Source organism: Deltaproteobacteria bacterium (assembly GCA_016210005.1).
Lineage (GTDB): Bacteria > Desulfobacterota > Binatia > HRBIN30 > JACQVA1 > JACQVA1.
In genome coordinates this window covers 1-45,489 of the sequence record JACQVA010000266.1, presented here as the reverse complement: position 1 = coordinate 45,489, position 45,489 = coordinate 1, and the positions used below count along the sequence as shown (strand labels likewise).

Annotated in this window: 40 protein-coding genes and 1 riboswitch; of the genes, 22 read left to right on the top strand and 18 right to left on the bottom strand. The window is 65.3% G+C overall.

Annotation, left to right across the window (positions count from 1 at the left end; translation table 11 throughout):
- Positions 1 to 391 precede the first annotated feature (391 nt).
- The 5 genes from HY699_25400 to HY699_25380 all read left to right on the top strand — a co-directional run bounded on the left by HY699_25400 (position 392) and on the right by HY699_25380 (position 5,815).
- Complete coding sequence (locus HY699_25400; protein MBI4519141.1) at positions 392 to 1,051, top strand: PIG-L family deacetylase; 660 nt, start codon at positions 392 to 394, stop codon at positions 1,049 to 1,051.
- Positions 1,048 to 2,049 (top strand): thiamine pyrophosphate-dependent dehydrogenase E1 component subunit alpha, encoded by a 1,002-nt coding sequence (locus HY699_25395; protein MBI4519140.1) that lies wholly within the window; start codon positions 1,048 to 1,050, stop codon positions 2,047 to 2,049. Before HY699_25400 ends, HY699_25395 begins: the two co-directional genes overlap by 4 nt.
- Positions 2,037 to 3,014 (top strand): alpha-ketoacid dehydrogenase subunit beta, encoded by a 978-nt coding sequence (locus tag HY699_25390; GenBank protein ID MBI4519139.1) that lies wholly within the window; start codon positions 2,037 to 2,039, stop codon positions 3,012 to 3,014. Before HY699_25395 ends, HY699_25390 begins: the two co-directional genes overlap by 13 nt.
- An 11-nt stretch (positions 3,015 to 3,025) precedes the next feature.
- On the top strand, positions 3,026 to 4,636 hold the full coding sequence (locus tag HY699_25385) for an E3 binding domain-containing protein (GenBank protein ID MBI4519138.1): 1,611 nt from the start codon (positions 3,026 to 3,028) through the stop codon (positions 4,634 to 4,636).
- Between the two features lie 336 nt (positions 4,637 to 4,972).
- Positions 4,973 to 5,815, top strand: a complete 843-nt coding sequence (locus tag HY699_25380; protein MBI4519137.1) for an acyltransferase family protein — start codon at positions 4,973 to 4,975, stop codon at positions 5,813 to 5,815.
- 662 nt (positions 5,816 to 6,477) lie between these two features.
- Here the strand turns inward: HY699_25380 and HY699_25375 are convergent.
- The 6 genes from HY699_25375 to HY699_25350 form a co-directional block, all read right to left on the bottom strand.
- Entirely contained in the window at positions 6,478 to 6,825 is a 348-nt protein-coding gene (locus tag HY699_25375) for a DNA-binding protein (protein MBI4519136.1), read from the bottom strand.
- Positions 6,806 to 7,102 (bottom strand): hypothetical protein, encoded by a 297-nt coding sequence (locus tag HY699_25370; GenBank protein ID MBI4519135.1) that lies wholly within the window; start codon positions 7,100 to 7,102, stop codon positions 6,806 to 6,808. Before HY699_25370 ends, HY699_25375 begins: the two co-directional genes overlap by 20 nt.
- Before the next feature lie 309 nt (positions 7,103 to 7,411).
- Complete coding sequence (locus HY699_25365) at positions 7,412 to 9,820, bottom strand: hypothetical protein (GenBank protein ID MBI4519134.1); 2,409 nt, start codon at positions 9,818 to 9,820, stop codon at positions 7,412 to 7,414.
- Between the two features lie 88 nt (positions 9,821 to 9,908).
- Complete coding sequence (locus tag HY699_25360; GenBank protein MBI4519133.1) at positions 9,909 to 10,649, bottom strand: glycosyltransferase family 2 protein; 741 nt, start codon at positions 10,647 to 10,649, stop codon at positions 9,909 to 9,911.
- Between the two features lie 124 nt (positions 10,650 to 10,773).
- Complete coding sequence (locus HY699_25355; protein ID MBI4519132.1) at positions 10,774 to 11,619, bottom strand: MaoC family dehydratase N-terminal domain-containing protein; 846 nt, start codon at positions 11,617 to 11,619, stop codon at positions 10,774 to 10,776.
- A 70-nt stretch (positions 11,620 to 11,689) separates the two neighbouring features.
- The gene (locus tag HY699_25350) at positions 11,690 to 12,397 is read right to left on the bottom strand and encodes a hypothetical protein (protein ID MBI4519131.1); all 708 of its coding nucleotides are present in this window, start codon (positions 12,395 to 12,397) and stop codon (positions 11,690 to 11,692) included.
- Between the two features lie 110 nt (positions 12,398 to 12,507).
- Here HY699_25350 and HY699_25345 point away from each other — a divergent pair, with 110 nt between their 5' ends.
- From HY699_25345 to HY699_25335, 3 genes are all read left to right on the top strand, one after another.
- Positions 12,508 to 13,203: an HAD-IA family hydrolase gene (locus HY699_25345; protein ID MBI4519130.1), complete on the top strand. Its 696-nt coding sequence runs from the start codon at positions 12,508 to 12,510 to the stop codon at positions 13,201 to 13,203.
- Positions 13,204 to 13,327: 124 nt separating this feature from the next.
- Positions 13,328 to 15,730 (top strand): hypothetical protein, encoded by a 2,403-nt coding sequence (locus HY699_25340; protein ID MBI4519129.1) that lies wholly within the window; start codon positions 13,328 to 13,330, stop codon positions 15,728 to 15,730.
- Positions 15,731 to 15,785: 55 nt separating this feature from the next.
- Complete coding sequence (locus HY699_25335) at positions 15,786 to 16,535, top strand: SDR family NAD(P)-dependent oxidoreductase (GenBank protein ID MBI4519128.1); 750 nt, start codon at positions 15,786 to 15,788, stop codon at positions 16,533 to 16,535.
- Between the two features lie 35 nt (positions 16,536 to 16,570).
- Here HY699_25335 and HY699_25330 read toward each other — a convergent pair whose 3' ends face one another.
- Both HY699_25330 and HY699_25325 read right to left on the bottom strand, forming a co-directional pair.
- The gene (locus tag HY699_25330; GenBank protein MBI4519127.1) at positions 16,571 to 19,072 is read right to left on the bottom strand and encodes a right-handed parallel beta-helix repeat-containing protein; all 2,502 of its coding nucleotides are present in this window, start codon (positions 19,070 to 19,072) and stop codon (positions 16,571 to 16,573) included.
- 158 nt (positions 19,073 to 19,230) lie between these two features.
- On the bottom strand, positions 19,231 to 20,943 hold the full coding sequence (locus HY699_25325; GenBank protein MBI4519126.1) for an aldehyde dehydrogenase family protein: 1,713 nt from the start codon (positions 20,941 to 20,943) through the stop codon (positions 19,231 to 19,233).
- 160 nt (positions 20,944 to 21,103) lie between these two features.
- Positions 21,104 to 21,225: riboswitch (SAM riboswitch) on the top strand.
- 64 nt (positions 21,226 to 21,289) lie between these two features.
- Between HY699_25325 and HY699_25320 the strand changes: the two genes are divergently transcribed.
- The 9 genes from HY699_25320 to HY699_25280 are packed head-to-tail and all read left to right on the top strand — an operon-like array spanning position 21,290 to position 29,927.
- Positions 21,290 to 22,084 carry a HesA/MoeB/ThiF family protein gene (locus HY699_25320; GenBank protein ID MBI4519125.1) on the top strand — a complete coding sequence of 265 codons (795 nt, stop codon included), beginning with the start codon at positions 21,290 to 21,292 and terminating at the stop codon, positions 22,082 to 22,084.
- Between the two features lie 24 nt (positions 22,085 to 22,108).
- The gene (locus HY699_25315; GenBank protein MBI4519124.1) at positions 22,109 to 23,371 is read left to right on the top strand and encodes a threonine synthase; all 1,263 of its coding nucleotides are present in this window, start codon (positions 22,109 to 22,111) and stop codon (positions 23,369 to 23,371) included.
- 32 nt (positions 23,372 to 23,403) lie between these two features.
- Positions 23,404 to 23,691: a MoaD/ThiS family protein gene (locus HY699_25310; protein MBI4519123.1), complete on the top strand. Its 288-nt coding sequence runs from the start codon at positions 23,404 to 23,406 to the stop codon at positions 23,689 to 23,691.
- Positions 23,681 to 24,706, top strand: coding sequence for a pyridoxal-phosphate dependent enzyme (locus HY699_25305; GenBank protein MBI4519122.1), 1,026 nt, complete (start codon positions 23,681 to 23,683; stop codon positions 24,704 to 24,706). The genes HY699_25310 and HY699_25305 overlap by 11 nt, the downstream gene beginning before the upstream one ends.
- Positions 24,703 to 25,485 carry a ThiF family adenylyltransferase gene (locus HY699_25300; GenBank protein MBI4519121.1) on the top strand — a complete coding sequence of 261 codons (783 nt, stop codon included), beginning with the start codon at positions 24,703 to 24,705 and terminating at the stop codon, positions 25,483 to 25,485. Before HY699_25305 ends, HY699_25300 begins: the two co-directional genes overlap by 4 nt.
- Positions 25,482 to 26,702 carry a hypothetical protein gene (locus HY699_25295; protein MBI4519120.1) on the top strand — a complete coding sequence of 407 codons (1,221 nt, stop codon included), beginning with the start codon at positions 25,482 to 25,484 and terminating at the stop codon, positions 26,700 to 26,702. The genes HY699_25300 and HY699_25295 overlap by 4 nt, the downstream gene beginning before the upstream one ends.
- 12 nt (positions 26,703 to 26,714) lie before the next feature.
- On the top strand, positions 26,715 to 28,148 hold the full coding sequence (locus tag HY699_25290) for a DASS family sodium-coupled anion symporter (protein ID MBI4519119.1): 1,434 nt from the start codon (positions 26,715 to 26,717) through the stop codon (positions 28,146 to 28,148).
- Positions 28,149 to 28,160: 12 nt separating this feature from the next.
- A complete protein-coding gene (locus tag HY699_25285; protein ID MBI4519118.1) occupies positions 28,161 to 28,625 on the top strand; it encodes a hypothetical protein in 465 nt (154 codons plus the stop codon).
- 42 nt (positions 28,626 to 28,667) lie between these two features.
- Positions 28,668 to 29,927: a sulfate adenylyltransferase gene (locus tag HY699_25280; protein MBI4519117.1), complete on the top strand. Its 1,260-nt coding sequence runs from the start codon at positions 28,668 to 28,670 to the stop codon at positions 29,925 to 29,927.
- Between the two features lie 26 nt (positions 29,928 to 29,953).
- Here HY699_25280 and HY699_25275 read toward each other — a convergent pair whose 3' ends face one another.
- The 5 genes from HY699_25275 to polA form a co-directional block, all read right to left on the bottom strand.
- Entirely contained in the window at positions 29,954 to 30,226 is a 273-nt protein-coding gene (locus HY699_25275) for a hypothetical protein (GenBank protein MBI4519116.1), read from the bottom strand.
- On the bottom strand, positions 30,223 to 30,726 hold the full coding sequence (locus HY699_25270) for a hypothetical protein (protein MBI4519115.1): 504 nt from the start codon (positions 30,724 to 30,726) through the stop codon (positions 30,223 to 30,225). Before HY699_25270 ends, HY699_25275 begins: the two co-directional genes overlap by 4 nt.
- Complete coding sequence (locus HY699_25265) at positions 30,723 to 31,259, bottom strand: zf-HC2 domain-containing protein (GenBank protein MBI4519114.1); 537 nt, start codon at positions 31,257 to 31,259, stop codon at positions 30,723 to 30,725. Before HY699_25265 ends, HY699_25270 begins: the two co-directional genes overlap by 4 nt.
- A 64-nt stretch (positions 31,260 to 31,323) precedes the next feature.
- Positions 31,324 to 31,893, bottom strand: coding sequence for a sigma-70 family RNA polymerase sigma factor (locus HY699_25260; protein MBI4519113.1), 570 nt, complete (start codon positions 31,891 to 31,893; stop codon positions 31,324 to 31,326).
- An 83-nt stretch (positions 31,894 to 31,976) separates the two neighbouring features.
- Complete coding sequence (gene polA, locus HY699_25255) at positions 31,977 to 34,595, bottom strand: DNA polymerase I (GenBank protein ID MBI4519112.1); 2,619 nt, start codon at positions 34,593 to 34,595, stop codon at positions 31,977 to 31,979.
- A 208-nt stretch (positions 34,596 to 34,803) separates the two neighbouring features.
- Here polA and HY699_25250 point away from each other — a divergent pair, with 208 nt between their 5' ends.
- Genes HY699_25250 through HY699_25235 form a run of 4 tightly spaced genes read left to right on the top strand, consistent with a single transcriptional unit; the run spans position 34,804 to position 39,367 of the window.
- Positions 34,804 to 35,550 carry an ATP-binding cassette domain-containing protein gene (locus HY699_25250; protein ID MBI4519111.1) on the top strand — a complete coding sequence of 249 codons (747 nt, stop codon included), beginning with the start codon at positions 34,804 to 34,806 and terminating at the stop codon, positions 35,548 to 35,550.
- A complete protein-coding gene (locus tag HY699_25245; protein ID MBI4519110.1) occupies positions 35,547 to 36,320 on the top strand; it encodes an ABC transporter permease in 774 nt (257 codons plus the stop codon). Before HY699_25250 ends, HY699_25245 begins: the two co-directional genes overlap by 4 nt.
- Before the next feature lie 2 nt (positions 36,321 to 36,322).
- On the top strand, positions 36,323 to 37,873 hold the full coding sequence (locus HY699_25240; protein MBI4519109.1) for a GldG family protein: 1,551 nt from the start codon (positions 36,323 to 36,325) through the stop codon (positions 37,871 to 37,873).
- Positions 37,874 to 37,909: 36 nt separating this feature from the next.
- Entirely contained in the window at positions 37,910 to 39,367 is a 1,458-nt protein-coding gene (locus HY699_25235) for a DUF4340 domain-containing protein (GenBank protein MBI4519108.1), read from the top strand.
- Between the two features lie 24 nt (positions 39,368 to 39,391).
- Here HY699_25235 and HY699_25230 read toward each other — a convergent pair whose 3' ends face one another.
- On the bottom strand, positions 39,392 to 40,462 hold the full coding sequence (locus tag HY699_25230) for a histidinol-phosphate transaminase (protein ID MBI4519107.1): 1,071 nt from the start codon (positions 40,460 to 40,462) through the stop codon (positions 39,392 to 39,394).
- 190 nt (positions 40,463 to 40,652) lie between these two features.
- On the opposite strand from HY699_25230, the gene HY699_25225 reads away from it, so the two are divergent.
- The gene (locus HY699_25225; protein ID MBI4519106.1) at positions 40,653 to 41,453 is read left to right on the top strand and encodes a hypothetical protein; all 801 of its coding nucleotides are present in this window, start codon (positions 40,653 to 40,655) and stop codon (positions 41,451 to 41,453) included.
- 18 nt (positions 41,454 to 41,471) lie between these two features.
- Here HY699_25225 and HY699_25220 read toward each other — a convergent pair whose 3' ends face one another.
- The 4 genes from HY699_25220 to HY699_25205 form a co-directional block, all read right to left on the bottom strand.
- Positions 41,472 to 41,942 carry a hypothetical protein gene (locus HY699_25220; GenBank protein MBI4519105.1) on the bottom strand — a complete coding sequence of 157 codons (471 nt, stop codon included), beginning with the start codon at positions 41,940 to 41,942 and terminating at the stop codon, positions 41,472 to 41,474.
- A gap of 75 nt (positions 41,943 to 42,017) precedes the next feature.
- On the bottom strand, positions 42,018 to 42,221 hold the full coding sequence (locus HY699_25215; GenBank protein ID MBI4519104.1) for a hypothetical protein: 204 nt from the start codon (positions 42,219 to 42,221) through the stop codon (positions 42,018 to 42,020).
- A gap of 33 nt (positions 42,222 to 42,254) precedes the next feature.
- Positions 42,255 to 43,718 carry a M20 family peptidase gene (locus HY699_25210; GenBank protein MBI4519103.1) on the bottom strand — a complete coding sequence of 488 codons (1,464 nt, stop codon included), beginning with the start codon at positions 43,716 to 43,718 and terminating at the stop codon, positions 42,255 to 42,257.
- Positions 43,715 to 45,160, bottom strand: a complete 1,446-nt coding sequence (locus tag HY699_25205; protein MBI4519102.1) for an aspartate aminotransferase family protein — start codon at positions 45,158 to 45,160, stop codon at positions 43,715 to 43,717. The genes HY699_25210 and HY699_25205 overlap by 4 nt, the downstream gene beginning before the upstream one ends.
- Between the last annotated feature and the right edge of the window lie 329 nt (positions 45,161 to 45,489).

Genomic DNA, 45,489 nt, shown 5'->3' with positions numbered 1-45,489 from the left:
GTCCAGCGAACACTTCTCGGGCAGGATCAGCTCTATGACGAGATCGTGTAGCGCTGGCGGGTCGTAGCGAGCCGGTGCCGTGGATTCCCGCTTTCGCGGGAATGACAAATTGCGTCTTGCAACCTGCTGGTTACGCAGATGCGGCTAGTGGATTCCCGCTTTCGCGGGAATGACAGGTTGCGTCCCCCTTTCGGCCATGGGCCTCGGCCTGACAGTACACAGTACTGTCAGACTGGTGAGGATTTGCCCGGTCGGCTGCACGTTACCCACAGATTTGTCGCACACCCGTGACGTGGCGGTCCGCAGAATACGATTGACAGAGTAGAATGCCCGATGTACTGGCGCTTTCCCGTTGCAAAACGGCGCGAGTACCACTAGCAGGAGTATTGGCATGCGGGAGCGGATTCTTGTGTTTGGCGCCCACCCGGATGACGCGGAGATCGGCGTCGGCGGGACAATCGCGGCGTATGCCCAGCGCGGGCACCGCGTGGTGATGGTGAACCTGCGGGTGCCCGGCGGCAACGACGACAGCTTCCATCACGAAAAGCAGCGCCGTCAGATCGAAGGGCAGCAGGCCGCCAGCCTGCTCGGCGCCGAGCTGATCAACTTCGGGCTCGGCCGCGACGGCATTCAGCCCGACGCCCGCTTGGTGTCCGCCTTTGACCAGGTCATCGCCGAAGTACGGCCCACGGCGATCTACACCCACTGGCTCGGCGACAGTCACCCCGAGCATGTGGCACTAACGCGGGCGGTGCTGGCATCCACGCGCCGCAACGGCTGCTCGCTGTACATGTACGAGGCCACCATCCCGGGCGGCATCAGCGCGGAGGCGTTTCGCGCCCAGAAGTTCGTCGACATCAGCGACACCATCGAGAGCAAGATGGGCAGCCTCTCGTGCTACGAAACGCAACTGGAGAAGTACGGGCAGGGCTGGCTGGAAGCCATTCGCGGCCGCGCGGCGCACCGCGGATTTCAGATCGGGTGCCGTTACGCGGAAGCGTTCGAGGTGATCAAAGAGATCGCTCCGATTACGGACTTGCGGGGCGCATGACGGCCGTGCCCGCGTTTACCCCTAGCACCGCCGAGGCCCGGCGCGTGCTCTATCAGCTGGTGCTCTGCCGCGGCTTCGAAGAGCGCGTGCTCAAGCTGGTCACCGACGGCAGCATCCGCGGCACCACCCACCCGTACGTCGGCCAGGAGGCGGTGGCAGTGGGCGCCTGCCTGGTGCTGCGCCCGCAGGACTGGGTCATCAGCACCCACCGCGGCCACGGCCATCTGCTCGCCAAGGGCGGCGACCCGAACCGGCTGATGGCGGAGCTGTTCGGCAAGGCCACCGGCTATGGCGGCGGTAAGGGCGGCACTCAGCACATGGCGGACTTCGCCATCGGCCACCTCGGCTCCAACGGCATCACCGGCGGCGGCATTCCGATCGGCACCGGCGCCGCGCTCTCGGCTAAGCTGCGCGGCAGCGGACAGGTGGTGGTGATATTCTTCGGCGACGGCGCGGCCAATCAGGGCACCTTCCACGAGTCGCTCAACCTCGCCGGCCTGTGGCGCCTGCCGGCGGTCTACGTCTGCGAGAACAACCTCTACGCCATGTCAACGCCCCACCGCGAGGCTTGCGCCATCGAACACATCGCCGACCGCGCCGCGGCCTACGGTATGCCCGGCATGCAGGCGGACGGGATGGACGTGCAAGCGGTGGCGGCGGCAACGCGTGTGGCGGTCGAACGCGCCCGCGCGGGGCGCGGCCCGACGCTGCTCGAATGCAAGACCTACCGCTTCCTCGGCCACTCGAAGAGCGACCAGCGCGTCTACCGCAGCCGTGAGGAGGAAGCCTCCTGGCGCGAGCGCGACCCGATCGCACGCTGGCGCGCGCTCATGCTCGAACACGGCTGGGCCGGCGCGGCGGACCTCGATGCCATCACGCGCGAAGCCCTGGCTGCCGTCGACGCCGCAGTCGAGTTCGCGCGCCAAAGCCCCTTCCCTGCGCCCGAGGCGCTCACCGAAGGCGTGTTCGCCACCCCGGGCGAGTCATGCGCGAACTGACCTATTGGCAGGCGTTGCAGGAAGCGTTGCGCGAAGCTCTGCAACGCGATCCGCTGGTGTTCCTGCTGGGCGAGGACATCGGCGAGTATGGCGGCGCCTTCGGCGTCACCCGCGGACTGCTGGCCGAGTTCGGTGCCGAGCGCATCCGCTGCACCCCGATCTCGGAGGCCACCATCGCCGGCGCGGCCATCGGCGCCGCCGTTACCGGCATGCGCCCGGTGGTCGAGATCATGTTCATGGACTTCCTCACCCTCACCATGGACCAGCTCGCCAACCACGCCGCCAAGTTCCGCTACATGTACGGGCCGCAAGCCCGGGTGCCGCTGGTGTTGCGCACCCCGGCAGGCGGCGGCCGCTCTTACGGCGCCACCCACTCGCAGAGCCTCGAAGCCTGGTTCCTGCACGTGCCCGGAATCAAAGTGGTCGCCCCCGCCACCCCGGCTGATGCCAAGGGCTTGCTCGCCGCGGCTATTCTCGACGACAACCCGGTGTTGGTGGTCGAGCACAAGCTGCTTTACGCCACCACCGGCATGGTGCCGGACGGCGAGGTGTTGGTGCCGATCGGGCGCGCGGCGGTGCGGCGCCCGGGAAGCGACGTCACGCTGGTGGCTTATTCTTATTACGCCGGCGTGGCCCTGCAGGCGGCGGAGCAGTTGGCCGCCGAGGGCATCGACGCCGAGGTCATCGACTTGCGCACCTTGGTGCCGATGGACACCGGCGCAGTGATCGAGTCGGTACGCAAGACCGGCCGCCTGGTTTGCATTGAAGAGGGCACACGCAGCGGCGGCGTCGGCGCCGAGATCGCCGCGCGCGTCAGCGAGCTGGCTTACGAATATCTCGACGGGCCGATCCGGCGCGTCGCCGCCGCCGACGTGCCGATCCCGTTCAGTCCGCCGCTCGAGCAGCTCGATCTGCCGCAGCTGGCGGACATCGTCGACACGGCGCGCCAGCTGTGCCGGGGGTGATGGTGAGAGCGATGCAAGCGGTGGTGATGCCCATACTCGAAGCCAACATGACACACGGCGTGATCCGCGTGTGGCACAAGCGCGAGGGCGACCAGGTCAAGCCGGGCGAGCCGCTGTTCGAGGTCGAGACCGACAAGGTCAACGCCGAGGTGGAAGCCGAGGTTTCCGGAGTGGTGCGCCGGATCGTCGCCCCGGTCGGCACGCGGGTTGCCGTGCTCGGGGTCCTGGCCCTGGTGGGCAGCGCCGACGAGCCGCTGCCGGCAGCGGAGACTTGGGGCGCGCTGACACCGGCGGGCGGCCCCGCGGCCGGGGTGGAGCCGGCCGTGCCGCCGGCACCGCCCGCCGCAGCAGTGTTAACCCCGGCGCCCGGCCGCCCGGCGGCGAGCCCGGCGGCGCGCCGTTTGGCGCGCGAACGGGGCATCGCCATCGAGCAGATTCGCGGTACCGGCAGCCGCGGCGAGATCACCCGCGCCGACGTCGAGGCTGCGACCTCGACCGCGGCGGTGGCCAGCGCACCCGGCGACGGCACGCTCGATCCCGCCTTCTTCCAACTGCTCCGCCGCGACCCGGCCGCCTTTCGCGCCCTTGCGGGCGACAGCAAGCTGCAACTCTATCGCGAGCACGGTGCACGGATCGGCGAGGGCGTGCGCCTCGAAGCCGGCGCCATCATCATCGCCCGGAATATCGCCATCGGCGCCGCCTCCATTATCGGTGCCGACTCCACCATCGAGTGCGAGCGCTTGCAGCTGGGCCGCCTGGCCGCTTTCGGAAAGCGCACGCGCGTGCGCTGCCGCTCGCTCGAGATCGGCGACGCGCTGTGGTCGAAAGACGACGTCATGATCGGCGGCGGCGGCAGCGACGAGAGCGGCGCCCATCTGCGCGCCGGTCACGCCTGCTTCTTCGGTGAGGCGGCCTACCTCAACCCCTGCCATCCCGTCACTCTCGGCGACGAAGTCTGCATCGGCTCGCGCGCCATGCTGTTTACCCACAGTCACTGGCAATCGGTGTTGCGCGGCTATCCCTCGCTCTTTGGCCCGATCACCGTTGGCGACCACGTCTTCATCGGTAACCAAGCCTTCGTCTTCCCCGGGGTAACCATCGGCGCGGGCGCCACGGTGATGGTGAATTCGTTTGTGGCGATCAATGTGCCGCCCGCCACGCTCGTCGGCGGCGTGCCGGCGCAAGTCATACGCCACATCAGCGCCCCTGCTCGCGCGGAGCAGGTCGCGCTCGTGCGCGAGCGCCTGTTGCCGGAGCTGGCCGCACACTTGCGCCAACAGGGCTACCCGGTGGTCGAGCACACATCTGGTGACATCAGCACCCTCGAACTCGGCCGCGAAGCCGCGCTGGTGTTCGCGCCCGCGTGGCAGCAGCGACTGGCGCAGACCTCCCGGGCGCGCCTGGTGTTGCTCAGCTTCGTCGAGGGCGACTTGCCCGCCGTCACCGCGAGCACGACCCTGTTCGATCTCAACGCCTCACGGGTTTCAGGTATGCAGGATCGTTTGTCCGACGAGGTAAGGGAATTCTGCCGCCGTCGCGGCATTCGTTTCCGGCCTTATGCGTGGCGTTACGGGGTCGGGAACTTCGACGCTGACCGCTTTTGCCCGCGAACTGCGGGCTAAAACGCCCATCCGTCGGCAAGCATCACCTCCAGACCTGACTTTGGTCATCCCTGCCAGACCTACCGGACGGTAGGAACGTGCTACAGGTTGACGCACGATGAAAACGAGTGAGCAACACAACTCTGCGTCATCGGTCTGGGCGGGCGGGACCGTCTCCAGGCTTTTCAGCGGAAGCAGTACCCACCGTCGTCGTTTTTCGACGAATCGCTTCACAATTCACCAATCCGTTCCTTGTTTGTGCCACGGCTGCCTGGGCTGTGGTTACAGATCCACAACCGGTCCCGCCCCGCTTAGTTTCAGGTTGCACTAAGACCCCGTCCATCATAGGAGGCCCACATGGCCCACGCGCGTAACGCCTCTGGTTTTGACCCGGTGGCGGCACGGCGCTGGTTCGGCTATGTGCGGGCGGCGCTGTGGCCCTATTTCAGGCCGCAGGTCATCGGGGCCGAAAACATCCCGCGCAAGGGCCGCGGGCTCATCGTCGGCTGCCACTCCGGCGTGGTGCCGTATGATGCCGCGTGCACGCTGGTAGCCATTCACGAAGCCACCGGGCGCTTTTCGCATGCGATCGGCGACCAGATGTTCGGCCGGATCGAGTTCATCCGCGAGTTTCTCCGCAGTGTGGGTGCGGCGGTCGGTGAACCTGCAACAGTCGAGGCATTGCTGCGCGCCGGCAACTTGGTCTTGCTGTTTCCCGGCGGCGCGCGCGACATGGAGCGTTCTTACTTGACCGACCGCTACCACGTGGTGCCGCACCGCGGCTTCGCCCCGGGGCGCGGCGGCTACATCAAGCTCGCCCTGCGCACGCGCGCCCCGATCGTACCGTTGGCGGTGGTCGGCGCCGAGGAAGCCCACGTCTTGCTCACCAACGTCGCCCCGCTTGCCCGGGCATTGAGCTGGCCGTTCTTCCCGATCGTGCTGTTTCCGTTGCCGTTGCCGGCCAAGATCTACATCCGCTTCGGGGCAGCGATCGAGTTGCCCGGCACACCGGCTGACGCCGACGATCAAGACCGCGTCGATGAGCTCAATGTAATGGTGCGCCGGCGCGTGCAGCAGCTCATCGCCGACACCGTGCGCCGCCGCCAGGGGGTGATTTTCAGCACCTACCGCGACGGCGGCTCGCCCCCGTCACCCGCACCGCGCGCCACCGGTAAGCGATACCGAGCACCAGCTGATTAAAAGAGATCGCTGACGGCGCTAGCAGAGCGAGGAAAGAATCATCGCGGCTGCGATTCCACGCGCTCAGCCGGAAAGTTTCTGCGGGCCGAAGTTCATCGCCAACCCATCAGAACTGCTAGCGGTGTCACGCATACGAGGCTACCGGTAGCACGCGCCCATCGAGAACCTGTTGGTGCAAGCGCGGCCTCGCGGCCTAGCAACAGAGCTTTCCGTCGTCCGGCGCGATGGGGCGTTGCGCGAGATGGTGTGATGGGTGCCGCCGGCAACAGATGATGACCGACGGCGCTCCCCACGTGTTATCGGGATTGTAGATAACAAGCGCGCGTGGTGGTCGAAGGTCGGGGGCGATCGGGCGCAGGGAGGCGACATCGGAACCACGCCGGGGCTGACGAACGACGCGAACGGAGGCGCCGGCACTGGCTTGAGACGCGCGGAGCGGCGCAGGGGCGGGTGCGGGCGCACGACGGCGCGCCGGTCGCAGTGCGATCGTGAAGACGCAGGCAGTCGCTGGGTCGCGGAAGCCGCGCGTGATCATGCAGTAGCAGGCGCCCGGGGACACGATCCGCAGCGGAGGCCTTATAGGGGTTCGGCATCGCCGAGCGCGGCTACTCGACTCGGCCATACGTCCCGAATTCCCCCGTCCCCATGCTGCACGCCGCCAGCTACGCGGCACGCAGCAGAAACTCGACCTTCACGGTGTCGAACGGGAACTCTACCCGGCCGCGTTCCGTGCGCGTGAGCACACCGGCGGCCAGGAGAGCCGTAATGTCGCTGTGCACGGCCTTGACGTCTCGGCCCACGCGGCGTGCGGCTTCGCGGACCGACACTGGCCCGACACCGCAGAGTGCCTTCAGGATCTCCCACCGCTTGGCCGTCAGCACCCGCCAGAGAAGTTCTGGACTCGCAAACGCGATCCGGGCACCTCCTTGTCTCTTTCCCGTCTTCCATGCCGCCACGAAGTCCGACATGGCCTCCCCGGGCGCTCGGAGCTCAAGCGTCACGGTTCTCATCGTTCCACCTCCGGATGTCGCGCTGAAAGTCAGCGATCAGTTTCTCGGGCGTAGTGAAGCTGTATGGGGTCTCGCGCCCGCCGTAGTGACGGTGATCGCCCTTCACGGCCTCGTTGTCATATCGAACCTGGCACTTGCCATCGACGACGTATGCAAGCCGGTACCGATAGCGGTGGGCCGAGCCTTCGATCGGCATCGGAACCTTCCAGAGCACAGTCTCCGCGAAGGCGTTCTCGGCGTAGACGATGCGGGCCCGGACGAGGAGCGTCGCCTTCACGCTGGAGACTATGCCAACGCCAGCAACCCGTTGTCAATGACTCCAACGTTGCGGATATCGAGGCGCCGGCGCGCAGGGTGCTGCGGATGGGCTCGTCAATCACGCGCCCCGTCGGGTCCGCGAGCCGAACGCAAGAGGGTTCTTACGTCATCCGGCGCGATGGGGCGTTGCGCGAGATGGAGAGATCAGTCTGTCCCCGCAGCCGCGGCGGGTCACGAACAAAAACAGCGCTCTGAAATCAGCCGGCAGGTACTAAAGCAGACACCGCCGCGTAGCGGTTTTGTTCAACAGAGCTTTGCGCTTTGGGTTTCAGTCGGCCGGGCTGACGCTGCGCGCGACAGGGTCATAGACCACCGCCGCCAGCGCCGGCTGCGTGAACGCCACTTGGCCGTCGAGGTGGAGCGAGAAGCCCTCCGGATACCCCTGGTAGCGCACGTTGCCGTCGGGGCGATCCCAGACAATGGTCAGATCGTGACCGCGATAGCGCAATCGATCCAGCACGAAGTACGGCCACTCCAACGCCGCTGGCCGTAGCTCAATGCGGTCGTCGCGGCGCGGGGTCAAGCCGACGATGCCTTCCACTACCAGCGCGTTGTACATCGAATGGAAGTCATGGGAGATGTCCGAGGGTTTGGGAAGCCCGGACCTCGAGCCCGGCTCCCACTCCGAGTAGTACTCGTGGGCGTTGGGCCGCCAGGCCGGGTCGTTTGGGTGCACGCCCGGGTACATCAGCGCGGTGTAGCGGGCGATCAGCTCCATGAGATGCCCCGGCGTGATGACGTCCTGGTGGTAATCGTGCAGGGCGCGAACCAGGGTGAGCGCGCCCATGCTGATGGGATGCGGGGCGATGTTGCGCGTCAGCCCGTCCATCTCCCAGGTCCACTGGCGGTAATGAGCGGTGCTCGTAATCACGGGGGGAAAACGCGCCCAGAACTCCTGCGGATCGACGAATTTCGCCAGCGCCGCTCTATAGGCGGCCTCATCGGGCACCAGCCTCATGGTGAACGGAAAGAAGCCGTGCAGCTCGCGCACGGGGATGCGTTGACCGTCCTCAGCGCGCTGGGGATAGAAGAAGCCCGATTGCGGATCCCAGAGTTGCTTGAGCACTGCGCCGCGGATGTTGCCGGCCAGCTGCGTCATCTCGGCTGCCAGAGCGCTCTCGCCGGCAGAGTCGGCCAGCTCCGCCACGCCGGCGGCGTTGGCGTAAACGAAGCTGGCAAAATCGACGCGCTCGAGGTCAACGGGTTGTCCGCGCAGGTCGAGCTTGAGTCCATCGAAGAACCACCACGAGAGGATATCGAGGTCATAGCCGGTGATGCGCGGGATGTTGCGGCTAGGCAGAAAATCGCCGTCGGCATCAAACGCGCGCAGCCAGGCGCGCACGTCGCCGGCCATTGCCGGCAACAAGTGGCGCAGTGCCGCCGGCTCGAACGGGTGGACGCGGTGGAAATCGGCGACGGCTGCGGCGGTCCACTGTGAATACATCTCACCCCAATACGGGCTGCCGACGGCGTCAACCAGCGCCCCCAGCGGCGAGAGGTTGCGGTAGCTATTGTCCACCTGCTCGCGGCCGAAGCGCGGATCGCGCAAGTACGTCAGCTCTTTGATTTGCGCCGGCGCCGCAAACGAGATGAGATTGTCGAAGCCGAGCTTGCCTTCGTAAAAGGCGTAACCCTTGAGATCGGGGGTATTGGCTTCGCTGAGATTGAAGCGCACCACCCACCAGCGGTAGTACCACATCCGCTTGATCGCGCCGTCGGGCGCATCGAAGTACGGGACGTTGTCGAAGAACCAGCGCTGATAGGTTTCGACGTGGCGTTCGATCGTGTCCGCCGGCAGCGGCCGGCTGCGGCTATTGCGCGGCGCGGTTTCGAAGCTGGCGGCGACACTGACTCGCTGCGGCGTGCCGTCGGGAATCACGCTGACGCTGCGGCGCAGGTGAATCGGGTAGGCATCGAGCGCATCGAAACCGGGGGCGTCGAGGTAGATGTAGACCGGCTGCCGCTGGTATTGGCCACTACCGAGCAAAGGATAGGTGGTCGCGCCGCTCGAGTTGGGCATCGTCAGATTCTGGCTCGTAACCTGCAGCGTCAGCTCGTGGGCGCGGCCGTCACGCGAGCGGATGTCGTAAGTGCAGGCCGCGCGGTCATCGTTGGTGAGGTACTTGTTCTCATCGATCTGTAGGCTGCCGAGCGTGTAGCGGGTGAGCGTGCGGCTGGGATAACGCTCGATGCTGTAATGGTTGTCGTAGATCACCGCCGGCTGGCCGTCGATGACAAAATGGGTTTCAAACAAGCGCTTCAGGCAGAAGTCGGAATGCACGTAGCAGAACTTCCCGGCCAATCCCGGCTGCGGCAGCGATTCCCGACTCCACAGCCGGGGGCCGGAAGACAGCAGCAAGTCGTCGTCATCAAGGAGCAGAGCACGAGCGCGCTGCGGCGGCAGGCCGCGCGGCAGCGTCTTGAACACCTGATGCCCGAGCATCATGTCGATATACATTCGCTCCCAGTAATCGCGATGCTCGCCCGCCGGCTCGAAGCGCAACCACGGGCCGAAGGGCGCGGCGGTGACGCCGAGCTCGCTGGCCGGCGGCGGCGCCAGCTCGGGCTCGGGCAGAACGGCAGGTCGGCGCCAGTACCACAACGCCAGCACCACCCCCGCCAGCAAGAGCCCGCCTGCCGCGCCAAGCCAGATTCCCCGTCTGCCCGCTACCCTCATGGCGCGACCCTACTGGGAGCGTGGCGGTCTTGTCCAGCGCCGCGATGCATGCTGCCCTCCGACACCGACGAGTGCCGCATGCTCACCGTTAGCGATATCGACCGGCGCGCAGGTTACGCCGCACGCGCCAGACTTCGCCGAGCACCTCGAAGTAGCTGCCCATCCCCAGTTTACTGTCGGGCTGGTTGACCCAGCGTACTGGCAGCTCCTGCACGCGGTAGCCGCGGGCGCGGCAGACGGCGAGTATCTCGACGTCAAAGCCCCAGCGATCGATGGTGAGCCGCGGAAACACGTCCGCCACGCAGCGCTCGCTGAACATCTTGAAGCCGGTCTGGGTGTCGTGAATGCCGGGAACGGCGAGCAGTTGAATGACCAGGTTGCCGAGCTTACCGGCCAGCTCGCGGTACCAGCTCTGGTGCAGGGCGACATCGGCGCCGGCGACATCGCGCGAGCCGATCACGGCATCGCAGCCCGAGTCGAAGAACGGCCAAAAGGAGTCGAGGTGAGCGATGGCGGTGGAGTTGTCGGCGTCCATGAACAAGCGGTAGCGCCCATGCGCCGCCAGCATGCCGCGGCGCACGGCGGCACCCTTGCCGTGATTGCGCCCGTCGGGATGCGCGATCACCGCGAGCGGCACTGCTAGCGTTGCGGCGCGCTCGCGCACCAGTCTGGCGGTACCATCATCGCAGCCGTCGTCAACCACCAGCACCTCGGACTGGTACGGCTGGCGCGTCAGATAGCCGAGCACTTCATCGAGGGTACGCGGCAGCCGCCGCTCCTCGTTGAAGGCGGGAATTATCACCGAGAGCTGCGGGCTGGCATCGCTCATGGGGCTGGGCTGTAGTCAGGGCTCCGGGCTCGGACACGCGACCGCCGCTCGGCACCATCCTTCGGCACTGCTCGGCGAGCTCAGACACCGAGGCCGCCGGCGGCGCCACCCCGGCCGCGGCGATTCACGGCTTGAAGGTGGCGCGGGCCTGCGACAGCACCACGTTGCCCTTCTGTGACTCCGCTTGCACGATGGCTTCGCCGGGGCCAGTTACCCACAGCTTCGTAATGATGGTGTCGCCGAAATACACCTGATCGGCGAAACGGGCCTCGAACGACTTCAAGCGCGCCGGCTCGCCCGCGCACAGCCCCTTGAGAATGGCTCGCCCAACGAAGCCGTAGGTGCACAAGCCATGCACAAACGGCCGCTCGAAGCCCGCCATGCGGGCAAAGTCGGGATCGATGTGGATCGGGTTGCGGTCTCCGGAAAGGCGATAAATCGCGCCCTGCTCGGGCCGCGTTACGTCTTCGATGACATGGTCAGGTGCGCGATTGGGTACGGCGTTCTTATCTGCCGTTGACGGGCCGCGCTCCCCGCCGAACCCACCGGCGCCGCGAATGAACAGCGTCGCCTTGGTGGTGAACAGCGGACCGTTTTCGTCCTCGACGATGCCTTCGGAGCCGATCACCGCGGCCTTGCCTTTGTCCCATACCTCGCTGATACGCCCGGTGACGCGGACACTGGCGTCCGGCGGAATCTCCCGATGCAACGTGATCGCCTGTTCACCGTGGAGCAGCATCGCCAGATTGATTTCGACGTTCGAGACCAGGCCGCCCATCGAGAACATACCCGGGATCACCGCAAACGTGGGCAGCACTTTCGGACCTTTGCCCTCGAAGACGAACTCCAGTTCACCCTCCGGCTTGGCACCCACGCCGACCGCATACAACATCACGTCCTTCGCATCCCACTTGAAGGGGACCGGCGGGAACGTCATGCCGACCAGATCGCTCGAAATCGCTTTGCTCATGGGCACCTGTTCTCGGTAAAGTTCACGCCCGTGTCAAGCCCCTAGTCCCCACGCCGCGCGCATCCCCTTCTTACTGGGCAACCGTCACTTGCTTGAAGCCCTCGGGAACCCTGAGCACCTCGGGCGGCGCCGGCTGCTCTTTCACTTCGATGACCTCGGTGGAGGTGGTGGCAGGGCGTGGACCGACGTTGGCGGTGATGGTGCTGCGCAGTGGCAGCCGGTTGAGCGCCTTGACGGCCTCGCACAAACGGCCCGCCGGACCCCAGCCGCCGCCCATCGCCTTGCTCAGGACCTCCAAGCCCCGTTTGGTCGGTGGCGCCAGCGAATCCGCCGCCCAGATCGAGCCGGAAATCGCGCCGCCGGCGAGCGTGTATTCCTCGGCGTCGTAACCGAGAATCTTCTCGCTTTGGCCGGTGGCCCGCACCGTGAGCGGGGCATCGGCGTCGAGCTTGCCAATCAACTCCTTGGCCTGCGGCAGGCTCTCAAGGCGCCGCTTGAGCGCATCGAGCTGTTGACGCATCTCCGCAAACGAGCGCGTGAAGTAGGTCTTGCGCTCCTTGTCGATCGTCGTCACGGTCTCAGCCTCGAGATCCAGAATCACGCGCGTGCTCTGGTCGTCATTGACCAGCTTGTTGTCGCTCCAGTACTGCGTGCTTTCGCGTGTACTGGCCGCCGGGCCTTTGATCACGACGCGTTGGCGCAACATGAGATCCTTCGCCTGAGTCCAGCCGGGCACCGCGCAGACGATGACTGCCACCATCAAGAGCATTAGTCGCATGCGGGCCTGGTTACGCGAAACCGGCGCGGCGATCAACTGCGGGCGGGCGCAGCGGATGGTGGCGCAGTGCCCGCTTTTGCCGCGCGTGTGCCCATGAGATGATGGCACCCATGGCCGGAAGAATTCGCGCCGTCCTGTTCGATGCTCATGGTACTCTGATCCACCTGCGCGAGCCCGTGGGGCACACCTACGCGCGGCTGGCAGGAGAGTTCGGTGTGACGCTGGCGCCCGAACGTATTGAGGCGGGGTTCTGCGCCGCCTTTCGCTCCATGCCGCCCATGGTATTCGCCGGCCAATCGCCAGCGCGGGTCAGGCAGCTCGAGCGTGCTTGGTGGCGGACGCTGGTGCTGGCAACCGTGCGCGAGGCGAACGGTTGCGCCACATTCCTCAACTTCGAGGATTACTTCAACTCCCTGTTCGATCACTACGGCAGCGCCAACGCCTGGGAGTTGTTCCCTGGCGCACGCCAGACGCTCATCGGCTTGCGCCAGCGCGGCTACCGCACCGGGATGATCTCCAACTTCGACCATCGCCTGAGCATGGTGTTGCAAGGACTGGAGCTGGAAGATCTTTTCGATACGGTAGTGCGCCCAGCCGACGCCGCCGCGGCCAAGCCCAGTGGGGCGATCTTTGCGCTCGCCTTGCAGCGTCTAGGGCTCGCGGCGGCGGCCGCCGTCTATGTCGGCGACGATGCCGAGCATGATATCGCGGCGGCGCGGGCGGCCGGCTTGCATGCCGTAGATGTCGGTTCCCTGCCCAGCTTGGCGGCATTAATCCGGCATCTCGAGCAGTTGGCTCGGTGGTGATCGAGGCCGCTGTCGGCGAAAGGGTTTGACTGCCCAGCGGCCTGCGGGCTACAGGAGGGCCGAAGGATTTGCGCGCGCCCACCCTTGGTTCGAAGTCTCATCTATGGTTCAGGAGCGAGTACCTATGGTTGCAGTTCGGCCAACGACCTACGCCGGTTTGTTCATGGTGACACTGGCGACGCTGCTGTATGAGCTGCTACTCACCCGTATTTTCAGCGTGACGATGTGGTATCACTTTGCCTTCATGGCCGTCTCCGTGGCCATGTTCGGCATGACCGTGGGTGCGATCATCGTCTATTTGCGCCCGGCGTATTTTACCGAGAGCCGGGTGGGGGAGCAGCTGGCGAACGTCTCCTTGCTGTTCGCGCTGACGGTGATTTTCAGCTTTCTGACCCACCTGGCGATTCCCTTCGCTCCCAACGTCTCACTCCTCGGCATCTACTCCGTGGCTCTGACTTACGTCGTCATCGCGGTGCCCTTTGTCTTCAGCGGCATCGCGGTGTGCCTGGCGCTGACGCGCTTTCCGGCGCACGTCAACCGCTTGTACGCAGCGGACCTGCTCGGGGCCGCGCTCGGTTGCGTACTGTTCATCTACATCCTGCGGATAACCGACGGACCCACGGCGGTGGTGATAGTGGCGCTGTTGGCCGCGCTCGGCAGCGTGTTGTTTGCGGTGGGCAGCGCCTCTGCCCGGCGAGTTCGCCTCGCCGGCGCCGTCAGCTTGCTGCTGGCGTTGACCGCGGTCGGGGGAGCGATCTTGAGTGCCCGGCAAACCCCGCTGCTGCGATTGGCGTACGTCAAGGGCCAGGTGGAGGAAAAACCGCTGTACGATAAGTGGAACTCGTTTTCCCGCGTCGCCGTTTTCGGTGACCCGGAACGTCTTGAAGCACCCTTCGGGTGGGGGCTGAGCTACACCTATCCCACCGAGCGCAAGGTGCACCAGATGCTGATGAACATCGACGCCACCGCCGGTACGCCGCTGACCAAGTTTTCCGGCGACCTTGGCGACATCGAGCACCTGAAGTACGACGTCACCAACCTGGTGCATTACATTCGGCCGAATGCCAAGGTGCTGGTGGTCGGCACCGGGGGCGGGCGCGACCTACTCTCGGCGCTGGCCTTTCGCCAGCGTGCGGTCGTAGGGGTGGAGATCAACCCCGACATCATCGCCGCCGTCAATGGAACTTTCGGTGACTTCACCGGTCACCTCGACCGTAATCCGGCGGTTACCTTCGTGAACGACGAAGCCCGCAGCTACGTCGCTCGCCAGCGCGAACGTTTCGATATCATCCAGGTGTCGCTGATCGACACCTGGGCGGCCACTGCTGCCGGCGCCTTCGTTTTCACCGAGAATTCGCTTTATACCGAGGAGGCCTGGAAGCTGTTCCTGGAGCGGCTGAACTCGAGCGGTGTGCTGACGTTCTCGCGCTGGTATTTCCGCGACCGGCCGGGTGAGGTGTACCGCTTGACTTCCCTGGCCATGGCCGCCCTCAAGCAGCTGCGGGTGAATGACCCTCGGCAACATGTGATCATCGTCCGGCGCATGATGCGCGGTGCCGGGCGCAACGGCGTGGGCACGATCCTCGTCGGGCGCGAGCCCTTCTCGACCGCGGATTTGGAGCGGGTCGAGCAGGTGGCGCAGGAGATGCAATTCGAGGTCGTTCTGAGCCCGCGCCAAGCGCTCGATCCGATCTTCACCGCGCTCGCCACGGGCCGCGATCCGGACGGTGTCGTGGCCAAGTTCCCGCTCAATGTCAGCGCGCCGACCGATGATAGCCCGTTCTTTTTTCACATGTTGCGCTCGCGCGACCTGCTGCGTCGGGAATTGTGGCAGCACGGCGAAGTTAGCTTCAACATGAAGGCCATGTTCATTCTGGCGACCCTGTTCGTCGTCGTGACCGTGTTGACGTTGGCTTGTGTCATCGTGCCGTTACTACTGACCACCGAGCGTGGGGCATTGCGCGGGGCGTTCCCCTTCTTCGTCTTCTTTGCCGCCATCGGCGTCGGCTTCATGCTGATCGAGATCTCGCAGATGCAGCGGCTGATCGTGTTTCTCGGCCACCCCACGTACGGCTTGTCGGTGGTGCTGTTCTCACTGCTGCTTTCCAGCGGCCTGGGCAGCTACGCGACCCAGTTGGGTAGAGCCCCCGGCGCCGTCACCTCGCCGGCACTGCGCTTGGGTCTGCTGCTGGCGGTGCTGATCATCTTCGGACTGCTGACGCCGTCGGCGATCACCTGGTTGCAGGAGTCGAGCACGGCGGTTCGCATCGTTGCGGCGACGGCGATCCTACTGCCCCTCGGATTCTTCATGGGGATGGCTTTCCCGCTCGGTATGCAGCTGGCGTCGGCCCACTCGGCGGCCATTACCCCGTGGCTCTGGGGCATCAACGGTGCCACCTCGGTGTGTGCGTCGGTGTTGGCGTTGGTGATCGCCCTGACCTGGGGCATCGCGGCCGCGTTCTGGACTGGCTTTGCGTGTTACGTTGCGGCAACGCTGGCTCTCACCTCGGTGGCGCGGCGAGCGTAAACACTGCACTTCGGCGCCGGGAGCTTGCCGCGGACAGGTGCTGCACGACGGAGAGATGGCGATGATCGTCTGCATCACCGGGGCTTCGAGTGGTATCGGCACGGCCACCGCCCGGGCCTTCGCGCGCGACGGCCACCAACTGGTACTGGCAGCGCGTCGCGTTGAGCGCTTGCGCGTGCTGGCCGCTGAGTTGGCGGTTCCCAGTCATCTGCTCGAACTCGACGTGCGCGACCGCGGCGCCGTGCACCGTGCGTTCAGTGCACTCCCGGTTCCGTTCGACGCGATCGAGGTGTTGGTCAACAACGCCGGCCTGTCGCGTGGCCTCGATCCGATTCACGAAGGCTCGCAAGACGACTGGGACGAGATGATCGACACCAACGTCAAGGGACTGCTCTACGTCACCCGCGCCGTGCTGCCGGGAATGGTGGCGCGCGGGCGGGGCCACGTGATCAACATCGGCTCGCTGGCGGGGCACGAAACCTATCAGCGCGGCAATGTCTACTGCGCCAGCAAAGCGGCCGTGCGCACCTTGAACAAGGCCATGCGCCTCGATCTGCACGGCACCGGTATCCGCGTCACCGAGGTGGCTCCCGGACTGGTGCCGACCGAGTTCAGCGAGGTGCGCTTCCACGGCGACCGCGCGCGAGCCACCAAAGTGTATGAAGGCACCCGCCCGCTGCGCGCCGAGGACGTCGCCGAGGCGGTCGTGTGGTGCGCGACCCGTCCACCGTCGGTGAACGTCGAGGAACTACTCTTGTTGCCTACCGATCAAGCCGCCACCGCGATGGTGCACCGGCGCACCTGACGCCGGCTTCCAACGTAGCCAGTCGGCGGTACGACTCAGAAGTCGTTGCCGTCGATCACGTCGATGGCGAAGGTCGTGGTGTTGTTCGCCGCCTCCGTGTCGCTGCTGTCGATTACTTCCACTTCGGCTTCGCAACGCGCCGGCGACAGGGCGTTGAGCGCCGCGAAGCTGGCGGCTCCGACAGACAAAGTCAATCGCCCCATCGCTCGACCGCCCGGTGGCAGTACGGCCGTGCTCTGAACGCCGGCTTTGGTCGAGCTAAGATCGATGCCGCCGACGACTCCTGGGGGACAGCTGCCATCGCGCACCACTAGCGAGATCGGATGATCCGCCGATCCGGCGGGATCCGTGTTCGTCACCGTGACCCATACCGCTCTCTCGGCCTGAGATTGCCCCTTCAGCAACCTGATCGAGACCGGTGCGATACTCGCTAGTGCCGAGTCGGGCACCTGCTCTGCCGAACCATCGTTCGCGTCGATCACGTTGATCTCCAGCTCGGCGGCATTGTTTTCCGGGCTCGGATCCGATCCTGGTCCGGTCGCCGTGAAGAGCAGCCGGCAGCGGTGCGGGGCTCTTCCGCCGGGAGAAGTGAATGAACTAGCCTGAATCGACAGTGTCACAACGGCAGCCGCGCGCCGTCCTCCGGGCAACACGATCTGTGCTTGTTCTCCGGCCTCGCGGCTCGAAAAATCCGGCCCGCCGCTGACAAGCCCTGCCGGGCACGCGCTGGCATCGACGAGGAGGCTGATTTCGTGGCCAGGAGTCTCCGCCACCGGCGCCACGTCCGCATTGGCAACGGTGACACGCACGGACTTCGTTACGGACATCACCCCAGCACGCAGCCACACGCTGAGCGGCCGCAGTGGTGCCACAACTGAGTCATGCACCGCAGAAGTTGCGGTGGGCGTCGGGTTACTTGTGGGAGTCGCGGTCGGCGGCACCGCTGCCACGCCGACGGCTGCGGTCCGCGACCGGCTCAGGCTGCCATCGGACACGGCCAAGGTCACGTTGTAGGTACCCGGCGCCGCGTACGCATGCTGCACGGCATAACCGGCCGCGCCCGGGCTGCCGTCGCCGAAGTCCCACGTGTAGGTGAGGAGGTCCCCGTCGGGATCGCCAGAGCCGTATCCTGTGAAGTTCACGTTCGACCCGACCACCGTGCTCCGATCTGGCCCGGGGTCTGCCCACGGCCGGCGGTTGCTGCTCGCTTCGGCCATTTCGTCCGGGCCGATATCGATGCCGGTGCCCTGCGGCCGCGGGCCACCGTTGCGATCGTCAGCGGGCGCTCCGGCGAGGTCACCTCCACCTACAGCTACGCTGTCCGCCGCCACACGATAGTCAGGCGTGCCCGCGAAGTCCGGCTTAATTGCCCACGTGCCGATGCCCTGTCCGCTCTCGGTCGTCCAGACACCGGCATTGATTTCCTGGCCGGTGTAGCGGCGCTCTAGGACATCGCTGATGTGGCGCACGATCAAGCCGCTGGTCGTATCTTCGCGAAAGAGCAGGTTGTGGTCCTCTGTCAGGACGACGGCCGGTGCCACCTCCATCGCCTTGCCGGGACCGGAGACAATGACGTTACGGACCACCACGTTGTACGGCTCCGGCGTCAGACCCGCCCCGGCGGCATCCTTGAAATGCATCTGGATACCGAGGTTGTCCGCGACTGTCGAGTTCACGATTTCGACGGTAGTCACGACGTTGAAATACGATCGCGTAGCAATGCCCGTCGTGTTGCCCACCACCAGGGAGTTGTCGAGCCTGGCGTTCTGGCCGATTTTGATTCCCGCACATAGGTTGTTCCGACTCGTACACCGTTGCGCCGTGATTAGGTCGCCCTGAAGGTCGAACCCGTCCTGGCTGTTGCCTGATGCCTCCACCGCGATCAGTGTGATCCGCGACGCCGTCTCTTCGATGCTCACGCCGTCGGCTCCACCCGCACAGGCCAACCCGTCGCTGTTGTTTAAGCTCCGGGTATCCCGAATCGTTACGAACTGGCTGGTGCCCGAGACGCGGATTCCCAAGGCGGTGTTGTCGTGCACCTGGCAATCGCTGATCTCGACATCGGTGGCGGCATCCACCCAGATGCCGACGCGGTTGCCGTACACGCGGCAGTTGCGCACGGCGACATCGTGCGCCCCGGCCCGAATGAAAATCGTCTCGTGAAAACCCCCGCGCGCCTCGAACCCGTCGAGCACCAGATCGCCGACCCCCGGACGCACGTCGAATGCGGACAGGCTGGCGCTCGGGTCGGGGCTCTCGAGAATCGCTCCGGCGACGGCTTGAAAAGTGATCGGCAGCCCGGGCGCCCCCGAAACCGTCAGCAACACGGATTCAATGTAAACGCCGGGCTGCACCACCACCGTATCGCCGCTGCCGGCGACCGTGGCCGCGTGTTGAATAGTCCGCCATGGCGCCAAGGCGCTGCCGGCGGCCGCATCGCTACCAGCCGGATCGACGTAGTACGTCGCCGCATGCGCGACCGAGTTGAGCACCACCAGCATCAGACTCACGGCCAGCCATCGCCTCTGCGGTTTCATACCGCAAAAGCCCTAGCGCATTTCGTACCGGGCGGCGCCACCCTTGAAAGCCACCGCAAGAACCGTGGGCGCTTTAGCGGACGCTGTGCGGCTCGAAACCTCAAGGCTTAGTAGCGTCACTTCCCGTCACGCTATTGCCGCGGCCTGTCTCTGAATCTTCAGAGCAGCACATGCCGTCCCTTCTGCTCACGGCAGAACATACGAATAGTGGAAGCGGCGTCGCCGACGCTGCTGTTGCCGCTCTCGCCCACGCCGCTGGCGCCGAAGGCCTCCCACTCCAGCGCCGAGTCGGTGCCGTCGTTCTCCTTGTGCATGCCGGCGACGACGCGCCGGGCGCGCTGCAACTTGCGATCGTCGCGGGTGTAAAAGACCGTGGCGAGATCGTGCGGGTTCTGCCACAGGCTGAAACGCAGGAAAGACTCGAAGTCGGCCACCATCGTCACCAGCACGGGCAGGAACAATTCGGTGGTTGCCAGGACAAACGTGCGTGGCCCGCGGCCGTCCCAATTGATGGTGAGCTGCAACCCCGGGGTGATGCCGCCAATAATGGCCGGGCTGAGTACCTCCGCGTTGCGGGCGTAGTCGGTGTCTGCCAGCGTGCCCCCGGCGCGTACGATTCGGCATCCCGCCCGCTGCGCGGCAGCGACGATCTGCTCGCCGTTGCCGGCGCGGTGCACCATGCATGGCCCGATGACCGTAGTGCTCGCCGTGCGGCGCGGATCCTCGATGGTCCACTTGCCGAACTCCGCATCGAAGAGCGGTTCCAGCTGGCGCACCACCGCTTCCGAACCGGCAACGCCGTGCAGGCCCGTGCACTTGTGGCTCGACAGTGCCAACTTCGAATACGTCAAGCGCTCCGCAATGCGCTGCAGCTCGGTGTCACCGAAGCCATCGTCTATCCACGCCCAATTGCAGCCACCGCCCTCAAAGCGCAGGGGCCGGATACCGCGGCCGCGTTGAATCGACTTCGCGGTTTCCTCGCTGCCGGTCACCGACGCCACCGCCACGCGGGGATCGATCGGCAGGGCAGCGATGTCCTTGCCAAACCCCTCGATCTTCTGCACCGCCCCCGGAGCGGCGCCGGCTGCAAGTAGCATGCGAATCAAGCTGGTGTTGGTGATGCCGGCGAACGGATGCCCTTTGAACACAAATGGCGAGCCGGCCAGATAACACCCCAGAATTTGAATGACCGGGATGCCGTAGATGAAGTTCATCGGTGTCAGCAACACGCACAAGCCGGCCGGCAAGAAGGAGTTCTTCCAATACGTGTGCCCGTCGACCATCGGCGGCAGCAACTCTGCCAGCATGGCCTTGTCGGCCGCGCCTTCGAGATGGTCCGCGGCCCGCTTGGCCTCCCAGAAATCCTTCTGAGCTTCGAGGCGCGTCTTCGGGATCTGCTGCCGAATTTCCCTGAGGCAGGCTTCTTCGTAGTAGTGCAGGATGCGCGAGAAGTTCTTCACCACCCATTTGCGGTATTGCAGCGTCTCCTCTGCCCACGCCAGGCTCTGCCAATAGGAGTATCCGGCGGCGAGCGCGCCTTCCACCTCGGCGGCCTGCGAGCGCGGCAGGCGACTCAGCCGCACGCGCCGGTCGAACAACGCCGGCATATCCACCGCCTCAGCCGCCTTGCGCCACTCCCCGGCGATGAAGTTGTAAACCGGAATGGGCTCATCCCCAGGGGCATCCGGCAAGCGCTCGTATGCAAAGATGTACGGCCGCAGCGCTTCAATCTCGGCTTCCGACAGGCAGCGTGCGAACAGCGACCACTCAGCGCGGCGCTCGCGCCATTGCGCCGCCAACGGATCCGGTCCCATCCCGCCGCGCCGGCAAAAGGCTGCGAGTGCCGGCTTCAGCCTCGGTATCAGCTCCATCGCGGTCTCCTCTCTCGCTACGCCACCACGGTAGCGGGCGCACCGACGCAATTCAAAGGGAACACAACACCTCGCCCCTATGCGGGACGGCGGGATTTCGGTTGACTCACCAGGGCAATTCACGTAGCTTCGCCGCGAGAGAAGACACCGAGAAACATATACCTTATCCAGAGTGGCGGAGGGACTGGCCCGTCGATGCCACAGCAACCGGTCCGGGCGAAAGCCGGGGCGCTGGTGCTAACTCCAGCTGGGTCTTCTGTAGGGAGCCCGGAGAGATAAGGTGAGAGACTGAAACAGCCTCTTCCTTTCCCCGGGGAAGAGGTTTTTTTTGGGACGCGAGCGAACGATGCGTGCGCAGCAGGCAATAGCGGGGAAGCCAACGGTGGCGAGAGCGCCAATCGCGACCACCGGCTCACTCGCTCGGGAGCGTTTGCGGGCTGGCCGGGTACTCGTCGTCGGCGTCGGCGGCTTAGGCTGCCCCGCAACAGCGGCATTGGCCCGAGCCGGGGTTGGTACCGTCGGCTTGATGGATGGCGACGCGGTCGAACTATCCAACCTCCAGCGCCAGATCCTCCACGGCGATGCCGACCTCGGGCGCCCTAAAGTTGAGTCGGCCCGCGACAAGATACTTTCGATAAACCCGGAAGTTAACGTTCGTACCTTCAAGGAGCGGTTGACGGCCGACAACCTCGCCGGCCGCTTCGCCGAGTTCGATTTCGTCATCGACGGCACCGATAACGCCGGCGCCAAGTTCCTGATCAACGATGGGGCCGTGCTGGCTGGGAAGCCATACTCCCACGCCGGCATTCTCGGCTTTCGCGGTCAGACCATGACCGTGCTGCCCCGCCGCTCAGCTTGCTATCGCTGCCTGTTTCCCTCGCCACCACCGGCGGGCGAGATTGCCACCTGCCAGGAGGCCGGCATTGTCGGCATGGTGGCGGGCGCGCTCGGAGTCATCCAGGCCGCGGAAGCAATCAAGTATCTGATGGGCAGCACAGATCTGCTCACCGATCGCCTGCTTACATTCGACGCGCTCAGCTCACGCTGGCGCACCATCAACTTGCACCGCAGCGCGGCTTGCCCGCTGTGCGGGGAACAGCCGACGATTTCGCTACTGGCGGAGCACGCTGGTGCCGCCTGAGCTTCGGCGCAAGAAGGAGTGACCATGACCGCAGTACTTGGCTTGCGATGCCGCGAGTGCGGGCAAAGCTATCCCATCGAACCGCTGCACGTGTGCGACACCTGCTTTGGCCCGCTCGAGGTTACCTACGACTACTCAGCGATCGCCCGCAGTTTGAGCCGGGCGATCATCGAGCAACGCCCGCGCAACGTCTGGCGCTACCGTGAGTTGCTGCCGATCAGCGGCGAACCCCGCATCGGGCTGCACTCTGGCTTCACCCCGCTGGTCCGCGCCGACCGCCTGGCGGCCGTGCTCGGGGTAAAGGAGCTGTACGTCAAGGACGACTCGGTTAACCACCCCACCTTCTCGTACAAGGACCGCGTGGTTTCGATCGCCATCTCCAAAGCCATCGAGTTCGGCTTCGATACCGTCTCCTGTGCCTCGACCGGCAATCTGGCCAACAGCGTGTCGGCGCACGCGGCGCGCGCGGGCCTGAACTGCTTCATCTTCATTCCCCACGATCTCGAAGCCGGCAAAGTGGTCGGCTCGGCCATTTACGGCCCGCGTACGGTGGCGATCCGCGGCAACTACGACGACGTCAATCGCCTCTGTAGCGAGATCGCCGACAAGTACGGCTGGGCATTCGTGAACATCAACCTCCGCCCGTACTACACCGAGGGCGCCAAAACCTACGGCTTCGAAGTCGCCGAGCAACTCGGCTGGCGGCTGCCCCAGCACATCGTCGTGCCCACCGCCGGCGGCACCATCCTGCCGAAGGTGGCCAAGGCGTTTCATGAATTCGCCCAGGTCGGTCTGGTGCAGCCAACGCCGTTCAAAATTTACAGCGCGCAAGCCGCCGGCTGCGCACCGGTGGTGCAAGCGCTGCACCGGGGCGCGGATCTGATCACGCCGGTGAAGCCGAACACCATTGCCAAGTCGATTGCTATCGGCAATCCCGCCGATGGCTACTACGTGCTGCAGGCCGTGCGCGAGTCGGGCGGCTGGGGCGAGTCCGCCACCGACGCGGAAATCGTCGACGCGATCCGCTTACTTGCCCGCACCGAGGGCATCTTCACCGAACCCGCGGGCGGCACCACCGTGGCCGTGGCCAAGAAGCTGATCGAGCAGGGCCGCATCCCACGTGACGAGTCCATCGTCATCAGCGTTACCGGCAACGGCTACAAGACGCTCGAGGCGGTGCGCGACGCCGTCGAACAGCCGTCTACCATCGACGCTCGGTTGTCCGAGTTCGATAAACTCTATCACCAAATCGAACATGCGCCCGCGGCCAAACGCGCGCGTGCGTGAGTACAGTAGAGGCCACACGGAAGGAGCTATCGATGAGCGTTCTGGTTCGTATTCCCACACCGCTGCGGCGGTTCACCAACGGCGCCGACGAGGTCGGCACCGACGGCGCCACGGTCGGCGCGGTGGTTGATCATCTCGAACGTAATCACCCGGGCATCAAGGAGCGCCTGTGTGATGCCGACGGCCAGGTGCGCCGCTTCGTCAACATCTACATCAATGGTGACGACATCCGCTTCCTCAGCAATCTCGACACCCCCGTGAAAGACGGGGACGAAGTCTCGATCGTGCCGGCGATCGCCGGGGGGCGTAATGCCGCTTGAGCCGGCAGCCGATGGGCCGGCCACCACCGGCAACGAGTTGCGCGAGCGCCGCCGGGCGTTGTCGGCGCTCGATCTCATCGGCAACACACCGCTGGTGGAGCTGAGCCGGCTGCCGCAGCATTTCCGCACCAAGGCCGGCCGCGCGATCTCGCCCGCGGTAAGAATCTACGCCAAGCTCGAAGGCTTCAATCCGGGCGGCTCGGTGAAGGATCGACCAGCCCTGTGGATGGTGCGCGAGGGCCTTCGCTCAGGCAAACTCGCATCCGGCAAAGTCATCCTCGACTCGACCTCGGGCAACACCGGTATCGCCTTGGCGATGATCGGCGCCGTGCTCGGTTACCCGGTTGAGCTAGTGGTGCCGGCCAACGTCAGCCTTGAACGTAAGAAGATCATCGGCGCCTTTGGTGCTCGCATCCATTTCAGCGACCCGCTCGAAGGTTCGGACGGCGCGATCCGCCTGTGCCGCCAGATGTTAGCCGACGACCCGGCGCGCTACTTCAAACCCGACCAGTACTTCAATCCGCAGAACCCGCAGGCCCACTTCGACTCCACCGGCCCCGAGATTTGGCATGCCACCGGCGGAAGTGTCACCCACTTCGTCGCCGGCATCGGCACCGGCGGTACGGTGATGGGCACGGGCCGTTACCTGAAGAGCCGCAACCCGCAGGTGCAAGTGATTGCGGTCGAACCCGACGACTCTTTTCACGGGCTCGAAGGGCTCAAACACATGGCCAGCTCGATCGTGCCCGGCATCTACCGCGAGGAAGAACTCGATCGCAAAATCAATGTCGGCACTGAGGTCGCCTACGACACCGTGTACCGGCTGGGGGCAGAGGAGGGGCTGGTGGTGGGACAGTCCTCCGGCGCCGCGATGTGGGCGGCCTTGCACGTCGCAGCCGAGCTGGACGAGGGCACGATCGTGGTGATCTTTCCCGACTTCGGCGACCGCTACCTCAGCACCAGCCTGTGGATTGGCTGGCGAGCCTACCACCGCCGGGCGGCCCGGCAAACATGATCCGCACGGCAAGCGCTACGCCGCCGGGGCGCACGACGACCCACCTCAGTTATCCACCCTGCCGCAGAGGTGCGGTGCAGGCCGAGCAGACCGCCAAACTCAGCGATGTACAAATCGAACGCTACAGCCGCCAAATCGTCCTCCCGGAGATCGGCGCCCGCGGCCAGCAACGCCTCCTGGCGACGGCGCTGGCGGTGGTGGCGGCCCGGGGCGAGGCCCCGGCCCTGCCCTACTTAGTTGCCGCCGGCGCCGGCCGACTGGGGTTGATGAACCTGACAACCAGCGCCTGTGCCCGCGCTGCGATCGCCGTGACCAACCCCGACACCACCGTTGTTTCGCTAACAAATTGTAGTGATGCACCGGCTCTGCAAGACTCGTTGCGGCCATACCAGGCCGTCATTGACGGCGGCGAGAGCGGCGAACTACGCGCCGCCCTCAACCGCGCCTGCGTCGCACTGGGCATCCCACTCGTCGCGGGAACTGCGGCTGGCGACGAGGTCTGCATCACGACCTTCGCCGGCCACCTGCGCGGGGTGCCGTGCTATGCCTGCATCGTCTCGCCTCTCCCACACGAGGCGGCCGATTCACCGCTGCGCGAAGTTGCCGCCGACCTGCTCGGCACCTTGCAGGCGGCGGAGGCACTGAAGTGTGTGCTCGAAGTCGGGGAGCCGCTGTACGGCCGACTCTTGTCGTTTGACGTTGCGCGCGGCGCGGTTCACTCCACGCCCTTGCCGAAGAACGCTGCTTGCGCGGTGTGCGGCGGGGGAGCGCGCGCATGAGCGCTCCCAATCCCGGCTACCTCAAGGTGGAGTTGGCACTCGAGGGCATCGACCTCGATGCCGCGGTGTGCACCCGCCCCGAGATACGCCCAGGCCTGGCGGTGCCGCTAGGGCAGACGCCGGCGTTGGAGTTATTGCTGCCGGAAGACGTCGTGGTCGATGCCCCGGTCGGCAAGCGCAACGGGGCTCAGAGGGATCAGGGGCGGTACCAACTCGGCTGTGAGGCTGCGCGGTTCTTCCTCCACCGCGGCGGCGAGGCAGCGGGCGAGCGCGTGGACGTGCGCGTGATTCCGCCGCCGCAGTTTTATGGCAAGCACACCCTGCGGGGCACACCGATGCGCGAGATCGCCACCGTGTTCGGCAACTTCATTGCGCTCAGCCCGGTGGAAGCGTGTGGCTTCAGCCTGCGCCACAGCCCTTGCCGCTTCTGTGCAGGGACCGCCGCCGCCGCGCTCAGCCCGCGCCCGGTGGCCGAGGTGATCCAAACCATACGCGCTGCGCTGGCCGAGGGCGCGGTCGAGTATGTCCTCTTCAATGGCGGCGGCAGCGACAGCGAGGACGGCGGCGTAGCCGCCCTCGAGCCGTACATCAGCGCGGTGAAACGGCACTTCGATACCTTCGTCGCGGTCCAGGTGCATCCGCCGCAAACCAATCGCTGGATCGACCGCACCTACGCCATGGGAGTTGACGCCCTCAGCTACGGCATCGAGATTCACGACCCGCAGCGGCTGCTACCACTGTGCCCGGGGCGGGTGGCGCGCTGCGGCCAGGCCCGTTACTACGAGGCCCTTGCCTACGCCGCGACCATCTTCCCGAGCGGCACAGTGTGGAGTGACTTGCTGGTCGGCGCCGAACCGAGCGAGTCCACGATTGACGGCATGAACCAACTAACCCGCGCTGGGGTGTTGCCGGTGCTGTCACTGGCGCGCGCCGGCCAGCCGGCACAACCGCGGCTGGCAGAGATCGCGCCGTTGTTCGCGCACCTGTTTCATGCGGTCCGCGATGCCAAGATCAACATGGACTGGGTGCAGGAGCTGAGTTTCGGGGTTACCCCGCTGGAAGCTCGCTTCTTTGTCGCCGAGGAGGTGCGGTTGAGCGTCACGCAGCAGTTCTACCGCTCTCGACTCGGCAACTTGACCGCCCGCAACCTGGCGCGCCTGCGCCGCCGCTTGCGCGTGCGCACTGTCAGCGACTCGTTCGACTCCTCCCGCTTGTGAGGATGCTCCACAATGCCCCGCGAAGTTGAGGTCGACCGGCGACCGCTGTGGATCATTGTGCTGATGCGCGGTCGCCGCTTGCTGCTGCTGGCAGTGGGCGCGCTGCTGTACTGGCTGACGCTGCAACTCGGTCACCAGGACGGCCTCAGCCCAGCCGGGCTCAAGGCGCTGGCGGTGTTCGTTCTTTGCATCTTCTACTGGGTGCTCAATGTCTTGCCGACCATGATCACCAGTCTGCTGGCAATCGTGCTGCTGCCGCTAACGGGCGTGCTCACGAGCAGAGATGCGTACGCGCTGTTTGGCAACGAGGCGGTGTTCTTCATCCTCGGGGCCTTCATTCTAGCCGCAGCCATGATGAAGGCCGGGCTTTCCACGCGTTTGGCACTTGCCATCCTGCGCCGCTTCGGCGGCAAGCCGCCGGCCTTGCTTGGCGGCGTATTCCTGATCAACGGGGCGATGTCGCTGGTCATGTCCGAGCACGCGGTCGCGGCGATGACCTTTCCGATCATCGTTGAGATCGCGGGCGTGCTGCGCCTCACCCGCGGGCGCAGCCAGTACGCCCGCGCTTTGTTCCTGGCGATGGCCTGGGGCACCACCATCGGCGGCGTGGCCACGCTGCTGGGCGGGGCGCGCGCCCCCCTCGCGCTCGGGATCTTGCGCGAGGTCAGCGGCCAGACGATTTCGTTCGCCGAGTGGAGCGCGGCGACCGCTCCGCTGGTGCTCTTGCTGTTCGTCGTCGGGTGGCTGCTGTTGCGTCTCTTCTTCGCGATCGACGTGAGCGACGTATCCGCCGCTCAGCACGCGGTGGAGGAGAAGCTGCTCGCCATGGGGCGGGCCAGTTTTCAGGAGCGTCTGACGGGCGGGGTGATGGCGCTCACGATCGCGGCTTGGATCGTTCTCGGCGAGGAATTCGGCCTCGCCAACATCGCGCTGGTGGCAGTGGTGGTGCTCTTCGGGCTCAACTTGGTACAGTGGCGCGACATCGAGCGCTACGTCAACTGGGGCTTGATCCTGATGTACGGCGGCGCGATTTGTCTTGGTTCGGCGCTCAACCGCAGCGGCGCCTCGACTTGGCTCGCCGACCACATCATCTCGCAGTGGGCCTCGGGGCCGACCAGTGTGATGTTCCTGGTATCGGCCGCCGCCATTCTATTGACCGAAGTGATGAGCAACTCCGCTGCCGTGGCGATCGTGATGCCGGTGAGCCTGGCGATAGCCGCCCAGTTCAACATGGAGCCGCGCATCATGGCGCTGGTGGTGGCGGTACCGGCGGGCTTGGCGTTTACGTTACCGATCGGCACGCCGGCTAACGCCATCGCTTATTCCTCGGGCTTTCTACGCACGCGCGACATGTTTGTGCCCGGGCTGGTTCTGACCTCGATCTCGTTGCTGTTGTTCAACCTCTTGGCCAGCTGGTACTGGCCCTTGCTCGGCATTACGCCGTAGAAGGAGCGTGCCATGCCGAATGTTCTGTTGATGATTCCGCCGGGCGTGGAGCCGTGCCGCTCACGCGACCAGGCGATCGCCAGCGCGCAGCGTCTGGGGGGCACGTTGATCGCGCTGATCGTACTCGACCCCGCAGAAACCGCGCGCGTGGCGTCGTCGCTCGACAGCGCGTTCATCGGCGACCGCGTCAGCGACCGCGTCGTCGAGGTGCTCACGCGCGAGGCGCGCACGCGTGCCGAGGCGCTGGTGCGCAGCCTCGGCGAGCAAGTCGCCAAGGCCGGGGTGCGGTTCACGTCGCTGATCGAGGAGGGTGATCCCGGCACCATCTGCGCGCGCGTAATGCGCACGCACGACGTCGGCGCCGCCGTGCTGGTAGCGGAAAAGCGCTCCTGGCTGAGCCGCTTGCTCTCGCGCGGCGCCGATGTGCGCCTACCTGCGCTTGCCGGCTGCGAGGTGCGGGTGGTGGAAGAGGATTGACGTCAACGCTTAGCGACTTACGAAAGGAAGGAGTTTGAAAGCATGCCTGACCTAGTTCCCGTTCACGGCGGTCTCGAGGCCCCGGTCTCGCGCACCGTCCCGCTGTCACGCCGCAAGCAGTTCCTAGCGGAGGCAGCGGCTCTACCCCGCATCGAATTGAGCCGGGCGGATCTTTCCACCGTCTATCGCATCGCCGACGGTACCTTGTCGCCGCTGACCGGCCCGATGGACGAAGAGACGTGGCACTACGTGCTCGACCACGGCGCGTTGGATTTCGGCTTTCGGCACTACGCCTGGACGGCACCGATTTCATTTCCGGCCACCCTGGACGAAGTCAAACGCTTGCGAGTGGGGCACTCGGCGGCGCTGGTCTACGACGGCACCATCATTGCCAGCGTGCGCTTGTCGAGCATTTTCGACTGGGACAAGCCCAAGCACGTCGAGAAGTTCTACGGCACCAGCCGCGCCGATCACCCCGGCGGTCATATGATCATGGACGATCCTCGCACTCAGCTCGTCGGTGGATCACTGTGGGCACTACCGCAGGAGGTCGATCCCGAATACGGCGAGTTTGTCCTCACCCCACGCCAGGTGCGCACGCTGATTGCGGAGCGGCGGTGGGAGCGCGCGCTGGCGTTCCAGACCCGCAACCCGCTGCATCGCGCGCATGAGTACGCGCTGGTGGCAGGCGTGGAACGGCTGACCCGCGACGGCTACTTCGCCGGAGTCGTGCTCAATCCGCTCATCGGCGAACTCAAGGGCGACGACGTCCCGGCGCGCGTACGCATGCGCTGCTACCGCGCGCTGCACGAGCTCAAGCTGCTCGGCAAGGGCGACAAGGAGGAGGCGCTGTGGAGCGATCGCGGTTACGACCTGACTGAGGTCTTCGAACTGGTCGGGCTCGACATCAAGATGTTGTACGGCGGACCCAAGGAGGCGGTGATGCACGGCATCTACCGCCAGAATCTCGGTTTCACCGACATCGTTATCGGCCGCAAGCACGCCGACGCCCCCTTCGATGACGGCAAGCCGATCTGGGGCGACTTTGACGCCCAGGAAGTCTTCAACAGCTTGCAGGGCGACTTGCGCATCCGCCCATGCAACATCGGCTTCGCCGCTTACTTCGACAGCGCCGGCCGCGTCGAGCTGATGGACAACCACCCGAACGAGAAACCGCTGACGATATCGGGTTCGAAGATCCGAGAAGCCTTGACCGGCGGCCAACACCCTGACGCCCGCGTACTGCGGCCGGAGATCGCCGATATCCTGATTGCCTATTACCGCGACAAGCGACCGGCGTAAGGCTGGTGGTGGAGCTGGCGCTCGGCTTACGGCCGCGCCAGCTCCACGCGCAGCCCAAATACCTCGCTCAGCAGCAGCCAGAGCGCGAGCGCCGCAGTCAGGAAACTCCCCAACGACAGCACCGCGACACCGCTAAGAACGACCAGCGCGAGCAAACTGCCGAGCAAGCCCACCGAGGCGGCCAAGCCTGGCAGCGACACAATCGGCCCCCACAGCTGTAGCAGGCGAAAGCCTTGCGCCAACCAGTCCAGCGGCGTATTCCCGAGCACCCAAGCGGAGAGCTGATCTAGGATCATCACTGCGTCGCCACCGGCGCGGTCTCGCCCGTCTCCGGCGGGTTGTTGGCGAGCGCGCTTTCGGCCCCAATGGAGATTATCAGCACCCCTTGTTCGTGCCGCGGCCCGCCTACCAGAAAGGTCCCGTGATTGCGTAACGTCAGAGCGGTATCGACTACCGAGCGCGTGCCTTCGATCAGCATCACCCGCATCGATACTCGTTCGTTCTTCAACACTTTCGGTATCACCAAGAGGTAGCGCCCGCCGGGAATCTCGAATCCCACCTTGCCCCCGGTGGCCACCCGTTGGCGCTTCTCCTTCACCAGGTGATACGAGCTATAGGGAAACAGGCTGCGGAGCTGCCGGTGCATCGCCACTAGGCGCGGATCCATTTCTTGCCCGGAATTGCTCGCCAACACCGCCCCGATACGAACTTCAATCGTTTCACCCGCCCTGCCCGGCGAAGGAGCGACGGTGCCGGCTGCGGCCACCGCCACGAGCAGCAATACCCCGTTCAGCTTCACGGCGGGAACCCTTCTGCCCCGTAGTCGCTGTCGTCGTTGATCCAGAGCACAGTGGTGTTGGTTTCCGGTTCGCTGAGCACCGCGACGGCTTCGGCACTACTATCGAGCGAGTCGATGATGGCGCTGTTGTCGACCACCGGCGGGGCCTCGGCGACCTGCGACTCCTCGCTTGGCTGCCCCGACCACAACGTGATCGCGATCGCGGCGCTCGCCGCCGCCGCGGCCAGCGCCGGTACGCGCAGCCACGAGCGCAGATCGAGGTTGTCCCAGTAGGCGCGCAGTCGCTCGCCCCAGGCCGGGCGGTGTACACGCAACCGCGCTGCAACCGCGGGCCACACCAGGCTGAAGTCCAATTCTTCGACCCGCGCCCGGATCGTTAGCGCTACCGCTTCTTGCACCCGCTCGAGCTGTCGGACCTCGTCTTCGCAGGCGGCGCAGCGGCTGCTGTGCAGCGCCACCGCCCGCATCTGGCGCGCATCGAGCTCCCCATCGAAGAACAACGGCAACAACCCGCTCACTTCACGACACGTCATGCATCACCCCGAGGCCTTCGCGCCTCCGTGCCGGCTTGAGGTTGTGGGGAAGCGTACTCATCGCTCACAAACAGTCCCGCAGTTTGTCTTGGAGCTTCTTGCGCGCGTAATGCAGCCGGCTCATGACCGTGCCCTTCGAACACTGCATCACGCGGCTGATTTCATCATAGGAGAGGCCCTCGACTTCGCGCAGAAGTATGACGGCTTTGTGATCAGGGGTCAACTCGTTGATCGCGCGGCTGACCCGTTCGCCGATCTCGTGCGAGCGGAACTCGCGGAAGGGATCGGCCACCGGGCTGCCGAGTAGTTCTTCGGGGATCTCGCCGCCGTTGCGCATCTGGTCGTCGAGAGCCACCGTCGGGTGGCGGCGCTCGCGTCGCCGGTAGTCGATGCCGAGGTTGACCACGATTCGATATAGCCAGGTGTAGAAGCTCGATTCGCCCTTGAACTTGCCGATGTTCTCGAACGCCTTAACGAACGTCTCCTGGGTCAACTCCAGCGCATCGTCGCGGTTATGCACCATTCCCATCGCCACGGCTGCCACCTTGCGCTGGTAGCGCTCCACCAACTCCCGGAACGCCTCTGCATTTCCGGCGCGGGTCTCGCGAACGAGCTCCTGGTCGCTACGTTCCACGAGGCCTGCCCCCATCGCCTGTAGACGGTCTCGTTCCCGCCCTATTCACCGGCCGGCCGGCCAGAGCGGTCGGGTGGCTGGTACTAGCCATGGGCCTTGGCCCAGTCAGGACCGCTGCTGATCTCGACTCGCAGCGGTACAGCCAACTGGACGACACCCTCCATTTCCGTGCGCACGAGTTCGCGGGTCGGCTCCAAATCGGCGGCAGCGACCTCGAACACCAGTTCGTCATGTACCTGCAAAATCATCGCCGCATGCAGCCCGTGTTCGCGCAGTCGCCGGTCAACCACCACCATCGCCATCTTGATGATGTCGGCAGCCGAGCCCTGAATCGGCGTGTTCGTGGCGGTCCGTTCCGCGGCTTGCGCCACCACGCGATCACGGCTGGCCAGATCCGGCAGCGCGCGCCGCCGCCCGTACAAAGTGGTCACATAACCGCTGGCCCGCGCCTTCGCAATCGTCTCATCGAGAAACCGGCGCACGCCGGCATAGCGGGTAAAGTACCGGTCAATGTACCGCTGTGCCTCGGCAACCGGGATGCCGAGTTCGTTAGCAACCCGGGGTGCACCCATGCCGTAGATGATGCCGAAGTTGATGACCTTGGCCGCGCGTCGCATGTCCGCGCTCACCAGCCCGGGCAGCACGCCGAACATCTCGGCAGCCGTACGGGCGTGGATATCGGCACCCGCGCGAAAGGCGTCAATCAAGGCCGCGTCGCCCGCCAAGTGCGCCAGCACACGCAACTCGATCTGCGAGTAGTCTGCCGCCAGCAGCAGGTTGCCGGGATCCGCGATAAAGGCCGCGCGGATGCGCTGGCCTTCTTCGCCCCGGATCGGGATATTCTGCAGGTTGGGATCGCTAGAGCTGAGTCGGCCGGTGACTGCCACCGTCTGGTTTAGGGAAGCGTGCAAGCGACCGGTGGCGGGGTTTACCGCGGCCGGCAACGCATCAATATAGGTCGACTTCAGCTTCGCCAGCCCACGGTACTCGATGATCTTCGCCGGCACCGGATGGGCCTCAGCCAGCCGCGTGAGCACGTCGACGTCGGTCGAGTAGCCGGTCTTGCCACGCCGCACGCCCTTCGTCGATAGCCCGAGCCGCTCGAACAAGACCGTGCGCAGCTGCGGTGGCGAGTTCAGGTTGAACTCGCCACCGGCCAAGGCATAGATGTCGGCGGCGAGCGCGGAGAGGCGCTGCTCGTATTCGCGGCTCATCGTCGCCAGGGCCGCGACATCCAGCCGTACTCCACGGCGCTCGATCGCCGTCAGCACCTGCACCAGGGGCATCTCGATGTCGCGGAACAGCGCGGTCATTCCCAGCGCCTCCAGCCGAGTAGACAGCTCGCTCGCCAACCGCGGGAGCAGCGCCACACCCGCCGCCACGCCCTCTGCGCTGGCACGGAACTCCGTTACCGCGCGGCCCAACAGATCGCTGGCCAAGTCCTCAAGGCGGTGCGTGCCGCCGGCATCGACGAGGTATGACGCAACCATGGTGTCGAAGCACCGGCCGCCGAGTACCATGGCGGGATCGAATCGGAGCAGGTCACGCTTCAAGTCATGGCCGATCTTCTCGATCGCCGGATCGGCTAGTAGTTGCGTGGTCGCGCTGATCAGGTCCGCTTGGGTGAGGGCAACGCGAAACGGCCCATCGTTATCGACTTGCAGGATCAGCGCCTCAGCCCGTTGTGCCGGTGGCCATGCATCCGGCGGGACCGCGCCGAGCGCCGCCAACCCCACACGGCCGGCCTGCGTGCCTTGGGCGTATACGCCGGCAACCTCGGCAGCGGTTGCCAGTGTGCGCACAGCCACCGATTCGGTTGTGGCCGGCTGCGGGATATCGCGCAGCAGCGACTGGAAACCAAGGCGCTGAAAGAGGGCGCGCACCGTCGGCGCATCCGGCCCCTTATAGGCCAGCTCATCGAGCGCCAGAGCCAGCGGCACATCACGCCGAACCCGAGCCAAGTCACGGCTCAGGCGCGCCGCCGCCGCCCCTTCGCGCAACAGCGCGGCCACCCGCTTGGCGTTGCGCAGAGCGCTGCGCTCGACTTCGTCGGCGCTCTCCAGCACACTGTCGAGACTACCGAACTCCTGGATCAACGCCATCGCGGTCTTCTCACCGATACCCTTGACCCCGGGTATGTTATCGATGCTATCGCCCATCAACGCCATGACGTCGACGACCTGCTTCGGCAGGACGCCGAAGCGCTCGCGCACCCCGGCCTCATCGGTCCAGCGATCCCGCATGGTGTCCCACAGTCGGACGTGTGGTCCCACCAGCTGCATCAGATCCTTGTCGGCCGTGATCACCACGCAATCGGTTCCGGCGCGCGCAAAGCGCTCGGTCAGCGTCGCGATCACATCGTCCGCCTCCACTCCCGCGATCGTCAGCGAGCGCACTCCCAGCGCAGCAACTACCTCACGTACCAGCGGCAGCTGCGCCACAAGGTCATCCGGCATCCGCGGGCGGTTGGCCTTGTAGGCCTCAAAGAGCGTATCGCGAAACGTCCCTCCGGGCGCATCAAACACGACCGCGAGATACTGCGGCTTGACCTCGCGCAGCAATTTCAGCGTCATGCTGGCGAAGCCAAAGGCCGCGTTCGTCGGTGCCCCGCTGGGGCTGGTGAGCGGCGGCAGCGCGAAGAACGCCCGATAGATGTACGAGCTGCCGTCGATCAAGAAAACGTGGGCAGATGGACGGGGCATGGACGTACGCGAGCGCCAGTAACAGATGCCCCGCACCATGTCCAACCCGGCCCGAATCGGTTCGCTCCAGCAAGCCCGGGCATATTGGGGCTGGCGAAACACCGGGCCCGGCAGAGTTGACAAAGCGGAGTTGAGTCATTAAGAGGCGCTCACTTTTGGTGTCGAGATTTGAATCTCCGACCGCCAGGCACGTCTAGAACCGACGACGATGATTGAGGTCCGGAATCTTACGAAGCGATACGGTGACATCACGGCCGTGGCGGACGTGTCTTTCACCGCCCAGAGCGGGCAGATCCTCGGCTTTCTCGGTCCCAATGGCGCCGGCAAGACCACCACCATGCGCATCATCACCGGCTATCTGCCTGCGACCACGGGCACAGTGAAGGTGGCGGGGTTCGATATCTTCGACGAGTCGTACGAAGTCCGCAAGCGCATCGGCTACCTGCCGGAGAATCCCCCGCTCTATGGGGACATGACGGTGGTTGCCTATCTGCAGTTCGTCGGCCGCATCAAGGGAATCGGCAAACGCGAGCTGCCCGAGGCACTCGATCGCGCGCTGCAGGTGTGCGGCCTGACTGACGTCTGCGGGCGGCTGCTGGGCCATTTGTCAAAGGGCTATCGCCAGCGGGTGGGCTTGGCGCAGGCGCTGATTCATAATCCGACGGTGTTGGTCCTCGATGAGCCGACGATCGGGCTCGACCCCCGCCAGATCATCGATATCCGCACGTTGATACGCGAGCTGGCGCGCGAGCGCACGGTGATTCTGTCCACCCACATTCTGCCCGAGGTCTCGCAGCTGTGTCAGAAGGTGGTGATCATCAACAGCGGGCGGGTGGTGCTGGAAGGGCTGCTCGGCGAGCTCACCCGCGAGACCTCCCTCGAACAGGTGTTTCTGCGGGCGGTTACCGAAGACAGTGAGCCGGCGGCGGCCGGCGCGCCGGAGGTGAGCGCGTGAAGAACGTTCTGACCATCGCCGGCAAGGAACTACGCTCATATTTCGTCTCGCCGATTGCTTACGTGGTGCTGACCGGCTTCCTGCTGCTCGGCGGCTGGTTCTTCTTTAACCTGCTGGCGCGCTTCAATTTCCTGCTCAGCATGTACACCAGCCTGCGCAATCCCGAGGCTATGACTCGGCTCAACCTCAACGAGTTCGTCATCGCGCCGCTGCTACACAATCTGTCGGTGGTGCTGGTCATACTGGTTCCGGTCATCACCATGCGCAGCTTCGCCGAAGAGAAACGCGGCGGCACGTATGAGCTGCTGATGACCTCGCCGCTATCGATCAACGCCATCGTCCTCGGCAAGTTTCTCGGCGCCTTCGTGTTCGCGCTGCTGATGGTCGGCCTCACCGCCGTCTACCCGCTGATCCTGATGCTCTACGGCAACCCGGAAGTCGGTATCGTCGCCTCGGGCTACCTCGGGCTCCTGCTGCTCGCCACCGCCTTCATCGCCGTTGGTTTGCTGACCTCGTCATTCACCGAGAACCAGATCATCGCCGCGGTCAGCTGCTTGGTGAGCCTGTTGCTGCTGTACATCATCTCCTGGCCTGCGGACACTTCCGGCGAGGTCCTCGGCGCGATACTGCGCTACATCTCGTTGACCGAGCACTTCGGCGAGATGGTGAAGGGGGTCATCGACACCCGGGATCTGTTCTACTTCGTGAGCGTGATCGTGCTGGCGTTGTTCTTGACCCACCGCTCGGTCGAGTCGATTCGCTGGAGGTAGCCGTGCCGCGCTCCAATGGCTTGCTCGGTCTGATCGGCGTCATTCTTCTCCTGTTTGCGGGCGTCACCGGGTTTTTGACCCGCGGCCGCAGCTCATTTGATTTGCTCTACATCGGGGTCCACGGGCTGGTCGGCCTATTCGCGCTGATCGCCTACCTGAGCGCCGGTGTGGAAAACCTGCGCCGCTTCGTCGGCGAGCGCTCCACCAAGTACGGCGCGAACATGATCGTCTCGTCGCTGCTGTTCGTCGTCATCCTGGCCGCGCTCAATTACCTCTCGGCCCGCAATCACCATAAGTTCGACCTCACCGAGGCCCACGTATTTAGCCTGTCGCCGCAGTCGATCAGCGTGGTCAAGAACCTGGAGAAGGACCTGCAAATCCAGGCGTTCGTCGAGGGCGGCATCAACCCGGAGCTGCGGGACCTGCTGACTGGTTACGGCGATCAATCCGCCAAGCTGTCGTACCAGATGATCGATCCGGACCGGCAGCCGGAGCTCGCCGAACGCTACAAAGTGAGCGCTTACAACACCGTGCGCCTGGAGTACGGCGGCGAGAGCACCACCATCACCCAGCCCAACGAAGAGAACATCACCAACGCCATCATCAAGGTTACGCGCACGACCAAGAAGACCGTCTGCGCGATCGAAGGCCACGGCGAGCCTGATACCGACGAGCTACAAGACGCCCGCGGCTTCGCCGCCGTAAAGAACGGCCTGGCCAATGAAAACTACGAGGTGAAGAAAATCCTGCTGGCTTCGCTGGAAGGCGTCCCGGGCGACTGCTCCGTGGTTCTGGTCGCCGGGCCGCAGAAACCTTACACCGAGCATGAGATCAAGGTGCTCGACGAGCACTTGAAGAAGGGTGGCCGCGCTGTCTTCCTGATAGCGCCGCGAAGCGGCGAGCAGTTCGCCACCATGCTGTCATCGTGGGGCATCAAGCTCGGTAACGACGTCGTCGTCGATCAGGTGGTGCGGCTGTTCCAAGGCCCGGCCCTCGGCCTGGCGCCGTTGGCCAACACCTACGCGCCCCACGAGATCACGCGCGACTTCAAGCAGCGCACGATCTTCCCGATGACCCGTTCGCTGCAAGCCGATACCGCCGGCAAGAAGGGCTTGCAGGTCACCGAGCTGGTGAAAACCAGCCCCTCCAGCTGGGCTGAGACTGACCTCGACGGCCTTTTCCTGCGCAGCGAGGCCAGCCTCGATCCGGCCGCCGACCGCAAAGGCCCGGTGGCAGTTGCGGCCATAGTCGAGGCCAAGCTCAAGGAAATGGGCAGCGGTGACGGCGAGGCCCGGCTGGCGGTCTTTGGCAGCGTCGAATTCGCCGACAACCGCAACCTCGAAGGCACGTATTACAACCGCGACCTGCTGCTCAACACCATCGACTGGTTAGTGGGCCAGAGCGACCTGGTGTCGATCCGGACCAAGAGCGTGCGGGCCTCGCGCGTCCAGTTCACCCAAGACCAGGGCACGGTGATCTTCTACCTCTCGGTCTTGGTCATCCCGGAGTTGCTCTTGCTGGCCGGTCTGGTCGTCTGGTGGCGGCGCGAGTAGCCGCCGGCTAGGCGCTGTCCGCCCTTGTGCGCCCCCATGCGCTTCCGCACCACGCTCATTCTCCTGCTCGTCGCTCTCGGCCTCGGCGCCTACGTCTATTTCGTCGAGTTTCAGAAGGCGGAGCAGGAAGCCCAGAAGAAGACGCTCTTCGAGTTCAAGAGCGACGAGGTCGTGCAAGTCACCCTGACCTACGCTGACCGCATCATCGAGCTGAAACAGGCCGACGGTGGCTGGCGGCTGGTGCAGCCGCTGGACACTGCCGCGGATGATACCGCCGCGCGCAACCTGGTTACCGCCATCGCCGACTGCGAAGTGAAGAAGGAAGTGGAAAATCCCCAGAGCGAGCTCGCGGTCTACGGCCTCGACACCCCGCTGGTGACCATCAAGGTGCGCCTGCGCGACCGCGAGCTGCCGGCCGTAACGGTAGGCAAGAACACCCCGGTCGGCTTCTCCACTTACATCAGCCGCGAGGACGACAAGAAGATTCGCCTGACGACCTCCGCCTTTCGCTCGGGGATGGACAAGCAAGCGAAGGACCTGCGCGACAAGACCATCCTGGCCTTCGCGGACGACGACGTACGGCAGATCGGTATCCACGGCAGCCAGCAGAATATCGTGCTGAGCAAGAAGGACGACAAGTGGGCGATCGAGCAGCCCGCCAGTTATGCCGCCGACCAGTCAGCCATCCGGACCTTGCTCTCGACGCTCAGATCCATGCGCGCGCTCGACTTCCCGAGCGAAGATGCGCAGGACCTGGCGCCGTACGGTTTGGACGCTCCGCGCCTGGCCCTGACGCTCCATCTCGCCCAGGGCGACGAACAGAAGACGCTGCTGATCGGCAAAGAGAACGACAAGAAGGAGCTGTTCGTCAAATCGACGGCGAAGCCCACCATCTACACCGTCAGTGAGTGGATCTTCCGCGACCTCAACAAGGAGCTGAAGGACTTCCGCGATAAGACCGTGCTCGCCTTCGACAAGGAGGCCGTGCGCCGGCTCGAGCTCACGCGTGCCGATGGGACGGCGGTCAAGCTCACCCGCGGTGACGAGCAGAAGTGGCGGGTTGACGGGGCCGGCGACGCCAAGTCGGCGGAAAACACCATCAGCCAATATCTGAGCGACTTGCACGATCTCAAAGGCTTCGACATCGCCGCCGATCATCCCGCCAACCGTGCCGACTACGGCCTGCAGCCGCCGGCCCTGTCGTTGGCTTTGATCGGCGCAAATGATGCGCGCCTCGGCACGATCCTGATTGGGCGTCGCCAACCCGAAGCGACTAAGACCGAGTACACCGCTATGGCCGAAGGCGGCGACACCGTCTTCCTCCTGCGCGATTACCTCTTCACCCGGCTCGATAAGCAGCAGAAGGATTTCCTCGAACAGCCCACACCCGCTGTCCCGCCCGCCCCCGCCCCGCAAATTGGCGAACACGACGAAGAGGACGAGGGCGAAGAGGAGCCTCTCGGCGACGAGCAGTTCGGCGCCGAGGAGGAGTAGGCGCGCGCCCGCGCGCCGGCGTTCTCAATCCAGCCGCTCCAGCAACGGAGCCATAGTTTCCAACAACGTCTCGACCTCCGCGTCGGTGCCGACCGTGATCCGCACCGCATCGCGCAGCTCCGGCGTATCGAAGTGCCGCACCAGGATGCCGCCGTCCTTCAGTCGGCGCTGCAGCGTGCCCATATCTCGCCCGCGGCTGCGGGCGAGCACGAAGTTGGCTTCGCTCGGCAGCACCTCCAGACCGAGTGCGCGCAATCCCGCCAGCAAGCGCGCGCGCGTTTGGCGAATGCGGGCGACGTTGTCCTGCATCCAGGCGTAGTCGGTCAGCGCCGCCGTGGCCGCAACCAAGCTCAAACGACTCAGGTTGTACGAGTCCTTGACCTTGTTGAGTTCGGCGATAATGCCTTCGTCGGCAAAGGCCAGACCGATGCGCATGCCGGCGAGGGAGAAGGACTTGGAGAAGGTCCGCAGCACCACCACGTTGGGGTAGCGCTGCACCAGCGGCAGCGCGCTGTCGTGGGCAAAATCGACGTAGGCCTCGTCCACCACCAGCAGGCCCGCCACCCGGCGGGCGAGCTGCTCGATCACTGCCAGCGGCGTCAACGTCCCCGATGGCGCGTTGGGATTGCAGACAAAGGTAACTCGGCCCGCCGCCGCGGCCAGGGCTTCGAGCGGCAGGGCGAAACCCTCCGCAAACGGCACGTGCACCGCTTCGGCACCTTGGATCGCCACCAGTGTGTCGTACAAACTATAGGTTGGCATCGGATAGACGACGTGATCGCCCGCGCCCGCGCAGGCCCGCACGATCATAGCCAGCAGCTCGTCGGAGCCGTTGCCGGCGATTATCTGAGCGGGTGACAAGCCGTACACCGCCGCCGCTTTGCAGCGCAACTCGGTGGCGCTCGGATCAGGATACAAGCGCAGATCCTCACACGCGGCGCGGCGCACGGCTTCTATGACACGCGGCGACGGCGGGTAGGGGTTCTCGTTGGTATTGAGCTTGATGTACCGGCGATCGTGCGGCTGCTCGCCGGGGACGTAGCCGCGCAAGTCGCGGATGCTCGGGCGGATGAACGATGCTAGCGGAGCTGTCATGCCGCCAGTGTGTAGCCATCTTTGGGCACCGGCGCTAGCCGGGTGCTTGCACAACCGTGGCCCGGCCCAACAAGCGAATTCCTGGGCTTGTGCTTGTCCCCGTACAGGCGGGCCGCCTTCGGCTCGCGCGCTAGTCTCGGACAGCCGCGGCACATTGCGAGGCAAGCCGGCGCCAGCCAGAATGCAGGCGATGAACACAGCAGCGGAGCTGATCGGCTTGGAGACGGCGATGCGCGACCTGGCGCGCTTGTATGAATCGGCGCTTCTGTTCGCACAGTTGCAGGGGCGCGCCGAGTCCGCGCTGCTGCCGCGCATGGGCGCGCTCGGGCAGCTCCTGCGCCGTCATCTGCACGCGAATGATCTCGGCCCGAACGAGATACGCGCCGCCGCGGTCGAACTCCACGAACTCACGCGCCACTGGCACGATGCGATCGACGAACTCCGTACCAGCTCGCTGTTCCTCGCTGCTACCACGGCATTCGCCCATGACGATCAGCCGGCCCTAGCCGAGACGCTTCCAAGATTGTTTTCCGGGCTTACACTGACAACCCCGCCTCCGGCGCTCTTGTACTACGCGGTTTCGCTGGCCGCGCCGCACCGGCGCCAACCGCCCCAAGGGCCGTTCCTCACTGCGGCGGAAGTCGCCGACAAGATCTGCGCTTACGCCGACGGGATTCCCGCGCAGACCGGCAGCGGCAGCTGGTGGGAGGTGGCCCTGCCCTTCCTGACGCTGGTCGATGAACCGGCTGCCGGCGACTCGCCCGTCACCCTGGCACTCGATCTCATCACACAGCCTCGGCAGGTATTCCAGGCTGCCGGCGAAATTGCCTTCCGTATCTACACGCCGCGGCTCATCGCACCCTTCAGCGTGGTGCTGGTCCGCGATCCGGAGGACGAGTGGTGGGAAGCTGCCGGCCAATCGTATGCGGCTTTTCGGTTGATGCTGCGCGACAGGCTGCATGCCCGCGGGATTACGGTCCGCGATGTCTGAAGGCCGGGCGGCCCACCCTCACTCGAACTCCTCGTAGTTCGAAACGCGCCAGCCCGCTCCCTCCTTGCGCGTGGCGATGATCCACTTGCGGGTGAACGTGCCCGCGGCTTCGACGCGGATACTGCCTTCGAAGAGGAAGCTGGCGCGCCCGGCACCCTCTTCCCGCTTCTCTAACAGCTTGTAATGCACCCGCGGTTTGCGGGTATTCTCGTCGATGGCCTGGCCGGCGGTAAGCCGCAGTTCCTCTTCGACCTTGGCGAGGGCGGGTCCTACACAGAGCGACTTCGCCGCTGACAGATTGATTTCAACGTAGTGCGCGTCGGCAAAACGCTCTGCTACGCCCTGGGCCGAGTCGGCGGGCACGCGACAGGCGGCGAGCGCAACGCCTATCACTACCACCCACCGCCGAATCGCGCCGTGAGCGGCTGCCACTTCGAGTGCAAGCCTGGTGAGCTGACCTGGGTCCACGGCAATTGCCTTGGCTGACATCCCTTAACACATTTCGCCGGCATCACGGCAAGGCCATCGCGGAAGAACGCCCGAAGGTTCCGCGCCGCTCGCCCCTCAGCGCACGACCAGCAGCGCGTTGGGGTGCTTGGGGCCGTGATAATACATGGGTCGCTCCGCCAGCTCGCCCGAGTTCGCGTCACGGCCCGCCGAGCTGACGCAGTAGTCAGTTGCCCGCGCCGCAGGCGGCGCCAGCAGCACACCGACCACGGCACCCGCGAATACCCGCCAACTGCTGCATACGCGGCGAATTGTACTCATCTGACCCTTAGCGGCTAACGACTCCTTGCGCCCTCACCCCGAGTTTTGGATCAATCGCGCGAAGAATTGCACCGCGCCTTCGTAGTGTTCCAGCGCAATGCGCTCGTTGGTACCGTGGATACGGGCGAGGTCGCTCGGCTCACCGACTATGGGCGTGAAACGATAGATGTTCTGCGTCAGCGCGACGTAACGGCGCGCGTCGGTGGCGCCAAGCGTCAGGTACGGTGCGACTAGCGCCTCGGGATAGACCTCGCGGATGGTGCGCCGCAAAACGCCGAAGGCTGCGGTGTCGGTGGGTGACTCAGCTGAGGCTTCTCGGCCGGCGCTCAGGGCTTGCACGCTCACCTGCGGATTACCAACCGCGCGGCGCACGTGTTCGAGCACGCCCGCAACGCTGTCGCCGGGCAGAATGCGGAAGTTGATCACCGCCCGCGCCGAGGCCGGCAAGACGTTCTCCTTGACCCCGCCGGCGATGATCGTGGCCGCGGTGGTGGTGCGCAAGGTGGCGTTGGTTGCCGGGGTGTTGGCCAGCAGCCGTTCAAGCACCCCGCCGAAGAGCCACAAATTGGCACAGACCACACGGTACAACAGCGGCAGCTCGGGGCCGATGTGCTCAATCAACTGGCGCGTGGCGCCGCGCAATTCGGCCGGCAGCGGGTGGCGCTCGACCTCGTGCACGGCGGAGCTTACCAGGCCGACGGCAGTGCGCGGCGGCGGCGCCGACGAATGCCCGCCCTCGGTGCGCGCGCTCAGCTCGATGCTGACGCTACCCTTCTCGGCGATCCCGATCGCGCCCACCGGCATGGCCAGTCCCGGCAGCAGACCACGCAGCAGCGCGCCGCCTTCATCAAGCACGTACTCCGCCGCCACGGCCCGCGACTGCAACAGGTTCACAATCTCTTGTGCGCCGCGCTCGCCGCCGAGCTCCTCGTCGTGCCCGAAAGCGAGGTATACGGTGGTGCGCGGCTGAAAGCCGCTGCCGAGCAGGGCTTCGACGGCTTCGAGAATGCCGAGCACGCCGAACTTGTCATCGAGCGCGCCGCGGCCCCAGATGAAGCCTTCGGCGATCCGGCCCGCGAACGGCGGGTAGCTCCACTGCGCCTCGGTGCCAGGCTCCACCGGTACAACGTCGAGGTGGGAGAGCAAGATGATCGGTTTGCGCCCGGGCTCGCTGCCCTCCCAGGTGTAGAGCAGCGAGTAGCCGTTGACGACCTCACGCCGCAGCCGGCGGTGCACCAGCGGGTACTGTTCGCCGAGGTAGCGGTGGAAGGCGAGGAAGGCCTCGCCGCTGATCTGCGACTGCTCCTGATGAGAGACCGTCTCGATCCTCAGGGCTGCGGCCAGCCGCTCGGCGAGCGCTTGCCGGTCTAGGGCCAGCGGCAGCGCCGGCTCTACGGCCACTTGTTTTGAAGTAAAACGAGCGGTGCGAACGAGCAGGATGGTCGCCAAGCCGGCCAGGGCGAGGAGCAGCAGGCGAAGCGCGCGCTGGCGGCTCATTGCGGCGGCTGGCGGTAGAGGTCGTTGAAGTACTCGGTGAGCAGCTGCTCGGCCAGCTCCGGCGGCAGGGCGTTGAGCATGCCGCTGATACCGGCCATGCGCTCAGGCAGTCCAGTGCCCTCGATGCCCGCCATGGTGAACATCTGCGCGAAGGTTTCCGCGCTCACCGTTTTCGGATCGAGCGTTGCCAGCGCCTGGCGCAAGCTGTCGGGGATGCTCTCCGAGGGCAGCGTCTTGGCCCGCTCGACGCAGGCACGCAAATCGGCGAGCATCGGCTCGACCCACTTGATGCTGGCGGGGTTGATCGAGAGATGGATGTTCTCCTTCGAGCCGTGGAAACCGAGCTGCGGCTGCACGTACCAGCCGCGCGTCTTCATCTCGTCGATGATGTGAAAGACGTTGACCGTGTCCGAGGTGAAGGCGATCAGATTCATCTCCGGCCGGCCGAGCAAGCGCAGCTCGGGGATTGCCTCGATGCCGTCGGCGATCCGGCGCGTAGCATCGAGGACCTGGCGCGCGATTTCCAGGTAGCCGTCATCGCCGATGAAGTGCAGCACCGCCCAAGCCGCCGCCAGCGGGCCACCGGACTTGGTGCTCTGGAGGGTGGGATTGATCACCGTGTAGCCGGTCCACTGCGCGCAAGTGTAAATCTGATATCGGCGCAACGCCTTGTGGCGGTAGAGAATGACCGAGGCGCCCTTGGCGGCGAAGGCGTACTTGTGGAAGTCCATCGACACCGAGGTCACTCCCGGCACGCTGAAATCGAAGTCGGGAACGGGCGCACCGAGGCGGCGGAAATAAGGCAGCAAGAAGCCGCCCATGCAGGCATCGACGTGCAGTAACAACTTGTGCTCCAAGGCCAGCTGGCCGAGCTCGCGGATGGGGTCGACCACGCCGTGGGCGTAGGATACCGCCGAGCCGACCAGCAAGATGGTGTTGGCTGTGATCGCGCGCCGCACCTGCTCGACGTCGGCCTTGAAGGTGGTGGTATCGACGGGTACGCGCACCGGCTTGAGGCAGAGGTAGTGCGCCGCCTTTTGAAAAGCCGCGTGGGCCGTGGCCGGCAGGATCATCTCGGGCTCGCGGATCTCGGGCCGCTGCGCGCGGGCATAGTCGCGGGCGGTCTTGACCGCGAGCATGATGCTCTCGGTGCCGCCGCTGGTGAAGTTGCCCACCACCTCGCTACCACCGCCGAGATGGGCCGCCGCCATGCTCACCAACTCCGTCTCCAGCCGCAGTGTGCTGGGAAAGGCGGTCGGGTCGAGTGCGTTCTCGCTCAGAAACATCATGTACGCCTGCTTGATTACCTCTTCCGCCTCGCGTCCGGGGTCGTAAACGTAAGCCCAAGTGCGCCCGCTGCGCCAGTCGGTGTCGTGGGCGCGGAACGCCTCCAGCTGTTTGAGTACTTCGTTCTTGGCGATGCCGGTGCGGGGAATCCTCATCTTTCTCTCCCTTGCTCCCGTGGCGCGTGTCTCAATGGCCGTGTGAGCTCGCCGCGGACCTTACCGCATCGCCGGCGCAAAGGCGAAGCACCTGCGCTCTCGGCCAGCGGGTGGGTGTGCGACAAATCTGTGGGTAATGTGCAGCCGACCGGGCAAATCCTCACCAGTCTGACAGTACCGTGTACTGTCAGGCCGAGGCCCATGGCCGAAAGGGACGCAATTTGTCATTCCCGAAAGGGACGCAATTTGTCATTCCCGCGAAAGCGGGAATCCACGGCACCGGCTCGCTACGACCCGCCAGCGCTACACGATCTCGTCATAGAGGTCTC

Excerpts from the sequence above, each read along its gene's own strand:
- HY699_25400 (MBI4519141.1), top strand. The coding sequence starts at position 392 with ATGCGGGAGCGGATTCTTGTGTTTGGCGCCCACCCGGATGACGCGGAG.
- HY699_25395 (MBI4519140.1), top strand. The coding sequence starts at position 1,048 with ATGACGGCCGTGCCCGCGTTTACCCCTAGCACCGCCGAGGCCCGGCGC.
- HY699_25390 (MBI4519139.1), top strand. The coding sequence starts at position 2,037 with ATGCGCGAACTGACCTATTGGCAGGCGTTGCAGGAAGCGTTGCGCGAA.
- HY699_25385 (MBI4519138.1), top strand. The coding sequence starts at position 3,026 with ATGCAAGCGGTGGTGATGCCCATACTCGAAGCCAACATGACACACGGC.
- HY699_25380 (MBI4519137.1), top strand. The coding sequence starts at position 4,973 with ATGGCCCACGCGCGTAACGCCTCTGGTTTTGACCCGGTGGCGGCACGG.
- HY699_25375 (MBI4519136.1), bottom strand. The coding sequence starts at position 6,825 with ATGAGAACCGTGACGCTTGAGCTCCGAGCGCCCGGGGAGGCCATGTCG.
- HY699_25365 (MBI4519134.1), bottom strand. The coding sequence starts at position 9,820 with ATGAGGGTAGCGGGCAGACGGGGAATCTGGCTTGGCGCGGCAGGCGGG.
- HY699_25360 (MBI4519133.1), bottom strand. The coding sequence starts at position 10,649 with ATGAGCGATGCCAGCCCGCAGCTCTCGGTGATAATTCCCGCCTTCAAC.
- HY699_25355 (MBI4519132.1), bottom strand. The coding sequence starts at position 11,619 with ATGAGCAAAGCGATTTCGAGCGATCTGGTCGGCATGACGTTCCCGCCG.
- HY699_25350 (MBI4519131.1), bottom strand. The coding sequence starts at position 12,397 with ATGCGACTAATGCTCTTGATGGTGGCAGTCATCGTCTGCGCGGTGCCC.
- HY699_25345 (MBI4519130.1), top strand. The coding sequence starts at position 12,508 with ATGGCCGGAAGAATTCGCGCCGTCCTGTTCGATGCTCATGGTACTCTG.
- HY699_25340 (MBI4519129.1), top strand. The coding sequence starts at position 13,328 with ATGGTTGCAGTTCGGCCAACGACCTACGCCGGTTTGTTCATGGTGACA.
- HY699_25335 (MBI4519128.1), top strand. The coding sequence starts at position 15,786 with ATGGCGATGATCGTCTGCATCACCGGGGCTTCGAGTGGTATCGGCACG.
- HY699_25330 (MBI4519127.1), bottom strand. The coding sequence starts at position 19,072 with ATGAAACCGCAGAGGCGATGGCTGGCCGTGAGTCTGATGCTGGTGGTG.
- HY699_25325 (MBI4519126.1), bottom strand. The coding sequence starts at position 20,943 with ATGGAGCTGATACCGAGGCTGAAGCCGGCACTCGCAGCCTTTTGCCGG.
- HY699_25320 (MBI4519125.1), top strand. The coding sequence starts at position 21,290 with ATGCGTGCGCAGCAGGCAATAGCGGGGAAGCCAACGGTGGCGAGAGCG.
- HY699_25315 (MBI4519124.1), top strand. The coding sequence starts at position 22,109 with ATGACCGCAGTACTTGGCTTGCGATGCCGCGAGTGCGGGCAAAGCTAT.
- HY699_25310 (MBI4519123.1), top strand. The coding sequence starts at position 23,404 with ATGAGCGTTCTGGTTCGTATTCCCACACCGCTGCGGCGGTTCACCAAC.
- HY699_25305 (MBI4519122.1), top strand. The coding sequence starts at position 23,681 with ATGCCGCTTGAGCCGGCAGCCGATGGGCCGGCCACCACCGGCAACGAG.
- HY699_25300 (MBI4519121.1), top strand. The coding sequence starts at position 24,703 with ATGATCCGCACGGCAAGCGCTACGCCGCCGGGGCGCACGACGACCCAC.
- HY699_25295 (MBI4519120.1), top strand. The coding sequence starts at position 25,482 with ATGAGCGCTCCCAATCCCGGCTACCTCAAGGTGGAGTTGGCACTCGAG.
- HY699_25290 (MBI4519119.1), top strand. The coding sequence starts at position 26,715 with ATGCCCCGCGAAGTTGAGGTCGACCGGCGACCGCTGTGGATCATTGTG.
- HY699_25285 (MBI4519118.1), top strand. The coding sequence starts at position 28,161 with ATGCCGAATGTTCTGTTGATGATTCCGCCGGGCGTGGAGCCGTGCCGC.
- HY699_25280 (MBI4519117.1), top strand. The coding sequence starts at position 28,668 with ATGCCTGACCTAGTTCCCGTTCACGGCGGTCTCGAGGCCCCGGTCTCG.
- HY699_25265 (MBI4519114.1), bottom strand. The coding sequence starts at position 31,259 with ATGACGTGTCGTGAAGTGAGCGGGTTGTTGCCGTTGTTCTTCGATGGG.
- polA (MBI4519112.1), bottom strand. The coding sequence starts at position 34,595 with ATGCCCCGTCCATCTGCCCACGTTTTCTTGATCGACGGCAGCTCGTAC.
- HY699_25250 (MBI4519111.1), top strand. The coding sequence starts at position 34,804 with ATGATTGAGGTCCGGAATCTTACGAAGCGATACGGTGACATCACGGCC.
- HY699_25235 (MBI4519108.1), top strand. The coding sequence starts at position 37,910 with ATGCGCTTCCGCACCACGCTCATTCTCCTGCTCGTCGCTCTCGGCCTC.
- HY699_25230 (MBI4519107.1), bottom strand. The coding sequence starts at position 40,462 with ATGACAGCTCCGCTAGCATCGTTCATCCGCCCGAGCATCCGCGACTTG.
- HY699_25225 (MBI4519106.1), top strand. The coding sequence starts at position 40,653 with ATGAACACAGCAGCGGAGCTGATCGGCTTGGAGACGGCGATGCGCGAC.
- HY699_25220 (MBI4519105.1), bottom strand. The coding sequence starts at position 41,942 with ATGTCAGCCAAGGCAATTGCCGTGGACCCAGGTCAGCTCACCAGGCTT.
- HY699_25215 (MBI4519104.1), bottom strand. The coding sequence starts at position 42,221 with ATGAGTACAATTCGCCGCGTATGCAGCAGTTGGCGGGTATTCGCGGGT.
- HY699_25210 (MBI4519103.1), bottom strand. The coding sequence starts at position 43,718 with ATGAGCCGCCAGCGCGCGCTTCGCCTGCTGCTCCTCGCCCTGGCCGGC.
- HY699_25205 (MBI4519102.1), bottom strand. The coding sequence starts at position 45,160 with ATGAGGATTCCCCGCACCGGCATCGCCAAGAACGAAGTACTCAAACAG.